Origin of the sequence: Methylotetracoccus oryzae (assembly GCF_006175985.1) — a bacterium.
In the GTDB taxonomy this organism is placed as follows: Bacteria; Pseudomonadota; Gammaproteobacteria; order Methylococcales; family Methylococcaceae; genus Methylotetracoccus; species Methylotetracoccus oryzae.
In genome coordinates this window covers 57,672-106,085 of record NZ_SRSH01000019.1, presented here as the reverse complement: position 1 = coordinate 106,085, position 48,414 = coordinate 57,672, and the positions used below count along the sequence as shown (strand labels likewise).

The window sequence follows — 48,414 nt, the reverse complement described above, 5'->3', positions numbered from 1 at the left end:
GGTCTGCTTCTTCTTCTGGTCATAGGCCAGCGAGGCGAAGGTCGTCTGTTTCATCCGGTCACCGCGTTCACGTGCTCTGTTGGCGATAGCTTACCAGCCGCATTTGTTCAGAGGCTCCTTAGGATGGCGGGGCCGGCCGCTGGACAAACTTGATCCGGCAGCCTGGATCGGAATCGAGAGCAGTGACGCGTTCTCCCGTGTTCCGTTGACGGTGAGTCAGGGAGCCCGCGTGCCTCGCGACAACTTTGGAATTTTGGACAAGAAATATGGAATCTGGAGCATGTTCGTTCGTTCAGGGTCGCCGTAGCATGGGTTGCCTGTCGGGGCCTGGAACGGCTGCACGTGCCTCGTGCCGCCGTTCCAGGCGCAGCGACATCACCTCGGGCCGCCGGAAAGCCCAGCCGAAACGGGGGGCGAGCTGTGTTCTCCGTAGCAAAACCTTGCACGGGCCGATCGCTTTTCAATCGTGTCACTTTCGAAAATGGGAATGCAAGCATGCAAACACTACCGACAGCCCTCAGGCGCCTGAAGCGCTATCTCCTGCCCGCAGTTGTGGCGACCAGCTTTGGACTCGCGCCCGTCCTCACACTGGCCGCCGATACCGAAAGAAGCGCTTGGGTGGAGCCGACAGGTCCTTACGCCACCTCGCAAAACCCCAGCTTTCTGCTGAACATGTCGGCACCGGGAACGGTGCAGGTCGACTTGACCTCTCCCACGGCCAATTCGGTACTTTATCTGACGGGCGTTACCGGATCTCCGGTCCTTGCTATCGACAACAACCCCACCACGCGCCATAGCCGCATCACCCTGTCCCTAGGGCCAGGCCTTTATAACGTGATCGCCGCAACACAAGACTCGGGGCTGGGAGAGTTCGTGCTCAGCACCACCCTGGGGACACTGGAACCGTGTGTGTTTGCCTACACCAACAAGGACTACGGCGGTACCGAGACTCGGTTTTGCAAGGGCTTCATGCCCTCGGTCATCAACGACAGTTATTCGTCGTTCAGGGTTCCCAAAGGCGCCATGGTCCGCGCGTACCAGGATGCAGGGCTAAAGGGAAACAACCGCACCTATTACCGCAATGTCCCCTACGTCGGGGATGGTTTCAATGATCGGATCTCCAGCGTCGCGGTGCAGAACTTCCGCTCCACCGACTTTTTCATGGTCATTGCCTCCGATACCCAGTTAACCTGGCCTAACTGCGGGGACCCTAAATCACCTACAGGAAGCGCCTCGGAGAGGTTAAGTGAAGCGCTTTGTCTTCTGGAGCAGCAAAAGGACGGCGGTCTGTGGTACCCGCATGCCAGCAAGTACTATAACGAATACCTTAAATATTATACCTCTGTCATTGAAAAAAGCCTCCGGAGTACCGACTCGGTCGTGGAACGATTCGGCGGGACCATCATCAATGGCGATCTGACGGCATACGGCAGTCAGAACGGCAATCTCACGCTATTCAAAGACATATATCAAGGTATCGCTTACGATCCGATTTTGACTGGCGTGTTGCCGATAGGAACGCCATTGCCCGGGCTGTTGAATTCCAATCTCTACGTCGGGCTTGGCAATCATGATTATGATGACAACGTAAAGGATGTCTACAGTTTTTACGGGCGTGAGTGTTGGGCGATTTATATAAACGATTGCGCGACCGATATGATGGAATACATGGTCGATCAAGTCCGTACGCTCAATCCCGCCAGGTTTGATTATGCGTCGAGATTGACGTCAACCGCTGGAACGAGGCGGGCCGGTAGCTTTGCTTATTCATGGGATATCGGCAATGTGCACTTCGTTCAGTTGAACAATTATCCAGGATATACGGCCAGGTGGAGGTATCAGACTCCGTCATCATCCGGGCAGTATTATGTGACTCCTTCCCATACTTGGCTGAGGAACGACTTGCTTGGTGCTCGGGCATTGGGGCAGAAAGTCATAATCAATCTCCATGACTGGGGCACGGCCAGATCGGATACCGAATTCATGGATATCGTGAATAACACGAGCCTCTACGGCGTTTCGGCCATCTATTCGGGCCATCTACATCGAAGTGCGGGCAGAGTTCAAGACCTTGGCGTCGGCAAGGCAAAGTCCTATCGAAGCGGTGCGCCCCACGTGGGTACTTTTCTACTCACCCGTCAGGTTGATAATACACTCTACACCTGGCTGATGTGGATCGACGTACTTGGGGATGGTAAGCTGTATGTCCTGGACCCGAAGCAAATCTCTGATTATGGTTTCGCTTCAGTAAGATTGAATATGCTGGCCGGGGACATGACGGGGGCAAAATTGGTGCTCGATACCAAGTCCAACTTTTGTGTGGATTGTTTCGTGAAAGATAACAAGGCGTATGCTTGGAGCCAGACGCTATACTGAGCCCGACTTACGTTTGGCTGTTTTGGCCTGACCCTCAGGCGATTGCTTGTGATTAATGGAAGTTGATCACTCGCCATCACAACCATGGGAGTTCAAACGAACAAAGGTCTGCATCGGTGCAGGCCTTTGTTCATTCTTTCTCGGAGCGTGGGCTCACCCTGCGTAGGTCCGATTAGCGCAGCGTAATCGGACGCATGTGGCCAATGCGCTAGGCTCTTCATCTCTTCATCAATGAAGAACCTAGCCATGCCCGACGAGCCTTCATCCCCGGTGAAACCTGGTTTTTCAAGTTGAACTGGAGCGGCGTCGAAACGACTTGCTGGTCCGCGAAAGCGATTTTTTTGCGAGAACCCGTCCAGCGAGTTCGCGTAAGTTAGGCTTTTCATGTCAACCCACTGTTTTTATTGCCTGATCATCTGCCTTGAGTCTGGACGCTGCCGCCAGACGATGCGGACTTCAGCACGCGGTGGCGTCTGATCAAAAGCGGCTTCTCCCGCGCATTGCCCAGGACCGAACGACTTTCCGATGTACGCAAAGCGGCAGGCGAGCGTGGCATTTGGCAACGGCATTATTGGGAACACCCGTTCCGAGTAGAAGGCCGCTATCAGCAGCATCTGGATTGCGTCCATGTGAGCCTCCTCAAACATGGTCTGGGAAGTCGTTTGCCGGATTGGTCTCACTCCACCTTTCACGATTACGTTTGCCGAGGCATTTATCCTGCCGATGGGTGCGAGGATGCTTCCGGTGTTGTGGCTGGGGAGGCGTGATCCGTGCGTCCGATAACGCTGCGCTAATCGGACCTACGTCGCTACGTCGCTGAACAGGGGTGCGCTGCGCATCAACGCCGCTGCAGGGTAAAGGTTCCGGCCAGGGACGGGCACTCGAATCGGCCCGCCAGCGATTGACCCATCGCGCCGATTTCGGCCGCGAGATTGCAGTTCCCCGACAGGACACTGCTGATGCGGGCGATGAGTTGAGTGCCGCGTACCTCGCCGACGACCGACCCGCGATCCCCACAGTTGTTCTCGAAGGCGCCTGAGACCATCGCTCCGGTCTGGCTCAGGTTCAACGCGGCATTGCAGACGTATTGTTGCCCGTTCAGTGCCTGTCCGAAGCTTTGGCCGATATAGATGCCGCCCAACGCTCCCTCCACAGCGCTCTCCCGGCCCGAGTTATCCTCGCCGCTCTTGTCCAAGGGGTCGGCGCGAACCGTGCCCGCTCCGCGCCCCGCGACCCCTGCCATCGGCACCCCCCAACCCCGCAAGGCCTGGAAGACGGTTTCGGCCGGCGTCGCCACCCCGGATTCCAGATCGTCCTGCACAATCATCCCGACCACCTGGCTGTCCTGTAACAGCGGGCCTCCGGAATTTCCCTCCTGCATCGCTCGATCGAGTTTCAGGTACCGCCCCTCCAGGGATGCGACGGTGGCGCGGACCACCGCCCAGTCGCCCTGACCGCGTCCGAAACCGATGGTCATCACTTCCTCGCCGCCGTTGAGTTCAACGTCGCGGGCCAGACGCAGGGGTTCCGGCTCTTCGCCGTCCAAGGCGTCCGTCGCCACGATCAGAAAGGCTAGGCCGCGGGCATCGTCGCCTTCGGTTTTTCCAATTCGGGCCGTGACAGGACGGCTGCGTGCGCTGAAGAACTCGACACGCGGTGTCCTGTCGCCTGTCACGACGTGCGAGGCGGTGACGATGTAGATCGAATGAGCGTCCCTTGCGACCACGAAGCCGGTTCCGGTCCGATTCTGCGACACGACCCGGACCACGGCTGCCTTGAGTTGCTGGACCGACTGGCCGGCGGCGCTACCCAATCCGCCCAGAAAAATGGCGAGCGTCAGGATGATCCTGTTCATGCTGTTCCTGTCCCTCCTTTCGAAGCACGGCCCGCGGGTGGATGCTTGCCATTAGGCTCCGCGTCCCGAAAGTTCCCGGATTGCCTTGTAAACGGTCATGGCGGCGGATAGCGCCCAAAGCACCATCGCCGTCAGGAACCCGAGTTCCGCGTTGGCTCGGATACGGGTCAGCAGCGTGGGGGCGACTTCCCGGGTTTGCGCCCCGTCCTTTACGCGAATTCTGCCTGTTTTGCCGACGAAGCGTAAGCGAAGGCCCGCTGACGCCGGGTCGCTGGTCAAGTGTGTGATGAAACCGTCCTGTAGCTCGTGCAGGGCGAGCAAATGCGTACTCAACAACCTGATGGGGTCGATACTCGGAAAGTCCGGGAAACCCAGTGTGCCCTCCGCGACCAGCGTCGATTCGAAGTCGCCTTCGCTCGACAGTTCGGTTAGGTCCACCGCGGCGGCCGGTGTGCCACTCTTGGGGATCAGTTCGAGGGTACTGGAGCCCGGCTGCGTCACGACCAGCGTCAGCAGCGTCGGGCGGGCCTCGATACGGAAGCTGGGATCGGTTTCGTGCATCTGCACGAGATAACTCGCTTGGGTCCAGTCCCCGGTGGCCGGAAAAGACGCCAGGGCCACGTACTGCGTCGCCAGTCGAAGTGCAGGGGTCAGGTTGACGACAGCCGAGACCGACTCGCCTTCGATGCCGATCGTCAGCTCAGGCCGGCCCGGGCGTCGCGCCAGTCTGATCCAGTTGCCAGGCGCGGCCCGGAGCGGATCCATCGTTCCGGTGGCTGCGCCAGGCGTCGCGCTCTCGATCGTCAGACTCGGATGCAACTGGGGATCGTCCGGGACAAAGACGGCTTCTCCCATCGTGGGTAGCGGATGCGGTCTGCGGGGCTCTCGCGTGGCGGGTCCTTCGGTCAGAGCCAGCTGCCGGGGCGTGAACGATGCCCGGCGGAAATCCTCGACCCGCAGGGATGAAAATGCCAAGCCATCGAGCACCGGTACCTTCCGGTCACCGCCCACCTGCCATTTCAACTGCTCGACCAAGAGATCGGCCTCGATTCGCACCGCCGGGCGCCACAAGATGGCCGCAAGCCCGGCAGCGCCGATCACAATGGCCGGGAGGGCGAGCGCCGCCAACCGGAACCCGATGCTACGACGCCAATAGGAACGCAGCGGAGGTGGAGAGCGTGGTGCTGGTTCCTCGGCGACCGTTGCCGCGCCGCTGCTCCCGTCGAGATAGGCGTGCAGACTCGACACCAGGCGCTCGAAGCCGGGATGGGACTGCGCCGGATCCGTTCCCGGCCAGCCGGACAGATCCGCGGTCTGGATGCGACGGTAGCCGAAGGGCAGCGTGACCGGTTCCAGCATCGCGGGAAACAGATTGTGGCGGCTTAACCCTTCCCCGGTTTCGTCCTTGACCCATTTGGATTTCACGGATCGCGGCGACCACAGGACGACGATCGATCGAGCGAGCCCCAACTGCCGCTCCAGCTCCGGGTCGAACTCGGTGCCGATGGGGATCTTCCGATCCCACCAGACGGACCAGCCGCGGTCTTCGAGCGCTGCTGCCAACGCCTGCGCGGCAGGGCGATCCCCGCTGGCATAACTGACGAAGATATCCGCCATGGCAATGACCGATTCCGATGTTCTGGAGCTGCCGCCGGTGCGTCGATCTTCGGACGCTATTTCGACCCCGCGTAATAGAAATCAACGGTTTGCAGGATCGGATCGTTGGTGTCGGTGAAGTATCCGGACAGTCTCAGGCGGTAACGGCCCGGAGCGGCGCGGATCGATGCGGGGTTCCACCGAACGGTGAAGGCACGGCCGCCCGGTTGCCCGGGAAATTCCTGACGGTGGACTGCCGTGTCGCTGACTTCGGGATAGATCGCAGCCGTGAGCTTCGCGTGATCGCGGGTACGGAAGGTGAACAGCAGCGGACCGTTGCCGGCGAAGCGGCCAGAGCCCGACAGGTCCGCCGGCGCGACGCGTTCATTCGAACTGGGGGCTGGATAGTCGCCCAGGCGAACGAGTGCGCCGAGGTTGGCAAGCTGGAGCCGCGGCAAGTGCGATACGACTTCTTGCGTCGGCCAACGGAATACGTTCGTTGCGCCTGGCTGCCACGATGAAGCCGGTGTGACGCGGTCCAACCAGTAGTAGGTCCGGTACTCGATTTCACGAACCGTGATTTTCGGGCTGTCTGGCGAAGCCGACGGGTCGAGAAAGAAGGCCAGTGCCAGATCGTCGCGTGGGGTGACGGCGTTTTCGGGGTCGTGGATCGTCGCCGCAAGCAATTCGATACTGTTTCCGGCGACGGGCTTGGCCTTTATCCCCTCGGCTCGGTTGCCCCGGTCCTGATACCGAAGAGCGTCTTCCTGTGCGGATGCAGCCTTCGTCAGCAGTTGAAGAATGAGAAGGAGCGAAGTCGAAACCCGGCGCATCACGAACCCCTGCATGCTGTACTCCATGTGAGTTCAAGGTTCATCGACTCTCAGCATACCACCCCGCATACCAGCGAACGAACGGCTGGAAACTGCGTTCACGAGTTAATCAGCGAAAGCCCCTTCCTTCAGGAACGGGAAGGCGATGAAGCGGGGGACACGGCCGGCCTGGCCCGTTGGGGTAGGCAGCACTGCCGGGCAGGTTCGAGCGCGAATTTGTCGCTCGGCGCCTTGCTCCGGTGTGGAATCCCTGAAAACTCAGACCGAGGTTAATCGGAACTAAGTCGCTGCCGCCGGGGCCTATCGAGCTGAGTGGTGTGGCGAGGCTTCCGGTGTCGTGTCTGGGCATGATGACCCATTCGTCCGCTTACGTTGCGCTAATCCGACCTACGTCGCCGGAGTCTGCGGAAACTCGGGAGATGTCAACGGCGCCCACGACCGACGTATCCATGGGATGTCGGGCGTATCATGCGTAGGTCGCCTGATTCGGCCTGTCTTCGAGTTCCCGCGGCGCATCTCCGGACCACGCCAGGATAAAGAGACGCACGGCGTCGAAGCGAACCGAGGCGGAATACCTGATCCGGGGTCGAATGCTGGGTTCGGGATCTTCTGTTTTTGGCGGGCTTGGCCGAACAGGCCGTGTGAGGACATTTACGCGTAACGCCAATCAAATGGGACCACGTCCCCCGTGGTGGCTCGGTCAAGCAGTGCACGCTGTGCAGGAGGCTGCATCATGAAGATCAATGGTCGCTTGTGGAGCGCTTCGTCAAGCCGTTGCCGATCGACGGGTCAGGTGCCGGCCTGGGCCGGGCGGGTATACCTGTGCTTGTCAATGGCGTTGCTACCCTTGTCGGACGCAGTCGCAGCTGCGGTACAGGGGGAGACGGACGATCCCGCACAAGCCGCGGTCGTTGGATTCAACGCCAGTAAGACTCCGGGCGGCGCGCCCGGCGTGCGAGGGGAGGGATGGGTGGGCGTCGCGGGAAATGGAGCGACGGCGGCGGGCGGCCTCGGTGTCTACGGCATCGGCGCCATCGGGGTTCAGGGTGAAACGGGCGATCCATCCCAGCCCGGGGTCTACGGTTTGAATACGAATACCGAGGTGGCCGGCACTGTCGGTGTGCTGGGACGGGCCTATACGGGCGTAGCCGGTATCGGCAGCGGGACCGCCGGTGGCGTTGGAGTTCAGGGTCGCGGGAGCGTCGGTGTCCAGGGCGAGACCGAGGATCCTGCTCAAGCCGGCGTGCGTGGCGTGAACGGGGCTCCGGGAAGTGGTATCGGCGTCTTCGGTGAAGCCTTCGTCGGTGTCGTCGGCAATTCAGCGGACGGACAGAGTGGTATTGGCGTGCAAGGGAAGGGCGCTGTCGGCGTAGAGGGACTGAGCGTCGGCGGTCGCGGCGTATCGGGCCTGAGTCAGGGCGGCGCAGGCAATTACGGACACAGTGTCTCGGGGCCCGGGGTGCAAGGCGAGAGCGATCAGTTCGAAGGTGTCTCCGGGATCAGCCATAACCCTCAGGCCGCGGGTGTGGCCGGCCGTAATCCCGGCGGTCTGGCGGGTTATTTCGATGGCAACGTCGAAATCAAGGGTGACATCGCCCTGCCGGGTGGGGATGTCGAAGCCCGCATTGCCGCGTTAGAGGGGAGAGTGGCGCAGCTCACGGCGACGGTTGCGCGGATGAGCCAGCTGATGGATTGGCAGATGCCCCCGGTATTCGGCAGACCGATTCCCCAGATCGGCGCCCGACTGGAGCGGGAGAAAGGTCGAGCCGGGATGGTCGTCACGGGTTCCGGTTTCATGCCCGGCGCCAAGGTCCGCATCCGCATCACGGACAATGCCAGCTTTCGAACCGAGGGGAAGGGGGAAGCCAATACCAAGGGGGAACTGGAGCCGTCAGCGTACGTGGAAATCCCGATCGAGAAATCCAAACGCGAGCTGTTCGTGATCGCGACGGACGAGCGGGAGGACTTGCATAACCTGACGGGGGTGCTCTGGAGCAACACCACACCGCGGTCGAAGTAAGGCCGATCTCAGGCGCTGCCCTGGGATCGGCGAACGCGTCGCGCCCGGTATGGAATCGAAGAACGCGCTGCTGCCCACGCCCGATGAAACGCTTGCCCGTCAGTTTTGCCGCGCCTTTCGCGATCTGGCCCGGGCCGATCCCGGCTGGACGCGCGGTTTGCCGCCCATCTCAGCGGTTCTGCCGTCTCTGGGCATCCACGACGACGTTATGCCACGGGTGCTCGAGGTCATGCGAGGGAAGACATGGACGACTTTTCCACCGAGATCATTCCCGATCCGACCCTGTCGGGAGAAGTCTCGCCGGGCGGGGCTCGAAACCTGTCTGGCGGAGTTGGCAGCCAAAAGGCAAAGGCCGTTGAAATCAGCGGTGCGGCGGGCGCGCAGAGTGCCCGACCGACCAAATGCCTATTGACAAAAGTGGCAGGGAGGTAATCATGGGGTCGCCATGGGGCTTTGGCTGGGGGGTTGCACCTACTCAGAGGTCTTGAGGTGACATTATGTCTGAACGAATCAGCCGCTTTCTGTTCGTTGCCGGGATGGTCTTGTCCACCGGCGTATTGGCCGCGCCCGCCAGAGTGGCGATCACATTGACCGGTTGCGGAGCGCGCGGGGGCTTCGTGTATTTCGGCAACGGCGGTGGATATCAACTCCCGGTCTACGATTGTGCTGCTACGATCAGCGGTCACGGTATCCTGCGCGCCGATCAGGTCAACTGCTGGGCTGAGGCCGAGCCGGGGACCTTGTTGAGCATACGGGCCTACCAGTTCTCACATCAGCATTCCTACCAGGCCCCTGGTGGCGAATTCCGCTCCTGGCTGGTGAACTTTGTGGGTTTCAGCGGGCAGTGCTCGGGTTTCGGCGAGAAGCTGTCGAGTCCGTCGGTGTACGCCTGCAATTTTGCGATGCCACGGGATGGGACGTTTCTGAACCTGCGATTCCAGTCCAACCCGAGTTTTCCGGCCCCGCCCATGGAAGGTCCGGTGTGCAACCCGGCGCCTCCGCCAGTCGGTGGGCCCAACGGGGGTGGAGTCGATGGCGCGGCGCTGGTCGGGGCGCTCGGCAACGCCGGTGCAGACATCATCAACCGCCTGAAATTGGGTTTCCTGCTGCAGCCAACGGCGTTATCGATCAATATGCCGACCACGAATGCCGACGGGATCGTCAACTTCACCGTGGCGTATCAGCCTCCGGCCCCGGCCCCGGCACCGCAAGCCAGCGAGATTTACATCAGTGAGCCTGCGGCGGCTGTGGCGCCGCCGGTCATCGTCTCCCGTGGTCGCGCTGTCGTGACACCTCATCAGCCCCTCCTGGTGGAATTGCAGAGCACGCCCGACGGCCGGGCAGCCCTCAGGGGCAAGCAGCGGGCCCGGCTGTACGTTATTGCCAGCTTTCGCGCGAGGGGGGCCGCCGAACGCTTCCGCTGGAGGTCGCGCCGATTCGTGCTGACGCGTTGACGCCATTAAACACGGTGCTCCGTCATCGACCAGTTCCAGTAGCTGGGGAGCGCTCCGTCCTGAACGGAGCCTCCTGGGCGAGCGCGTGGGAAATGATCCCTGCAAGGTCCCAGCAGGTTAGCTGCGCGGACGGATGGGACGTCAAGTGCATCTCCGTGATCGATGGGCTCCCGCCGTTGGACTAAAGCGTCGTGCAGCGACTGTTTCTTAGGTGCTCGTTTTTGGTCGGTACGATCACGCAGTCGTGATGTCCGCCGAAATTCGGCAGGAAACCGAGTGGTTCGAGCGTATCCTGACGAAAGATGAAGACACCGGCCGACAGGCGCTGGAACCCGCTGAAGATCTGGAACACATACTTGCCATCGTAGCTGACCGACATGGTTTGGCAATCCGGGCCGATATTGACGAACTTCTTGATGATCTTCCAGGTTTTCGTGTCGACGACCACGCAGGAGCTGTTATGCGGTTTGGGGTAGAGCACCGACACGAACATCTTGCTGCCGTCGACCGAGAAGCATAGGTGAAAGGGACTCGGGTATTCGCCCACCCAGGCGGGGTCTTTCACGAACGCGACCTTCTTCCACTTCCGCGGGTCCGGATCCGCGGTATCGAAGACGGCCATGTTGTTCTGCTGAATATTGTTCATCATCGTGTAGTGCGTTCCATCGGGAGAAAATCCCGCTTCGTGTCCCACACACTTGATGTCCTCGAATCGGCACTCCCAGACATCCGGGCCGGATGAAACCTTCGTGATCGGCAGATTGTCGGGCGAACCTTCGGGATTGTGCAGCACACAGACCGGTTCCCAGGTGGTCCGGTCGATGATGATCGACGAAGACAACATGCGGATGATCAGGGAGGACCAGCGATTGCCCGGGTGGTGCACCACCGCATCGAGACCCGTTAGCGCCTTCGGATCGTCGCCCGGCAACTGACCCAGTTCGACCAGATTCTCCGCCATTGGCACCATTTCCCAGTCGATCTTGTTCCCCTTGGTCCCTTCCAGATCGAACTTGCCGGTTTCCTTCGGCTTGATCAGGCGGGTCAGACGCAAGGTACCGCCTTTGGCCCAGTTGTCTTCCAGTGAACCATTGGACGCCTTGCCGATCCAGTCGGCGCGGAAGGCCTGCAGCACCTGTGTCTTTTGATCCAGTGCCGGTCAATCGAAGAAGGCGCAGATATCCTTCTGGCCGTCGGCGGAAGCGAAGCCGCTCGCATCGGGATAGATCGTCGTATGCACCCCGAGGCCGATCCCGGTGCTCTCCGCCACGTCCTCGATCAGAGTCATCGACTGGCCGTCGAAATGCACGCGATAGAGATGATTGCCCTGGCCGAAACGATCAAGGAGACCACGCTCCTTGATCTTGGTATCCAGACCATAAATCATGACGTTATCGCCACCCTGGGTCGAGTTGACGAACTCGAAGCCCCGATACGGATCAGCCGACGGATAGGCGGCCAAGTGATGCGAAATCGGGCAGGTATCGCCATACGTCCAATACGAGATCCACGCCAGGGTTCTCCCTCGGCCGAGATCGACCGCATGCGTGCCTCCCCCGAGTTTCTCCGGCGCGAGGTAGATGTAATCACCCAGGTCTTCCTTGCAGAGGCGCAACTTCGATGCATCGACAACCGCAATCCCGTCCTTGCCGCTGAGATCGGGTGGTGGGCTGGTCCCTGACCAGCCCCGAACATCGGCTTGCGCCGAGTTCACCATCCCCTGCCACCATTGCGCGCCGAGTAGCGCGCCCGTGAAACCGCCAGCGGTGCCGAGGAAAGCGCGGCGGCTGACGGTTAGTCCGTTGTCTTTTTGTTCGGTAGGCATCGCACACCTCTACGTGTCTTCTTCTTGTTGTAACGGGGATGGTTGCGGCGAGTTCCTGCATCGGTCGGTCAAACGATGGGCCCGATTTCGTGAACCAAGTCCACCGTTGGCGGCGGGTGAAACGGCCGGCAACCGCCATCGCTTGAACAACATAGCAGCAAAGGCGGGGGCATGACCAACGAGGAAGGCCAGTTCGTGGCGATACTCGAATGCACATTGTTGCCGGTCAGGGTGATGCCTTCGGTCGCCTGCGACCAGGGTGTGCCGCCGTGGTTTGTGCAACCTAACCAACGCCGCCGCTGTGATACGTCCAGGCCATGAAGCCGACTGTCTGGGAACGTTCAACCGTTAGATTTCGTACTTGAGGGGGTAGCGCATCGATGCCTTGAACCTGCCCGTGCGATGCCGCAGGGCAGTGTCTCAGCGCCTTGAGCAGAGGCCCGGACTGTCGATTAATTGTTGCCGCGCGCTCACCGCAGTGTCCGGGAAATCCGAGAATACGCCGTCGACTCCCAGGCAGTAGAACTGGAGATATTCCTGCAGGGGGTCTCCCCGGTAGTCGGCGGCCAGATAGCCGGGTTCATCGCGCAGGGTCCAGGTATGTACCAGCAGACCGGCCGCGTGAGCCCTGGTGATCAGGTCGGTCGGTGGGAGCAAGCGCCTGCCGGCGTCGCCGACCGTCCTCTCGCCGCCGTCGTCGCTGCGCCGGGCCCCGACGATGTAGCGCTTCCACGGCGACACCCCGTCGGCGTAGGTTGCGATTTCCGCCAGTCCGGCGGCCGTCAGCAGATCGGCGTTGGTGCGCGGGTCACCGGCGACGACGAAGTCGTAGGGTTGTCCCGGTTTCACCGATCCGTCCGCGTTGATGTCGAGCGCGTCGACGAGCTGGATCAGTCGCACCGGTGTCATCGTGCGGAGTTGCTTCAGGTTGGCGGTTTCGAAGGACTGGATGAAGACCGGGGCATCGGCGTTGTTCAAGCCGTTCTTCTCGAGTGCGTCGACCAGCCTGGACTCGAGTTCCAGGCCTTTTGCCTGGTGGTAGATCGGGTGTTTGGTCTCCGGATAAAGGCCGACAGGCCGCTTCCGTGTCCGCGCTTCCGCCTGTGCCAGATCGATGATCTCCTGAAAGGTCGGGATGCGGTATCTGTCGTCAAAATCACCGGGCCGGAGCGGCAGGCGCTGTTTCGCCCACAGAGTCCGGATCTCGGCCAGTGTGAAGTTATCCGCAAACCAGCCGTGCTCGGCCTTGCCGTCGATGATCTTGGTGGTCTTGCGCGCGGCGAATTCGGGACGCTTCGCAACGTCGGTGGTGTCGGTGATGTTGACCTCATGACGCGCGATCAGCACGCCATCCTGCGTGGCGACCAGATCCGGCTCGATGAAGTCCGCGCCCTGTTCGATCGCCAGGCGATACGCGGCGAGCGTGTGCTCCGGCAGGTAGCCGGAGGCGCCGCGGTGCCCGAAGATCAGAGGAATGTCACCATGCAGTGTCGGGAGACCGGGTGTTCGAGTCATTCCGTCAGTCCTTAGGGTGCAATCAGCGAGGCATGCCAGCAGGACGATCAGACCGGCAAGCTCGCGTAGCCGCCACCGGACGCACCGGGCGCGCGTCTCAGGCATCGTGCTGGGATGGTATGGTTTCGCCGGGCGACAGTGGAGCTACCCCGATCCCCCTGGCGTGCATGCCCTTTGGGCGATCGGCGGGAGCGGAGTCGGGCAGGACGGACAGGGCCGCAAATGCGAGGTTCCTGCGCAACAACAAGCTGGCAGCATTCAGCGCGCGGGTGGACATTGCGGTCTCCTGGTGAGTGGGTCGGAACGCGAGTCTAGCCGTTCGACTCGCCGCGCCTGACTTTCGCTGTTGGTTCGCCCTGCCGTCAAGCGCCGGATGGCAATCAGTGCCTTCGCTGACGTGTCATAGGAAATCGCGGGGGCGAAGCACGCCCGTCGTTGCGTTGGTACATCCCGCATTGATGCGCGCGCGATCCGAGCGCATCCTAATGCGTGCGAGGCATCCGATCTGGGCGGCCTGGCGTGGGTTGGTTGCGGATGGTCGGCATGTTCCGTGTCCGCAACCGCCGTTTTGCGGATTCAATACCTGAAGGAAGCAGCAGATGCGAGATTCAAGCGACCGCTGGGGGCAGCGGCTGACGATGACGGCGATCGCCTTTGGTTTCCTGGCGGGGTGTACCACCTATAACCCTGCCACGGGCCAGAACGAAATCGACTACGGTGCCACCGCCGGCGTGGCCGGCGCCGCACTGGGCGCAGCCGCACTCGGTGTAGCCCTAAGTAACAACGACGACGATCGCTACTACTATGGCGGGCCGGGCTATTACGGCGGAGGGGGAGCCTACTACGGCGGCGGACGGCGCGGCTATGCGGACGTCGACGTCAATCGGAATGTCAGCGTCTACAACAACCAGCAGAAGGTCAACTCCTACAACCGGGTCGACAAGAACAACCGGGTGAATGCCGCGAAAGTGAATCGCGCTGACATCGACCGCAGCAAAGTGAATCGCGCCAACATCGATCGGAGCAAATTGAATCGAAACACAGCCAACCGGCCGACCCGGAGCGGTGGGGGTGGACGAGGTGGCGCGGCACGCGCGGGCCGGCATCGGTGAACCCTGGGAATCAGCAATCCGCCGGCGACACCTGCACAGGGTCGGCGGGGAAACACCCAATCCCCCACCTTTTTCAAGGATCAATCGTCATGTGGAAATCCGTTACGGCTTTGGCGCTGCTCACTGGCCTGATGCCGGCCCCTGCCAATGCAGAAGAGGCACCGGTTGCTGCGCCGTCACTCAAGTTTGAGCGCGCCTTGGGCAAGGTCGACCAGAAGGTCGCCAAGTTAATGGGAGAGAAATCCCAGCAGGCGCTGAGGCTGATGGCCGAGGCGGCGGTGCTGTCCGACTACTGCGCCGCGGTCAACCTGGACCAGCGCAGATTCAAACAGGAATTCGATGCACTTGCTGCCGGGACCGACGCGGAAAAACGCCCGACGGCCGAACAGCGGAAATTCGAGAACCTGCTTTCGATGTATTTCGGCGTGTACGTTGGCATTCTGGTGGCCGAGGGCACGGATCGTCGCGGCGAATTCTGCGGATTTGCCGAGCAGGCGCTGAAGGACCAAAGGCCGATCAGCCGGTTCTGGCTGACGACCAGCGGAGTCGCCTCGACCCCGAAGCCTTGAGCCACGGCCGGCCGTCTCGTGACACCGGTGTCCCGGGGCTTCGGCTTGCTTGGGGGCGGGAGGCCCCCTGCTTCCCCTCGTCGCGGCCGGATCGGCGAGCAGCGAGGGGAAGTGGAGCCGGGGTGGCCCAGCGCGTTAGCGTGGGCCTGCCCCAAGATCGATCGTGAAGTCGCGCCTTATTTCGGCAGTTCGATCGGCGGCGGGGTCAGCATGCCCACCAGACTGCAGTCGAGTGCGTATTCGACGTCGATGATTTCGACCTTGGCCCGGTCGTACGGGTCGTACGTTTTCCCTGGGCCGTTCAGGAAGCCCAACACCCTGCCCTTGAGGTCTACAACCCTTTTCGGGTTGTCCTGGACCTTGATATCGTAGGGATCATTCGGAATGAGCTTGAACTGTCCGGCAAGCTTGGCATCGGTGATCTTGAACACGATCTTGTCCCAGTGCCGGCACGCGGGCGGAACGATCGGAGCGGGGGGAGGCGGAATGATCGGCTCTGCAGCCGATGCCAGCCCGGAAGCGAGGAGCGATGCTGCCAGCGCCGCCGATGTCAGCGCGCTGCGAAAAGTCATGCTTTTCATGATGAACCTCTTGGCTTGAATGTATAACAAGGCGCGCGAAGTGGCGGGATGGAGCGATTCGCTCATCGCCTTGATTTAACCGTTATCGCGCTGTGCCACTTCTGCCTCTCCGCACCGCATGCAGCTTTGCCTATCGGTTTGAAGCCGGCGTTCGGAGTGCGGTGGGAAGTTTGTGGGTGTATTGGCGGAAGGTGAATCCGTGTGATTACCTACTACTTTTAATTGGCTATCCGATGGGTGTATTGCTCGCGGATTACCATGTCATTCAACGTGAGATTCGCGGTATGTCCATCGGATAGAGTAGCCGCCAGAGTAGGCGTCGACGGACTCGTGGTCCAAGGCAAGGGAGTTGCACTGGAGGCGCTGCCGTACGGGTATCGAACCTCGGGTTCGCGCATGAAAGGCACCGAGTAGTCCGGGAGAGATGACCGCGGTATAGGTCTCTGATAGTATGAAGGTCCAATTAACGAGACGCAGATTACGGTGGTCCTTGTTGAAGTAATCCGTTTTATCGAGTGGCAGATATGAGTTACAAAGCGAGTCTAGTCAGATTGGCGATCAGGTTGACACCGAATGTGTTGATCGTGTGGGGTGCCAATATCGTTCTCAGAGGGGTCGCGAAACTGACCGCCTTTAATTTCGATCTTGACGCGCGGAAGGTGTATGTTCAGGCAACGCTGGCAGGTGAGTCGGAGCCGATCGAACTTTGGGTCGAGGACTTTTCAGTCATCGGTGACGGCAAACCCTACCGGTTTGTCATCGAACAGGCAAAATCGAACCGTCTGTGGCTGGATAACCTTATGAGCCGGTTTATCAGGAAGCCGATTAAAATACCCGATGTGCCGCAACTGGCTTCCCATCTGGCTCTGGTATCCGAATTGCTCAAACCCAAGGGGATCGATGAGAACCCAGCCTGACTGACGCCGGTCGTGCGGTGAGGCGCCCGTTGCGGGCGAGCGGATGCCCTTCGACGTCAGTACGGTGGCAGTCAGAAGAAGCTGCGGCGCCAGTCCAGAAAATAGGCTTCGAACCTACCCTGGGCTGCGCCGAGGCGATTCTTGATGCCCGATGTGCCCGCTGACAGCAGCGCCGACGCGAGCGGCAGCGCGACGATCAGGGCGAGACCCGCCAGCAGTGTCCCCGTCACGAAACCGGTCAGGATGTCTTGCGCGTCCATGACGGTCCTCCGTCGAGTTACTCAAAGCCTTCCTCAAGCGTAGTGGGCGTCGCGCTTTCTGTCCTGAGCGGTCTTCAGGGTGTCGTGACCGAGGGCAGGCCGGCCAGCGCCATCGCGAGTTCACCTTCGTCGTAGGTCTGGTCGGTGAGTTGGCCCGCGAAATAGTCCATGTAGGCCTGCATGTCGAAGTGGCCGTGACCGCACAGGTTGAACAGGATGGCGCGGCTGGTCCCTTCTTCCTTGCAGCGCAGCGCTTCGTCGATGGCCCCGCGCACTGCATGATTGGCCTCCGGCGCGGGTAGGATGCCCTCCGTCCGGGCGAATAGCACGCCGGCTTCGAAGCAGGCCAGCTGCAGGTAGGCCCGGGCCTCGATCAGTCCGAGCTGCTGCACATGACTGACCAGCGGCGCCATGCCGTGATACCGCAGCCCCCCGGCATGGAAGCCGGGCGGCGTGAAGGTGGAGCCGAGCGTATGCATCTTGGTCAGCGGCGTCAGATGCGCGGTGTCGCCGAAGTCATACGCATATTCACCCCGGGTCAGGCTCGGGCAGGCGGCCGGTTCCACGGCGACGATGCGGATGCTGCGTCCCCCGCGCAGTTGCGCGCCCAGGAACGGAAAGGCGATGCCGGCGAAATTCGACCCGCCGCCGGTGCAGCCGACGATGACGTCGGGATAGTCGTCGGCCAGTTCCAGCTGAGCGATCGCTTCGAGGCCGACGACGGTCTGGTGCAGCAGCACGTGGTTGAGCACCGAGCCGAGCGCATAGTTGGTGTCGTCGCGTTGCGCGGCGACCTCCACCGCCTCGGAGATGGCGATGCCCAGGCTGCCGGGGTGATCCGGACGCTGCGCGAGAACGGCACGGCCCGCGGCAGTGCGGTCCGACGGGGAGGCGGTGCAGGTCGCCCCCCAGGTCTCCATCAGGGCCCGGCGGTAGGGCTTTTGTTGGTAGGACACCCGGACCATGAACACTTCGACCTCGACGCCGAACAGCGCGCCGGCGAAAGCCAGCGAGGACCCCCACTGACCCGCGCCGGTTTCGGTCGCGATCCGCCTGATGCCGGCTTCCCGGTTGTAGAATGCCTGCGGGATTGCCGTGTTGGGTTTGTGGCTGCCGGCCGGGCTGACGCCCTCGTACTTGTAGTAAATCCGTGCCGGCGTATCGAGCGCCCGTTCCAGCCGCCGGGCCCGATACAAGGGACTGGGCCGCCACTGACGATAAATGTCGCGGACCGGGGCGGGAATCTCGATGTCGCGTTCTGTCGACACTTCCTGCTCGATCAGCGTCATTGGAAACAGGGGCGCGAGGTCGTCGGGTCCGAGCGGTCGGTGTGTGGCCGGGTGCAGCGCCGGTGGCGGTGGCGCGGGCAGGTCGGCGACGATGTTGTACCAGGACCGGGGCATCCGGCTCTCGTCGAGCAGGTATTTGACGGGCTCGCTCATGGGGGTTCCCTTCGACCAGAAAGTTTTGCCGGGGCGGCCAGGAGCCGCCGCGTTCGGCCGCATTGTAACCGAGGGGCCGGAGCCCGGCCGCGACCATCACTCTACAGAAAGGGATCGCGACGTTGCTGAGGCTGTATTTCTCCAACCGGTTTGAAGTCTTGCGCGAGCGTCTGTTCGAGGTTCTCGCAACCGCCCCGGCCGATCCGTTCGTAGCGGAGCAGATCATCGTGCCGGGCACGGCCGTCCGGCGGCGGCTCGAAATGGACTACGCCGACCGCTTCGGAATTTGTGCACAGGTCCGCTTCGGCTACTTGGCGGAGTGGGTGTGGCGCCAGATCGCCCTCGTCATCGACGTGCCGGAGGCATCGCCGTTCGATGCCGAACGCCTGAGCTGGCGGATCTTCCGGGCGTTCGGCGACACGGAACTGGTCGCTCCGCATCCGCGGCTGGCGTCCTATCTGGGCAAGTCCGATCCGGTCATGCGCTACGATTTTGCCCAACGGTTGGCGCGGCAACTGGAACAGTACATTACCTATCGACCCGACTGGCTCGAGGCCTGGACGGAGGACCGGTTGGTTTTGGGCGGCCCCACGGAGCGCGAGTCGGCTCCGGATGAGGTTTGGCAGGCCGCGCTGTGGCGGCACCTGACCCAGGAGTTGGCGATCGGTCCCGAACATCCATCGGCGCGGTTTCTGCGGCGGCTGGGAACGTCCGGGAATGGACCTGCGCCCGGCGCCGACCGGCTGAGCCCCGCCGCGCTGTTCTGCCTGCCGACGATCCCGCCCTTGTACCTCGACATTCTGGCGCGGGTCGCCGAGCGGGTCGACTTGTCCTTGTACGTCATGAGTCCGTGCCGCGAATACTGGCATGACCTCGTCGACACGAAGCGGCTGGCTCGGCTGAAGGCTACTGGTCGGCTCGACTATCAGGAGGTCGGGCATCGGCTGCTGGCAGGATGGGGACGCCAGACGCAGGCCTTCCTCGCCTTGCTGCATGAGCGCACAGAAGGTCGCGGTCTCGAACAGGAAGACTACGTCCCGTCACGGCGAAACTCGCTGCTGGCCGCGCTGCAGGATGAAATCCTGACGCTGAGCCGCGCCTCAGGCCCGGCTGTGTCCGACTCGGATCGAAGTCTCGAAATCCATGTCTGCCACTCGCTGACCCGCGAACTGGAGGTGTTGCATGACCAGTTGCTGGACATGCTGGCCGGACCCGGGGATCTCGCGCCGGCGGATATCCTGATCGTGATGCCCCGCCTGGAAGAGGCCGCAACCCTGATTCACGCCGTGTTCGGCACCGTACCGGATGAGCGGCATATTCCTTATGCGGTGACCGGACTGCCGCGAGTCGAGGCCAACCCGGCGGCCGCGGCACTGCTGGCCTTGCTCGCGTTGCTCGATTCCCGCTTCGAGGCCAGTGCCGTCTTCGACCTGCTGCGGCGCCCGCTGGTCAGCGCCCGGCTCGGGCTGGACGAGGAGGCGCTCGAACGGATTCGCGAGTGGATCGTACAGTCGGGCATCCGCTGGGGTCTGGATGCAGAGCAGCGGGCGGCATTGGGGCTGCCGGAATCCGACCGGAACAGCCTGCGCGATGGCCTGGACCGGTTGTTCCTCGGCTACGCGGCGCCGCAGCGCTCGGCGCCGCTCGCCGGGCGGCTGCCGGCAGGCGACGTCGAAGGTGCGGCCGCGCAGGTTCTCGGCATCTTCGACGATTACATCGCGGCGCTCGAAGCCGCGCGGCGCGAGAGTCTGGACCCCGCCAATGCGGACACCTGGCGGCAGCGCCTGGAGCGCTGGATCGAGGCCCTGCTGCCGGTCGACAGCCAGAGCATTCATGACATCACCGAGGTCCGCCGCGCGATCACCAGCCTGTGCGACGATCTTGCTTCCGGTGCGCCGCAGGAATTGCTGAGTCTGGACGTCATTTCGGCGGCGCTCACCGAGCGCCTCGAAGACCCGGTTCGGGGCGCCCTGCCGTGTGGATCGGTCACCTTTGCCGGCATGACGCCGCTGCGCGGGCTGCCCTATCGCGTCATCTGCGTCCTTGGGCTCAACGACGGCACTTTTCCGGTGGTCGCGCGTCCCGAGGAATTCGATCTGCTCGCGGTGGCGCCGCGCCTCGGCGATCGCCAGCGCCGGGACGACGATCGCAACGTTTTTCTGGACCTGGTGCTGGCCGCCCGCGATCGCCTGTATCTCAGTTACACCGGCTGCAGCATACGGGACAACAGCGCGCTGACGCCCTCCATCCTGTTGGCCGAGCTGCTCGATCACGCGAGCGCGCTGCTGGCAGGCGCCGACGCGTCCGATCAGGACCTCGACGCGGCGCGCCGTCGGTTGATGGTGCATCACCCGCTGCAAGCCTTCTCCCGGGCCTATTTCTGCGCGGATGACGGATCGGATGCACGCCTGTTCAGTTACGCCACCGAGTACCTGTCCAGCGTAGCGAGCACACCGGAAACGCGAACCGGACGACCGGTTTCACATGAACCCGACACCGAGGAGGATGACGATGAGTCACAACCGGAGATCGGCGCGCCGTTCTTTGTGCGGCCGCTGCCCTGGCCGGAGGAAAGCCCGCGGGAGTTGTCACTGGACGACCTGAAGCGGTTCCTGCGCAATCCCTGTGGTTACCTGTTGCAGCATCGTCTCGACCTGACTCTGCGAGCGTCCGACGAGGAACTGGCCGACGACGAACCCTTCGAGCCCGAGTACGGCCAGGCAGCCGTGCTCGCCGAACGCCTCCTGTTGGAGCTCCGGGTCGGCGCGAGCGCAGCGGATGTCGCCGCCCTCGCTGCTGCGGCAACCGAGTATCCGGACGGGGCATATGGCGATGCGCTGCGTGACCTGGAACTACCCCGGATGCTCTCGTTCGGGCAGGCGGTCGTCCATCTGACGCGCGAGGAACCGCTCCCCCCGGTTGCGGCACGGCTGGAGTTGGCGATCGGCGACGAGCTGTGGATCTTGCACGGGTCGCTGCACGACTTGCGGTCCTACGGGCTCGTCCGATGGCGCTACGATGACACCCGACCGATCGACTATCTGAACGGCTGGCTCGACCATCTGTTGCTCAGCGCCGTGGCCCCGGCCGGCGCAGCCCAGCAGACCCTATGGCAGTCACGCAACGGGTGCTACCGGCTAAAACCCTGCGATACCGCGCAAGCGTGTCTGGCGGCGCTCGTCGCCGCCTTTCGGGACGGACTGTCCGAGCCCTTCCGTTTTTTTCCGAAGAGCGCCTGGGCGTATGTCGAGGCCCTGCCGAAAGGGCGCGACGCGGCACTGGCCGCCGCTCGCAAACGCTGGAGGCCCAACCATGAAGGCCGGGGCGAAAGCACGGGCGCGGCTTACCGGTTGGCCTTGCGTGGCGTCGACGACCCGTTGGACGAGACCTTCGAGCATGCCGCGGCCACCGTATTCGGCCCTCTGCGCGACCACCTGGACGACGAGCGCCTGCGATGACGGTTTTCACCGCGCTGGATGTATTTCGCGTCCCGCTGGACGGGATCAACCTGATCGAAGCGTCGGCGGGAACCGGCAAGACCTGGACGATTTGCGGCCTGTACCTGCGCCTGCTGCTGGAGCAGGCGCGCACGGTCGATCGGGTTCTGGTCGTCACCTTCACGAACGCGGCCACGGCCGAATTGCGCGACCGCATCCGTCGGCGGCTGGTCGAGACGCTGCGTCACCTGCGGGACCCTGCGGGCGGGCCTCCGGCGAGCGACCCGTTCACGGCCGATCTGTTGACGCATCTCGAAGTCGAACTCGGGCTCGAGCGGGCCGACCTGGCCGCGCGACTCGAACTCGCCCTGGAAACCTTCGACGAGGCGGCAATCCATACGATACATGGGTTTTGCCAGCGGGCGCTGGCCGAAATCCCGTTCGCGGCCGGATCGCCGTTCCAGGTCGAATTGGTCACCGATGACGCGCAGATGATCCAGCAAGCGGCGAACGATTTCTGGCGCCGGCACGTTGCCGTCGCCGGTGGGCCGGAGGCGGCCGTTACGCGAGAGCTGGCGGCGGCGCTGGCGAACGCCAAGGACAACCCGGAGAAGTACGCCCAGCTGCTGCGTCGTGCGCTGGCCAAGCCTCTGGCTCCCCGCCTGTGGCCGAACGACCTCGATAAGGCGCCCGCACCCGATGCGGCGCCACTGACCGATGCCTATGTCCGGGCTCGGGCGATGTGGGCGGCCGAGGCGGAGGCAATCGACCAACTCCTGACCAGTGCGCTCGGTCAGCTCAATGGGAACAGCTACAACGCGGCCCGGCTTGCGAAGTGCCGTGACGCCTGGGAGGGCTGGTTCGCGTCGGCGGACGCCATGGCTTACTCAGCCGTGATGGAGTCCAAGGAAGGCGAACTCTATCGTCAGCGCGTCCTGCTGCTGCGCACGAAAAAGAACTGCACGGCGCCAGCCCATCCGTTTTTCGGGGTGGCTGACGATTTGCTGAATGCCTGTTCCGACTATGTGGCTGCGTTGCGCGCGGCGCGGCTGCGTCTGTTGCGGCAGCTGGTCGAGGGGGTGCCGGATGAATTGCGTCGGCGCAAACGGCAGGACCGGGTCGTGGCCTTCGACGACATGCTGTTCAACCTCCATCAGGCGCTGGTTTCGGGCGAATTTCCCTGGCTGGCCGATGCGCTGCGCCGCCGCTTTCCGGTCGCGTTGATCGACGAGTTCCAGGACACGGATCCGCTGCAGTTCGACATTTTCCGCGGGCTCTATGCGGCGGGCGAGGCCGGGGCGGGGCCGTTGTTCATGGTCGGCGATCCGAAGCAGGCGATCTACGGCTTCCGGAATGCCGATCTGCACACCTACCTGGGGGCGCAGTCGCTGGCGTCCGGGCGTTACACGCTGGGCGAAAACCAACGCTCGGTCGAGGGCCTGATCGCCGGTTGCAACGCGCTGTTCGGAATGAATCCGAGGGCCTTCCTGCTCGATGGCATCGACTATCGTCCGGTGCGCAAGGGCCGCAAGCCCGTTCCCGAACTGGTCGATGCCAACGCAACGCCGCGCGCGCCATTGCAGGTCTGGCTGCTGCCGCGCGATGGGGAAGGCGCCTGGATGACCCGGGCCGGTGCAATCGAGCAGTCGGGTCTGACCGTTGCCGCCGAGATTGCGCGCCTGCTCGCTGACGGGCGCGCGGGTCGACTGACGATAGATGGGCGCGGTGTGCAGTCAGCCGATATCGCTGTTCTGGTGCGCAGCCACAAGCAGGGACGGCAGATGCGGCAGGCCCTGGCGGCCTGGGGTGTGGGCAGCGTCGAGTTGTCCCAGGCCAGCGTGTTCCAGACAGCGGAAGCCGAGGAACTGGAGCGGTTGTTGATGGCCATCGCCGAACCTGCCAACGAGCGCCTCGCGAGGGCGGCGCTGGCGACCGAACTGCTCGGTAACGACGCGGCAGCGCTCGCTGCAATGAACAGTGATGAAGCGACTTTTTTCGAGCATTTGCAGCGTTTTTCGGACTACCGATCGCTGTGGGATCAACGGGGTTTCCCGATGATGTTCCGCAAGCTGCTGCGCGAGGAAGGCGTGCAACAGCGGCTGCTGGGGCTCGAACGGGGAGAGCGACGACTGACGGATTTGCTGCATCTGGCCGAACTGCTGGCTGAAGCCGCCGCCGGGCACAACTCGGTGGAAAGCCTGTTGCGCTGGCTCGGCGCCAACCGTCGCGAGCGCTCCGGTGCCGACGCGGCGCAGCTGCGCCTCGAGTCGGATCGTAACCTCGTGCAGATCGTCACGATCCACAAAGCCAAGGGTCTCGAGTACCCGATCGTCTTCTGCCCGTTCCTGTGGGATGGCTACAGCCGGTTGTCCAGCGACACCCCGGATCTGATCGAATACCACGAGCCCAGTGGCAGTGCGGTGCTCGATTTCCGTCCGGACAGCCGCAGTGACGATGCGTTGAAGGCGCTGCGCAAGCGCGAGTCCGCGGCTGAAACGGTGCGGATGATCTACGTCGCGATGACCCGCGCGGTGCACCGTTGCTATCTGATCGCCGGCTGTTATGCAGCATCGAGTCAAGGGCGTTCCGGTTTCAAGGAGAGCACTCACAGCATGCTGAACTGGCTGGTCTGCGGCGCCGGGTGCGCGCCGGAGCAGTGGGCTGATTCGAAAAAGGATACGGCCGAGATCGAGGCCACCTGGCTCGGTCTGGCCGAAAAGCAGGCCGGCTACTGCAGGGTCGACGTCCTGCCCGATCTGAGCGGGCAACCCTCGCTGGGCGGCGAGCCGGAGCGGATGCGGCTGTCGGCGCGGCCGGCGCCCGGGCCGCGTTTGCCATCATGGAACCGGAGCAGCTTCAGCAGCCTGATCCGGAATCTGAGTCCGGAGGTCACCGTTGCCGACCACGATGTCGGCGTTGAGGTCGAGGAACTGCCTGACCGCGAAATCCATGACCTGCCCGCATCGCATGACATTCTGGCCTTTCCGCGCGGTGCCGCGGCCGGCGAGTGCATCCACCATCTGTTCGAGCACGTCGATTTTAGCGATCCCGGCGGTTGGGAGGCTGCGATCGGGGCGGCGCTCGCGGCCCACCCACAGGGTACGGCGACGGTGGACTCCGAGATCCTGCGCGCGCAGCTGAACGGCATGCTGCATGACGTATTGCGCACGGATCTGGGACAAGGCTTCAGCCTCGGGGGGATCGGCCTGCCGCAGCGTCTGACCGAACTCGCCTTCACGCTGCCCGCCCGGGGTCTGCGACCCGATACGCTGAACCGTTTTCTGATCGATCATGACTACCCGGTCGGCCGACTCGATTTCGAGACGGTCAGCGGCTACCTGAGCGGCGCGATCGACCTGGTGTTCGTGCAGGGCGGACGCTACTACCTGCTCGACTGGAAATCCAATCATCTCGGCGCAACCGTGGACGATTACGCGCCGGCGCGGCTGAGTCAGGCGATGACCGAGCATGCTTACCGTCTGCAGTATCTGATCTACGCCGTGGCCTTGCAGCGCTTGCTGCGGCGGCGTGTTCCCGACTACGACCATGAGCGGCATTTCGGGGGTGTCTACTACCTGTTCGTGCGCGGTGTCCGTCCCGCCTGGAGGACGGCGCAGGGAGCGGCGGGCGTTTTCTACGACCGCCCGTCCGCCGCGAGTCTCGATGCATTGGATGCTCTGATCGGACGGCACGAGACGGACCGCTCAACATGAATCCAACTGACACGGTCACGCCGTCGCAGCAAGCGCTCGCCGAGGGTTTCGCCCGCCGTCTGGTTCGCTGGGCCAGGGCGATCCACCCGGAGTTCGCCGCGGTCGAGGTGGTGAGCGAGGCGGCCCGGCAAGTGTGTCTGGCAATGGGCGACGGCCATGCCTGTACGGATCTCTCGCTTCTCTCCGGGCGACTGGGGCGCGAGCCGGCGGCGATCGAGGCGATTTTGCTCGAATCCCGAGTGGTCGGACGTCCCGATGATCGCGAGCCACTGCCGCTGGTGCTCGATGCTGAGGGGCGCCTGTATCTCTACCGCTACTTCGATTACGAGCGCCGGCTGGCCGCTGCCCTGCTGCGCTTGGCGAAACGACCGGCGGGGAGGGTGGAAGTACCGCCTGCGGCGCGTACGACCCTGGCGGAACTCTTCGGGACATCGGACACACCGGCGGCCGACTGGCAGAAGATCGCCGCCGCGCTGGCACTGCTCGGGCGTCTGACGATCATCAGCGGCGGCCCCGGCACCGGCAAGACGACGACGGTCGTGAATCTGCTTGCCTGTCTCTTGGCCGCCCAGCCCGAGTGTCGCATTGCCCTTGCCGCACCCACCGGAAAGGCTGCGGCGCGTCTATTGGCAGCACTACAGGAACGGGCCGAGCAGCTGCCCGCCGCGCTGCGGCAAGCCCTGCCGCAGAGTGCGTCCACGATCCATCGCCTGCTCGGTGTACTTCCGCAGGGCGGCTTCCGGCATCATGCGGAGCATCCGCTGGCGGTGGACGTGCTGGTCGTCGATGAAGCCTCGATGCTGGACCTGGCGCTGGCGGTGAGGCTGGTCGAAGCCATTCCGCCCGGTGCCCGGCTGATTCTGCTGGGTGACAAGGACCAGTTGGCGGCGGTCGAGGCCGGCGCTGTGTTCTCGGAACTGGCTGCCGACCCGCGTCTGTCACCAGCCACGATCGACCAACTGGCCGAACTCACCGCCACACCGCCGGAAGCTATCGCATCCCCACCGTGTGTCCGGCCGACGCCGCTTCACGATCGCGTCCTCTGGTTCAGTCGCAATTACCGATTTCACGCGGAGTCCGGAATCGGCCGTCTGGCCGGCTATGTCAACCGGGGCGACTGGGATGCAACGCGGGTCTGGCTGGAACGCGGCGATGATGAGAGCGTGCGCTGGCTGGACCGGCGGGATGCGGCGGCGGATGGCGCGATGGTGGCCGGACTGCTGGACGGATATCGGACGTTCCTGGATGCGCTGCAGATGAATTCGAACGATCCCGCTGCGGCACTCGATGCCTTCGGCCGGTTCCGGGTGCTCTGCGCCACGCGGTCATCCGCCCGCGGTGTGGCGGCCTTGAATCGCGCTCTCGCCGCCGAGTTCCGCCGGCGGCTGGCTCATCGCTTCGACACGCGCGCGCACGCCGACTGGTTTCCCGGGCGGCCCGTGCTGATTCTGCGCAACGATTATGCGCTGCGACTGTTCAACGGTGACATCGGCATTGCTCTGGCTGACGCCGCCGGCGCCCTGCGCGTCCACTTTCCGGACTCCGCCGGCGCGTATCGGGCGATACCGCCGCTGCGCTTGCCGGAGCATGAGACGGCCTTTGCGATGACAGTGCACAAATCCCAGGGTTCCGAGTTCGAAGCGGTGGCCCTGGTGTTGCCGGGCAGGCCGCTGCCCGTGGTGACACGCGAATTGCTCTACACGGGCATCACCCGTGCCCGGCAACGCGTCGATCTGTTGGCCGGAGCCACAGTGCTTGCCGCAGGAATCGCCACAGCGACGCGGCGCCATTCCGGGCTGATTGCGCGCTTGAATGAGGAGGCTGGCGCTTCGGCTGATCCGGCCAATGCAAGCCCGCGGACCGCAGGGAGCCGCAGCCGACCTTCGGTCGAGGAGTTCGGGCCGTAGCTCGGGCCCAGGGAATTGCGCGATAAGGGTTGGCCGGGCTGAGACGGCAACCCACCGGCCGGTCTGGATGATCTAGAGAGCCGCCCGCCGGATGCATGACCGGCGGGCGGTTGTCCTCGCCTTACTGGCTGAAGAAGGTGCTGATGAGGTTTCTCGGGCCGCTTGCGACCGCGAGATCCGGTACGCCGTTGCCGTTGAAATCGCCGCTGACCAGCGCCGGAAGTGTGCCGCCTGCAGCCACGCCGACGGCCTGTCCGAACGTGCCTTTGCGACGACCGAACAGGATCCTCAAACGTCGCGCTGCCCCGTCGTCGCTCGCCATTGCCAGGTCCAGGATGCCGTCGAGGTTCAAGTCGACCGCTGTCAGGGCAGTGAGCTTGGCGCCCGCGTCATACGCTACGGCGGCTCGGTAGCCTCCGCGGCGAGCCCGCATCAGGACGCTGACGTCGCTGCTGTCATGGTTTGCCACCGCAATGTCGAGCCGCCCGTCGCCGTTGAAATCCGCGATTTCCAGTGCCTGCGGGCTCGTGCCGACGGCAGGGCTCTGGGCGCCGAGCTGAAACTGACGGGTCCGGAGTTGGCTGAGCACGCTGACCGTGTTGCCCGAGCGGTTGGCCACGACGATGTCCAGTCGGCCGTCCCGGTTCAAATCCGCAATCTTCAGCGCGACAGGCTCGTCACCCACTGCGTAGGTCGCCGCAGGAAACAGGTTTCCCGATGCTCCTCGCCGATATACGGTAACCGTGTCTTCGGCCGGATTTGCCATCACGATGTCGGGCATTCCATTCGCATCCACATCGACCAGGGCGACCGCTGAGACTGACTTGTCGGTGAACGTCCGCCGACTTACGAAGTTGCCATCGCCGTCGCCGAGCATCAGTGCCATACCGCCGGTGCCGGCGACGGCAATATCCTGTATCCCGTCGCGACTGTAGTCGCCGACCGCGACGAATGTGGGTTCCGTGATCTCGGCCGGCAGCGTCACCCTGCCTGGCGTCCCGAATACGGCGGCATCGCGCGTGCCCTTCAGAACGCTGAGGTCGTTGCTGCCGCGGTTCGCGACGATGAGATCCAGGATCCCGTCGCGATCGATATCGCTGCTGGCGATCGACGATGGGTTCGTGCCGGTCGCGCTGTTGGCCGAGCGCTGCAAGGCCCCGGCCGATGGTTTGACGCTCAGGTTCTTCAGGATGCTGACATCGTGTGGGGTTACCTGACCGAGAAAGCCCTGGTTGGCCGTCGCAATTTCCGGCAGCCCGTCGCGATTCAGGTCGGCTACCGCAACACCGTTGGCGTTGAAGCCCGTACCCATCGTGACCCGGGTGCCGAAGCTGCCATCGCCGATTCCGGGCAGAACGCTCACCGCGTCCGAGACGCCGTTGCCCGTGACCACATCGAGGATGCCGTCGGCGTCGACATCCGCGAGTACGACCGACCGGACCTTGAGCGAAGGCGCCACAGTTGGGCCGGCAGTAAAGTTGCCATCGGCAGTGCCGAGCAGAACGCTCAGGGTGCCGAAGTTGCCGGGACCGTCGATACCCTGGTTGGCCGTGATGATGTCCAGGATGCCATCCCGGTTGATATCCCCGACGGCAATGCCCTCCGGGTCCACGCCAACCGAGTGACTTACCGGTGCCGCGAAAGTGCCGTTGCCTTGTCCGCGAAACTCGAGGATCGCCGCGGACGTCTGATCGGCAACGAACAGATCGAGGATGCCGTCGCGGTTGGTGTCCGCCGCCGTGACGAATGACGGTCTGGCGGTATCCGGGATGCCCGGGATCTCGGTCGCGTCCCCGAAGGTGCCATCCCCATTACCGGACATGATCTTCAAGGCATGCCCGACTTCGATCGCAACGGCCAGGTCGGCCTTTCCATCCCGATTCAGGTCGCCGACGGCAATACCCTTGGGACAGTCCTGCGCACCCGTGGTGACCGGGTAGTCGGTTTTTGGCAGTACGCCGCCGTTGCCATCACCGAGCAGCACGCTGACATCGAGACTGTTGCAGTTGACGGTCGCCACGTCGGGTTTCCCATCGGCGTTGAGGTCACCGGTCGCCAGATTCCAGGGCCGCGAACCACGCACGGCCGGGGCGGGGGTGCTGCCCACCAGAACGCCCGCGGCTGCGCCGAATGTTCCCCCGGCCTGTCCCAGCAGGATGCTGATCCGGTCGTCGCGGAAATCGGCGGACACCAAATCGAGCCGACCGTCCCGGTTCAGGTCCACCAGAGCGACCGCGCGCGGCGTATGCCCCACGGTGTACGGAACCTGAGTATCGAATTGCGGGGTACCCGCATGAACAGCGCCAGCACCCGTCGCGAGCGCCATCAGAATAGCCGCGCGTAGCGATTGGCCACGGTGCACAGGCAGGCCTGCCGGAGCCTCACGATGCGGACTGGTTGCAAACGATCCCGTCTTGATTGTGTTCATTGGTATGGTCGGTTGTTGAGCAGAAGGCAGTCTTGCTGGTCGCACGGTGTCGAATGACGGACTTTGACTATCGGGCGGTCGAGCGGGAAGCCACCGGCCCAGCCGTCCTTGTGTCCGCGGCATTGGCCGACGACAGCAATTCGCAACGATCAAAAGCACGCCGCATGCCAGTTAGGTCTAACGGTGCCGTTCGCCTTGCTCTACGCGCCTTTGCCGACGTCTGGCAACTCGGGCGGACGGCATCATGTAAAGAATTCCGACAGTTCTCACACGCCTGCCGCAGCGGGCTCTGCAATGCGCAGATTCGGCCGTCGAGCCAGCGCTAGCGAAGATCGTCCGGCCCCTGCGGCATCAGGCCGCAGTGTGTCAGCACGGTTTGCCACGACCGTGTATGGTCCTTGAGCGCCGCATCGAAACTCCGCCAAAGTCCGTCCCGGGTCTCCGGGTTGAGCCAGCGATCGTAGAAGTCGCCGTAGGTGCCTGGTGCTGCCGCCGTTTCGATGCGACGCAGAGCGTGGAGTTGCTCGAGTAGCGGACCGCTCTGTCGGTGCAGCACGCTGAGGTAGGGCTGTATCCCGCCCGCGTAGAACTTGACGAAAACGTTGAACAGATACTCGCCGCGTTGGCTTTTCTTGCCCATCGGGCACAGCCGGTTTGCGTCGGCGGTCTGGCGCAGCACGTCGTCTGCTTGCGACAGGTAGTGCCGGCTCAGTTGCAGGCCGTGCAGCAGCTTGCCGACGGATTTTTGCGCCTGAAGCGCATACAGTTGTTGCTCCAGTGGCGCGTCGGCGATGCGTTCCGGATGGTCCATCAATTCCTTTCCCAGCAGTGTGAGCCGGTCCAGCGCAAGTTCCGTTTCCGCCAGCGCCAGCGACTCGCGCCGCTGCAACGGTGGTGTGCCTGTACTCAGCAGGGTGCGGAACTCCGGGCCGCCAAAGGTGGCATTCCAGAACGTACGCGGCAGATTGGCTTCCTTGATCTGCCGGATGGCGACCACCTGATCGATGAACTCTCGGTCCTGGTCCTGGCTGGCAAGCAACTGGCTTTCGCAGGCGCGAATACGGGCGAGAAAGTTCGCTTCGTACAACAGCCGTCCGCTGGCGGCCTGTACGCGGCCGAGAGAACTGTTGCGCTCGCTCACCGCCTGCAGCAGTTGGCATTCGCCGAGCGACAACAAGGTCAGAAAGCCGACCCGAACTTCCTCTTCGGGCAGTACGCTGTCCCTGGGGCGCGGATACGGCGGGATCGGTTCCATCTCCGTGACGGAACGCGGCTCGAAGCCGGTGACATTGACGAGTCGGTCGACATAGTCCCGATACATCGCTTCGGGATCCTGGCTGCGGGTGCAGCCCAGAAGCATCCCGATGACGATCAGTGCAACAATGTTCCGCAAGAAGGGTCTCATGGCGGTCTGCATGAGCGGTCAGACCGGGGTGCCGCGCAAAGGTTTAGCCGCAGCGCGGAGCCGTCGCGGCTTTACGGCTTCGCCGTCCCGCGGCCCCGGTGCGGCAGCCCGAGGCTGCTAGCCGGCTCCCTTCCCGGCCGAACGAGCGCCGCTCCGGATGATTGCCGGCCCGAATCACATTGTTCTCCATGACGCCATGAACATTATCGACGAGCCCGTTCCCGGGATCGAATGGAGCCCGGCCCCATCGGTCGACAATCCGAGCCCGGAACTGGGCGAGCGGATCGGGCGCTTGCTGGCCTCGCAGCCGTTTGCCGTCCTCTGCACGCAAGGCGGGGGGCAGGCCTACGGTGCCCTGGTGGGCTTCGCCTATTCGCCGTGTCTCACGGCACTCGCGTTTTCGACCCCGATCACGACCCGAAAGTACCGGCTGCTCGAAGCATCGTCGCAGATCGCCCTGGTCGTGGACAGCCGCAGCCGGCATCCGGACGACATGATGCAGGTCGAAGCGGTGACGGTCACCGGCCGCGCCATGCGACTCGCGGAGGATCAGGCGCGCGGCGAGTGGGCGTCGCAGATCGGTGTGCGGCACGCGTACCTGCGCGATTTTCTGAAGGCGCCGACGACGGCCGTCTTCCGGGTCGATGTTTGCCGCTATTTTTACGTCGCGCGCTTTCAGGAGGTCACGCAATGGGTTCCGGGCCCGACTGGCTGATCGACCTCACGAGCCCCGCCGCCAGGGTGGAGCACCGGGTCGGCGGCAAGGCGGCCCATCTCGCGCGCCTGAAGCAGGCAGGCTTCCCGGTGGTCGGTGGGTTTTGTATCGCCGCCGACGCCTACGAGTGCTTCGTGCAGGAAAGTCAGCTAAAGACGATCATCGCCATGGAACTGCAGCGCAAACCCTTCGAGGCGATGCGCTGGGAGGAACTCTGGGACGCCGCATTGCGCATTCGTTCCGCCTTTTTGTGTGCCCCGGTTCCGGCCGCGTTGGTGGCCGGTGTGGAATGGGCCCTGCAGCAGCGGGCCGCGCCGCACGGCTGGGCAGTGAGGTCGTCGGCGCCCGGTGAAGACTCCCCGGCCGCCTCGTTCGCCGGACTGCACGAATCGGTGCTGCCGGTTCACGGAAGCGCCGCGGTTGTCGATGCCATCCGCACGGTCTGGGCTTCGCTTTGGTCGGATGCGGCCCTGCTTTACCGGAGGGAACTCGATCTGGACCCCCGCCGTAGCCGCATGGCGGTGCTGCTGCAGCCCTTCGTGCGCGGCGCTCCTTCCGGCGTCGCCTTCGGCCGCGACCCGATGCGGCATGATGCGGATCGCGTGGTCATCGAGGCAGTGCCGGCCCTGTGCGGCGATCTCGTCGATGGAGCCATCGAGCCGGACCATTGGCTCCTCGACAGGGGAACAGGAGAGATCGTCGACCAGCGCCTCGTGCGAGGCACCGATGGCCGCAGCGCGCCGGCCCTGTTACCGGATCAGCTCGACGCGATTCTCGCGGCGCTGCTCGCCGTGGAGCAAGCGACGGGCTGGCCGGTGGATATGGAATGGACCTGGCATGAGGGCGAACTGATCCTACTGCAGGCCCGGCCCCTGACCGTGCGCAACGAGACCCCCGACGACCGACGTCCCTGGTATCTGTCCCTGAAACCGTCGAAGGAACGTTTTCAGCGGCTCGCCGAGCGGGTCGTGGGAACGCTGATTCCGGAGTTGACCGCGACCTGCGAGCGGCTGGCCGGGGAGCCTCTGGATGCGCTGAGCGATGGCGCGCTGGCCTCGGCGATCGACCGGCGCCTGACCGAAGTCGAACGCTGGACGCGCATCTACACCGAAGACTTCATCCCGTTCGCGCATGGCGTGCGTCAGTTCGGTGTTTACTACAACGACCTGCTGCGGCCCGCGGATCCGTTCGAATTCGTGTTGCTGCTGTCGGGTCAGGATTTCCTCGCCGGCCAGCGGGACGAGAGCATGCGCCGCCTCGCCGCTGCCGTCTCAGGGCATGCCGCGCTACGGACTGCACTGCGTGAGCTCGAGGGTCGGGGGATGGCGTGGAACGACGCAACGCGCCAGCGGCTGCGCGCTCTTCCGGGCGGTGTGGCGTTCCTGGCGGATTTCGAAGCGCTGTGCCGGGATCATCTCGACTTCGTCTACGAGGGCACGCGTCTGGCCGACAGCCACGGAATGGTGCTGCATGCGCTGCTCGAACTCGGCACGCAGCCGTCACTCCGGGTGCCGGCCGCCGCGGATGTCGAGCTCGAGCGCCGCTATCTCGCCGCTGCAGGTCCGAAAAGACAAGCGGAAGCGAGCGATTTACTCGCTCTGGCCCGTCTGAGCTGGCGCTTGCGTGACGACGACAACATCCTGGTGGGACGCCTGGAAAGCCAGCTCGCGCGGGCCGCGGAGGCAGGTGCGGAGCGGCTCCGGCGCAGCGGACGGTGCAGCGGAGCCTTCGTCTACAGCACGACGCTGGCGGGTGAGATCGCGGCGGCGCTCCGCAGCCAGCACGGCGTGTTCATCGCCGCGCGCGGTTCGGCGACGGGACCGGCCGATGACGCAGCTGCGCGGAACGGCCGGCGTCGGGCACGTCAGTTAATCGGTCAGCCGGCGGCGCCGGGCCTGGCCGCCGGCACGGCACGCCTCGTTCGTCATAGTGACGATCTGATGGCATTCAGCCGCGGCGACGTCCTCATCTGCGACGCCATTCAGCCGACCATGACGCATCTGGTGCCGCTCGCGAGCGCCGTCGTCGAGCGTCGCGGCGGCATGTTGATTCACGGTGCGATCATCGCCCGCGAACTCGGGATTCCCTGTGTCAGCGGCGTCGAGCCGGCGATGCGCGACATCCGCAATGGCGACCGGATCACGGTCGATGGCTATCTGGGCATCGTCACGCTGGGAGAAGCCGAATTCGACCTGGAACGGACGGCGGGAGAACCAGGTTGCGCCTGAGCCGCCGCTGGGTCGCTCGGGTGATGCCGGCGGAGGCTTGACGCGATCCGGGCGCGGACGGTGTCGGACACCGTCGCGTTCATCCCCCCGGCTGTTACCGCGCCCGGCACTGCAAGTCTTCGGTGTTGCCGGTCGCGACGTTCAACCAGTTCACCTTCACCTCGTTGTTTCTGTGCACGAGGCTGACGTTCTGCCCTTCGTACTTCCCTTCCTCCACCGGTCCCACCTGCCACAGCGTCACGGTGCGGTCGCCGCGTTCGAGGCGTATCGTCGCCGGATCGGTGGCGAAGAAGTTCGCCACAACCTCATTCGCCGGGTTGTTCTGGCAGGCATAGAACACCGTCTTTGGCGTCACCAAGCGCCATACCGACTGCAGTTCCGTCGTACGGATCCTGTATTGGCCTTCCACGCACGCCTTCACCGAGTTCGCGGTCCAGCTCGCGGTCAGCCAGGTCGGCGAGCCGCTCTGCGTCTTCCAGCAGTCGTCCCGACCCTTGATCCAGCCGCGCTGTTCGGTGCGCAGGTCCGACAGCAGCTTGCCCTTCGCCTTGGCTGATGCGGCCTTGTAGACCTGATCCAGCTTGCGGTCGAGCGCCGCCAGCGACGCATCGCTGCAAATCAATTTCTGCACCTGTCCCTGCGCCTTCGCGCAACTGAATGCGGGGCTTTCCGCCAAGGCCGCCGCCGGGAGGCCGAGTGCGCAGAGGAGAGCCGCGGCCCACTTCGTCGATTCGTGCATGATGTAGTGACTCCGGGTTGGTGCCGGGGATGTGGCTTTCTGCCCGGCGGACCCTGCGATCGGGTGCGTCGGACCGGGCGGATGACTAACAGACGCGCATGCGACCCGGCTCGCCGGGGAGCGAGAATGGGCCAGCGGCGGGGGGTGTGTCAATGTCCGGGCTGTCCGGGTGGGGGCAGCGGGAAAGCGACCGGCACAGCGGCTGATCGGGCGGGCGTTCGAGCGGGGGCGTGGTCCCCCGGGATTGTGTCCCGGGGGTTACTGCTGGCGATTCATCCCCGCATCGCGGGAACGCTCCCGCCCGGTCTGCCGCCGCAGACGACGGGTCTCAGGCTGCCGGTCGTCCTTCGGACCAGCCCCTGGAAGCCAGCGCACAGCGATTGGCGGCGTGCGGCACCGCCTGCTCACAACCGGGATTGCGGCAGACGGCTTCCAGTGCGACCGCGCATTTCAAATGAGCCGGCCGCGGCTGCTTGCGAACGAATGCGGTCCTGGCCAGGTGATAGCTGGGGTCGTCGCCCCAGAAGTTCCGTTTCATCTCGGCGAGTTCGGCTCGACGATAGGACTCCAACGGCTTCACCTGCTCGTCGAAGCGGCGTCGATCGCGTTTCGCGGCGAGCAGCGCGTCGAAAGACGGACTGTGCGCCAGATGCTCGGCCATCCGCCGGATCTGCTCGTTGAAGCGCCCCAAGGCATTGTGGCCGAGATCGTCCTGGAGGATCACATCATCGATCAGGCCGATCGCCCTGGCTTCATGAATGCCCAGCGGCAGGCACTGTTCGGTCAGACGCTCGGCCAGCGTGTCGCCGACGCGCGCCGGTAAGGAATAGGTCCAGTACTCCGACCCGTACAGCCCGCCCATGCCCTTGTAGTGGGGATTCAGCACGATGCCCTCCCGCGCCAGGACTCGGTCCGCCCCCAGCGCCATCATGACGCCCCCGGCTCCGGCGCTACCGTACATCGCCGCGATGGTCAGATGATCTGTCGCGGTCAACAGGCTCCGTACGAAATCGTTCATCGCGTTGATGTTGTTCCAGGACTCCTCGGCCGGATCCGCCGCCGCTTCGATCAGATTCAGGTGGATGCCGTTCGACCAGAAATCCTGCCCGCCGAACAGCACGATGACCTTCGTCGGCCGCTGACGTGCGTGGAGCATCGCCTGTTCCAGGCGCCGACAATGATCGGTGCCCATCGCGCCGTTATAGAAGCGAAAGTGCACATACCCGACGTCATTGTGTTCCTCGTACCAGATGTCGCGAAACGTCGCCGTGTTCGTTTCCGCATCGATCGCGATCGGCAGTTCGGGCACCTGGCCCAGTTGATCGGCTACGACCATGGCCGCGGGCAGCTTGAAGAAGTCGTCAGCGTGCTCGCCCTTGCGCTTCAGGTGGGAGATCCAGACCGCCCCATCAACCGCGGCGCGGCAGATCGCTCCGTGGCGTTGTGCGATGATCTGTCCCGGGCGGCCGATCAGCGAACCCTCCTCGTGGACGCCATAGAGATAAACCGGCATGCCACCGATCTCATCCAGAACCCCCGGCGCGCCATCGCCGCAACGCACCTTGCGCAGTATCGTCGCGACCGGGTCGTTCGCCCAATCGATCTGCCGTTCGGCGGTCTTGACCAACGGGCGATAACGCCCGCGAACACCCGTCTTCGAGTAATCCAGTGGCGCCGGCACGAACAGGCCACTGTCGAAACGTCGGACGGCGACCAACATTGCCTTCACGGCGGCCTGCGTCACCTCGTCACGGTAAAGGCTGCTTTTGCTCGCGGGGCGCATCCGGAATTCGTAGGTCGCCCAGATCGAGCCGGAGTCGACATGCTCCGCGGCCTGCACGACCGTAACGCCCCAACGCTGTTCGTCGTTCAGGATCGCCCAATCGAGCGAGTTGCCGCCGCGATCGCCGACGATCCCGGGATGCAGAATCAGGCAGGTGTACCGTTCCCAGACATCCCGCGGGATCACCTGGGCCAGCATCGGACAGAGCACGAGGTCCGGTTCGAACTGCGCGACCGCCTCGCGCATGGCGTCGCCCGTGGTACCGACGGCGACACCGACCCAGTGGCCCAGGCCCTTCAGTTCCACGTGGGCGTGTTGCGTCAGGCTGTTGTAAGCGCTGGAAAGCAGCAGGATGCGCATGATGTAACCCCCTTGTCCTTGTCGTTGTGGTGTCGTCGGAGAAAGGACGCCCAGGTGTCCCCGGGCGTCGTCAGAAGCCGGTCATCTGGGCGCGGATCGTCGCGTCGAGTCGATCGACCGCGAGCGGTGGCGGTTCCTGGCCAGGGGAGGTGAAGCGTTCGCGATAGTTCACCGGGTTGACACCGAGATTGCGCAGGAAGGCACGGCGCATCCGTTCGGCATCGCCGAAGCCCGCCTTGACGGCAACGGATTCGATGCGACTGTCGGTCGTGCCCAGCAGATGACGCGCGGCGTCGATGCGGGCCTTCTCGACGAACTTGGCCGGTGTGAGTCCCGTCTCCAGTTGAAACACCCGCGCGAAATTGCGAGGACTCATCGCGACGCGAGCGGCCAGCGCGTCGACGCTGTGCTGCTCCGCGGGATTTTGCATGATCCAGAGCTGCAACTCGCGAAGGTCGGCATTCTTGGTAGCCTCGCTGACCAGGAAGCCGCTGAACTGCGACTGCCCGCCCGGCCGCTTGAGGAACACGACCAGGTAGCGCGCGGTCAGCAGCGCGGCCTCCCGCCCCCAGTCTTCCTCGACCAGCGACAAGGCCAGATCGATGCCCGAGGTGATTCCGCCGGATGTGGCGATGTGGCCAGCGCGCAAGAAGATGCGGTCCGGTTCCACCGAGACCGCCGGGTAATCGTGGGCAAAGCGGTCACAGAACGCCCAGTGCGTGGTCGCGCGGAGGCCGTCCAGCAGGCCGGCCTCCGCGAGCAGGAAAGCACCGGTACATATCGAGACGAGTCGCCTGACCCGGGTCGACATTGCGCGCACCCATGCGATCAAGCCCGGATCGGCCAGTACGGCGCTGATGTCCGGGGAGCCGGGTATCAGGAGTGTGTCGAGATCGTCCCTCAATTGGCCGTAGGCGCTGTCGGCATGGAGCCTGAGGCCCGATGATGAGGTGATCAGGCCTGGCTGCCTGGCCAGGACTTCGATCGGGTAGGGTGTTTCAGACACCACGCCGGCCTTTAGCAGACCGAGCGCGGACATCCCAAATACATCGAGCGGACCGGTCAGGTCGAGGAGTTCGACCCCATCGAATGCGACGATACCGATCCGCTTGACCTTCGCGTCGGGGGTATCCGCCTCTGGCACGAAAAGATGGTTCACCACGATACGCCTCCTTCGTTTTCTGGGTTCTGTCGCTCGGCGGCATCCGGCTCGTATCCGGGGCCGATCTCGCCGAGGCTGGAATGTTTCCATCCGGAACAAATTCCGGCAATGACAATCGCCCCTCGAATCCTGCCAATCCCTCAGGCAAACGGGTATTGGAGATCGACTGTCCTGGGTGGCATTCTGACGGCATGCGGTGCCGGAGGACGCCCGATTGCTCGACTGCCTGTCCTGCGATACCTCGACCATGGAAGATTCGACCTACGACGGATGGCTGCCCCGGTCCTGGTGCGCCGGGATCGCGCGAATCGCGCAGTGGCAGCCGTTGGTGCTTGGTTCCTGAGCTTCGAGGTGTCCGGACGCGTTGTGCGGCCCGAGTGTTGACAGCGTCGACCTTCGAGCGCAGCGTCTCGTTGGTTCGAACCACGGCACCGAAACCGCTTTCGGGCCTCTACTCAAAAGGGAGTCACCATGCGCCAAGACCGTATCCGGAATGTACTACTGGCAATCATCGCCGCCCTGTTGTTGCTGAACGTGAGCGACCGGTTGATCTCGTCGGCGCACGCCGTGGTCAACAAACGCTATCAGTGTGTGGAAGTGACAACTGCGCTGGAAGTGCAGAAGACCATGGATCGAGCCGTTGCCGAGGGCTGGGAGTATGTGGGCTCGATCGATCATGTGCTGATCTTCAAGCGATACTTTTTCTGAAGTCAGAGCCGGGCAGCGACAAACGGGGCGGTAAAGGCGTAGGTCACAGTCCTGTGTCGGGACGAAGCCACCCGGGTTCATCCTTACCCACGATGGCTCGTCGGCTCGTCTTCGGCGCTTTGACTGGCCGAAGGCGCTGCAGCGTCATCCCAGCACGGTGATCATCGTCAGGCCGCTCCTCGAGGCGATCGCGGGCCGGCGCGCCAAGCTTGTGCCGCAGGGGCGGCCGGAGAAAGCGGACGATAGCGGAAAAATAGCCAGCCCCTGTTTTTTGCTCGCAGCGCAGCTCTATCTGGCATAAGGTTCGGCCCCCGAAACGCGCATGAGCTCGCCGCTCGTAACCTGTACACCGGGCTGCCGCGCGATGTCCCGCTGGAGCCATCCAGGGGGTCGCTGGACGACGAATCACACCTTAGCGGCCTCGAGGCCCAATGCCTGTTCAAGAATCCCGCGCTCCTCCTGATTCAGGTCCAGCAGGGTCCCGCGGTCCTTCCCCCCGGACTTGAGAAAATCGACAGCCGTGCGAAATATGCGGAGGGGGATCCGGAAGGCGTCCATGTCCCGCCCGGCTTCTTGCCAGCACTGTGCCCATAGCTCCAGGTTGTCGGAGGCCGGCAGTCCCTCCGCGGAGCAATAAAGCGAGCCCAGATGCTTGATCAGTGCCCGGCCCAGGTGGGCGAGCGCGTTGTGTTCCGAATAGATCCGCGTCAGTTCACCGACCCGTTCCCGGCGGATGCCGGGAGTGAGCGTGCTGGCGAAGAGCGCCGCCACGATGCCGTCGGCATTGCCGAAATACGGGGAGGACCCCGAGGCACCGTCAGTCAGACCTTCCGTGAGTGTGGCGATCGCGGCGCTCCAACGGCCGGATGCAATGCGAATCTCGGTCAGAGTGATCCGAGCGTCCACATGCAGCGACGGAGGCGCTTCACTTGTCGACAGCGCTGCCTTGAGATCCTCTTCAGCGTGCAGCGCGTTCCTTTCGATCGCGGCTCCCAGATACCGGCGGTCCAGGCCTCCGTGGTCGCACCCTCGCGGGCGGGCCGCAAGATCATCGGCGTCGTACCAGACCCGCAAGAAGTCCACCAACAGGCGCAATGGCGTGCCGGCTTGATTCTCCTTGACCTCGACGCAGATTCGCATCAGGGGTTCGGCAATCTCGTACAGCGATTCGCGCCCCCGCTGGGCGGCCTGGACATAGCCGTTGGCGCGAAGGTCCTTGAGTTGCCCGGAGATGGACTGAGGGCTGGCGAAGAGCCGCCGGGCCAGATCCTTGACGGGGGTGGGGCGTTCGCGGGTGCAAAGATACTCGACGATTTTGCGCTGCAGCGGCGGAAGCCAGCGGATGCGCTCCTGATAGTAGGGCGTCATCTCGTCGATCATCCTTGAAAACGGCCCTACCAGGGCTTCGACACTGTCGCTCGTGATGAATTGAGACAGGACGATGTAGATGCGGTGGTTGCCGCCCGACAGGTGATGCAGGGCGCGAATCCGCGAGCGTCCGCGCGGGCTGCGCAAGAATGCCGCAAGGTCCGGTTGCTGTTTCAGCGCGGCGATTTTGCCTAGCAGTTCAGCCGCCTCTTCAACCGTCAGCGTGTCGAGCAGCTCGGTTTGAAAAAAACCGAAGAACACACTCTTGCGTTTGGCGATGTCATCCACGAGCCGCTGCGCAGTGGCGACGATGGACAGGATGGGATGTTCCTGAATGAAGGCTCGAAGCCGTTGCTGACCGGACTCACCCAGTCCCTGAAACAAGGCATCAAGATTCTCCACGGCCACCAGCAGGGTCCGGTCCTTCAGTTGTTCCCTTAGGAGCCTCCCGAGTTGGCTTTCGGCGGTGATGGGGTCCAGATCGTAGATTGGCTCCAGCGATGCCTCGCTGTAGCTCTCGTGGTACCGTCTGACGAGAGCCAGATAGATCCGGTGCAGAAATTCCAGCAAGGTGGTGCTCGTCTCGTCCTCGTTCAGCCAAGCGATGTGCAAGCGGTCACGGAGTTCGACGTCACTCCCGAGGCGATGGACCAGCAGTGTGATCAGGTGCGTCTTGCCGGTGCCGCGCGGTCCGACGAACAACAGGTGGTGTTTGTTGGGGGTGGTCGCGCTTTCGTGGATCCGCTCCACCGCATCCGCCAATATTTCCTGCCGCTGGACGAAGATGGATTCGAGATCCTCGGGAGCCGTGCGACTGGGCGTGAATACGGAAAGAAAAGTGTGATCGTTCATGACTTGGGAGCGGCTCAAAGGCCTCGGGAGAGTTTCCACCATCGCTGCAGCAGCGGGAACCGGAACCGGAAACGGCCCAGGTCGTCCCGAGAGAGGTAATGATCCTGCTCGATGCTCCTGAGCAAACCGATGAGTTGCTCGCGGTTACATCGGACGCCCATGCCCTTCAATTCGTTGAGCAGTTCACTGACGGAAACGGGATCCGCACGGACCGCAATGCCGTCGAGGATGCCGAGTACGGCAGCCTCATGGTCTTTGCCGTAGTAGACCGGGATCCGATCGCGGTAGTGATTCAACTCCCATGGATCATTGGGAGCGAGCAACTGACGCGTCACGATCTGATCGACAGCCTCTCGTGTCGCCTCCCGGCCCGATAACTTGAGTGTTTTGACGATGTGGTGGATGTAAAAGGGGAAGCCATCCGAAGCCTGAGCGATCGCCTCGGCAACCTGAGATGGCTCCGTTGCCGTTATGGCCTCCCCCTTCAGCAGTTTCGTTGCCAGGTCGATGGCCGACGCCGATTCCAGCACCTGGATCTCAAGCGAATACGTGTCATTGAGCGGCGCGTTGGCGTAGTTCTGTCCTTTCAGGCTGCGGATGACGTGATGGATCCCGATCGACCCGGTCAGAACCATCCGGAGGCCCTTGTCACCCTGATCCTGCCGGAATGCGCGCAGTGTATCCAGCACTTCCATGGCGACCGTCTCGCCCTCGCGCGAACAGATGCTGGCGAGCATGTAGGGCACTTCGTCCCACAGGAATAGCGGGCGCCCGTCGCGTTTCTCCTGTTCATCGACCAGTTCGTGGACGGCGTGGCCGAGCAGGTCTTTCCAGTGCGGCTGTGCTCCGAACTGCGGCAGCCGGAAGACGCCTCCAATCTCCGTCCCGCCGACTGTCTTGAGGAACGCCCAGGTCTTGCGGCTGGTACGCTGGCGCGCGGAGAGAAAGCGCTCTACCTCATGGTAGACGGCCAGAGCGAAATCGAGCGCGGTGTGGTACTGCTCCAGGTCCTGAAAGATCGGAACCCAGTTGCTGCGCGGTTCGGTGCGAAGTTTCTTGATGACCGTTGTCTTGCCGATGCGCCGCTCGGCATTGATACAGATCGACTGCTAATAGAGGATGTCCCAGATTTGCTGGATAACGTTGTCGCGACCAACCACTTCACTAAGGTCGATCTGACCCCCCGGATTTGCTTTCATGTCGATCCCTCCGCTCGGGGACACTTGGGAGTTTGAGAGTCCAATAAATGTACGCCTGATGTAACGTACGTGACATAGGACGTACTTTTACTGCGCACCTTGCACGAATGGAACAGCCATCCGCATGCTGGCGCGGTTGGGTTGTGGCAAGAGCGTGTTTGCCCGGCGCGCCTGGGTGGCTTGAGAGTTATCCGGGACGATCAGCCTCGATGCCGTCGGCGCTGATGGCAACTTCTTGATGGCAACAAGCCCGTCGCCGCGTATCGTGTGATCATCGACCCTTAGCGGGACGACGGCGTAGATCCGTCGGGCAATCGACCGCAGCGACCACCGCCGCGGGCTATCCATCCGGCGTCAGAGGGGAGGGGAAATGAACGGCCTCGTTCTGGAATCGACGATCACCTGCCCGCACTGCGGGCATGCCGCAACGGAAACCATGCCGACCGATGCCTGCCAGTTCTTCTACGAGTGCAAGGGCTGCCGTACGCTGCTGAAACCGAAGCCAGGCGATTGCTGCGTGTTCTGCTCGTATGGGTCGGTGCCGTGCCCGCCGGTCCAACGGCGAGAGTCCTGCTGCGCCCGCTAGGGAAGCTCCGATCTATGCCGAGCTTCCCGCGACACCGGGACGCACCGGCACTGAGCAAGGCCAGGATGGGATTGGTTCAGAGTTTCTCCGGCGTTGCCGGGACCGTCGACAGCCGGGCATCTCCAACCCGGTTTACAAACCCAGCTCACTCAAGCCCGGATGCTCGTCCGGACGGCGGCCCAGCGGCCAATGAAACTTGCGCTCGGACTCGGTGATCGGCAAATCGTTGATGCTGGCGTACCGGCGGCGCATCAGGCCATGCGCGTCGAAGGCCCAGTTCTCGTTGCCGTACGACCGGAACCAGTGACCGGAATCGTCCCGCCACTCATACGCGAAGCGCACGGCAATCCGGTCGCCGGCGCAGGCCCACAGTTCCTTGATCAGCCGGTACTCCAGTTCCCGTGCCCATTTGCGGGTCAGGAACTCAATGATTTGCTCGCGGCCCTTTGGGAATTCGGCGCGGTTCCGCCATTCGCTGTCGGGCGTATACGCGAGGGCCACGCGCTGCGGGTCGCGGCTGTTCCAGGCATCCTCGGCCAGTCTGACCTTCTGTGCCGCGGTTTCAGGCGTGAACGGCGGAAACGGCGGGCGGGGTTCGATAGGCTGATTCATGGTGGGGTCCTCGCTTTATTGAATGTCGCAGGCCACTTACCCGGAAATCATGCCCGTTTCTGAGGGGCGAGTGGGAACGCGATATTGGCGGATAGTCGCACCGCGCCGCAGAGCACGGCGACAAGAACGGCCGCCGGCTGTATAGCCGTGCGAGCAGTCTCCCATTATCCGGCTTTTACCCGTCCGAGCCAGAAGTGGCCGCTGAGCCAAGGTTCGGAGTCGACCTCGCTCGTTGACAAGGTATCAAGTCGGGCTTATGTTCCGGCCACTGGTCGCTAGCGATCAGTTCTAATACGAACGGCTTAGTCAATAGGGGGAGAGGCTTTCCGTATGCAGAGAAGAACCTTCATTGCGACCATCTCGGCGCTCACCGTCGCCGCCTTCGATCCAACCCGCCGGTCCTGGCTGACCGCCGCCGAAGCGGCGTACCCGCAGGCGATTCCAGTCCCGGAACTCGATGGCGAACTGACCGTCGATCCGGAGGCGCTAGCCGAGGCGGCCGACGACTTCGGCCACATCGTTTCCCGGGCGCCCATCGCCGTGTTACGCCCCGCCTCGGTCAAGGATATCGTCAAGCTGGTCAAGTACGCCAACCGTAACGGCCTGAAGGTGGCGATGCGCGGACAGGGCCACTCGACCTACGGACAGGCGCAGGTTGCCGGCGGCATCGTGATCGATTCGCGCACGCTGGCGGCCATCCACGAGATCGAGGACGACCGTGTTACGGTCGATGCGGGCGTGACCTGGAACGCCCTCCTGGCCGCCACGCTGGCCAGGGACCTGACGCCCCCCGTGCTGACGGATTACCTCGACCTTTCCATTGGCGGCACCCTCAGCGTCGGCGGTATCGGTGGGGCGACGCACCGCAAGGGCGTGCAGGTCGACAATGCTCTCGCGCTCGACGTAGTGACCGGCGACGGTCGGCTGGTCCAGTGCTCAGGGCGCAGGAACCGCGCGCTCTTCGAGGCCGTCCTGGGCGGGCTCGGGCAGTATGGGATCATAGTCGGGGCCACCCTCGCGCTGGAGCGGGCGAAGAAAAACGCGCGCGTCTACCGTCTGTACTACGCCGATCTGGACCAGTACGTCGCGGACCAGACCTTCCTGGCCGAGGACGCTCGGTTCGACTACCTGGAGGGGCAAGTCCTGCCCAACGGCGCGGGAGGATTCCAGTACATGGTCGAGGCCGCCGTCTGGTTCTCTCCCGCGTCGCGGCGTTCGGCGCCCGATGATGCCAGCTTGCTCGCCGACCTGTCGTTCGACACCTCGAGCATCGAGGATCTGACCTACGACGGATGGCTGCGCCGGCTCGAACCGACGGTCGCCTTCCTGCAGCAGATCGGTGTCTGGGCCTTCCCCCACCCCTGGATCGATCTTCTGGTCCCGGCGAGCGAGGCCGCCGACGTCGCCCGGCTCGCGCTTGCTTCCGTGTCGCCGGACACCCAGGACCCAATGCTGTTCTACCCCTTTCCGCGCCGCAAACTCACCCGCCCGTTGTTCATGGTGCCGGACGAGCCGGTCATCTTCCTTTTCGACATCCTGCGCACCGCACCGCCCATCCCCGGCGTGGCCGACTCGCTCGTGCAGCTGAATCGTTCCATCTATGACGCCGCTGCCGCACTCGGCGCCAAGAAGTACCCGATCAGCAGTATCCCGTTCGCGGTGTCCGACTGGCAGGCGCACTACGGGCCGCAGTGGGCAAAGGTGCAGGCGCTGAAGCAGGCGTTCGATCGGAACCACACACTGACACCCGGGCAAGGCATCTTCGCCTGAGACGGGGAGCGCTCGGCGGGCGCTCCCGCGCCAGCGCACGGGCGGTGCGGGTGGGTAGGTCCGAGCCCCGCACGCCGCGTGCGCGAGGTGCTTGCCCATGGCGGCGCGGCGTCGGCCCCTCAGGACTGGCGTCATTGTTTCCCTTTTCCGCTGGCATGCTCGCGGCTGAATGCAATGCGAGGGTGCTAAAGTCGATGACCAGCCATCGAGATAAGGGAGAGTTCGCATGACGAAATCCATCGGTATTCTCACGGCGGGCGGGGACTGTCCTGGCCTCAATGCCGCTATCCGCGCCGTGGGAAAGACCGCGGTCGACCATTACGGCTGGAATGTCGTGGGCTTCCAGAACGGCTTTCGAGGCCTGATGGAGAATCGCACCATCGCGCTCGATGGCGACGCGTTATCGGGCATCCTCACCGTCGGCGGGACCATACTCGGCACCAGCCGCGACAAACCGCACAAGATGCCGGTCGGCGGCAAGGTACTGGATATGACCGATGCGATGATCGAGGTCTACCATCAGCATCACCTGCATGCCCTGGTATGCCTGGGCGGCGCCGGTACCGCAAAGAATGCCTACCGTCTGGCGCAGAAGGGGATCAACGTCATCAACCTCCCGAAGACCATCGACAACGACATCTACGGGACTGACATTTCGTTCGGCTATGACACGGCCCTGAGTATCGCCACTGAAGCCGTCGATCGCTTGCACAGCACAGCCCACAGTCATCACCGCATCATCGTCGTGGAGACCATGGGACACAAGGTGGGCTGGCTGGCCCTCGGCGCCGGGATAGGTGGCGGGGCCGACGTGGTGCTGATTCCGGAGATTGCCTACGACGTTGACGCCGTCGCTGCCGCGCTGCTGCAGCGGGTGCGGCGCGGCAAGCGCTTCAGCATCGTGGCCGTGGCCGAGGGCGCCCAGTCGCAACAAATGGCCAGGGAACTTCACGAAGCGCAGAAGCCGCTGGGCAAGGACAAGCACGGTGCGGCGGCGGTTAAGGCAAAGGCCCGACTGCTCGAATGGGAGTCAACGCGAACCGACCATACCCTGCGGCTGGCACAGCAACTGGAGGAACTGACCGGGCTCGAATCACGCGTCACGATCCTGGGTTACGTGCAGCGCGGCGGCACACCGACCCCTGCCGATCGCGTGCTGGCCACGCGGCTGGGCACGGCCTGCGCGGCCCTGATTTCTCAGGGTCACTTCGGGGTTTTGGTGGCGGCGCGGGGCGACCACACCGAGGCAGTGCCGTTGAAGGACATCGTCGGCAAGCTCAAATACGTGCCAGTCGATCACCCCTGGCTCGAAAGCGCTCGCCGTATCGGAATCTGCCTGGGAGAGAAGGCCCCTTAGTTGCCGCTGCGGGATCACCGCAATCCGCGTTATACCCAGGTCGCCTATGGGCTGTCTGAGCCACGATGAAGCTGATGGGGCGTGTCTGTGGCGCGCGAACTTGTCCTTTGGCCCCCAGACAGGCCAGAGCCATGGGCCGGACAGGATCGGTCTTGACCACAGGTTCGCGATACGCCTTTCAGAACAGCAGGATAGGCTTGATTGCATCATCGCGGCAGCGCGCGCGGACGCCCGGCGGCACTTCACAGCACTTATCTGAGCCCGAGCTTTTTGATCCGATAACGCAAGGTGCTCGGATGCAAGCCCAAGATTCGTGCCGCTCCGCTAGGACCTTCGATGATGCCACCCGTCCCCTTCAGCACGGCGGCGATATGCTCGCGCTCGACGTCCTCGAGTGCGGGGCTCGGCGCGGGATGTGCCGCGGTTCCCGCCGCCGCCGAACCGGGCAGCATCTCGGCCTCGATTTCGAGGCGCGGACCCTCGGCAAGAATGATCGCCCGCTCGATGACGTTCTCCAGTTCACGGATATTGCCGGGCCACCGGTAGGCCTGTAACCGATGCAGAGAGTTTGCGCCGATGCCGTCGATGTGTTTGCCGAGGCGCGGCCCGAACTTGTCGATCATGAATTGGGCCAGCAACGGAATGTCCTCCAGGCGCTCCCGGAGCGGTGGGGTCGCGATCGGAAAGACATTGAGGCGGTAGTACAGGTCGTCGCGGAAGGTCTTCTCGGTCACCGCCTGTAGCAAGTCGCGATTGGTGGCGGCGATCACGCGCACGTCGACGGCGATCGGTGCCTTGCCGCCGATGCGGTCGAACTCCCGCTCCTGTAACACGCGCAGCAGCTTGACCTGGACTTCCAACGGGATTTCGCCGATTTCGTCGAGAAAGATGGTGCCGCCGTGCGCCAGTTCGAAGCGCCCGATGCGCCTGGCGAGGGCTCCGGTAAAGGCGCCTTTTTCATGGCCGAATAGCTCGCTTTCCACCAGTCCCGTGGGCAGGGCGGCACAATTGAGCTTGACCAGGGGCTTGTCGCGCCGCGGGCTGGCGGCGTGGATGGCGCGCGCGACCAATTCCTTGCCGGTACCCGACTCTCCCTGGATCAGTACCGAGGCGTCGGTGCTTGCGACCCGGCGGATGTGGGCGAGCAGTGCGCGAATCGCGGGGCTCTGGCCGACGATCCCTTCGATATTGTGGGTCTCCTGAATTTCCTCCTTCAGATAACGATTCTGCGCCTTGAGCCGGGCCTGTTCCTGTTCCATCAAAACCCGTTCGGTGATGTCGATGAACATGGTCCGGGTCGTCCGGCCGCGGGGATCGGGCTTCGACCACCATTGAATCCATACCGGTCGGCCATTGTCCTTCCGCCGGAGTTCCAGCACCGTGCCGGTATCGCCCGTATCCTGGCCGATGGTGCCTAACGCCTCCTGAACCCGGCGCTGTGCGTCGGGTGAGTCCGGCACCAGGGAGCGGCCCAGAAAGCCTGGCACGTCTTCCGGTCCGATGCCGAGGATGCGCATGGCTGCCCGGTTGGCGCTGAGGAAACGGGAGTCCAGGTCCTCGTGAACGTAGGCGATGGGAGCCTCTTCGAAAAGATCCCGGAAGCGCTCCTCGCTTTCCCGCAAGCGCTCCATCATCCGGAGGCGTGACAGCTCGGCGGCGGCCCGCGCCGCAAAGATCCGGAAGGTGCAGAGCAGCCGGGATTCGGCGGGCATTTCCTGGCGATCGAAGAT

The 48,414-nt window shown here is 63.6% G+C and carries 38 protein-coding genes (1 of these 38 cut by a window edge); 19 read left to right on the top strand and 19 right to left on the bottom strand.

All coding sequences use genetic code 11. The annotated features are described in order from the left end of the window. Positions 1 to 495: 495 nt before the first annotated feature. Positions 496 to 2,376 carry a metallophosphoesterase family protein gene (locus BWR02_RS17235; protein ID WP_139559147.1) on the top strand — a complete coding sequence of 627 codons (1,881 nt, stop codon included), beginning with the start codon at positions 496 to 498 and terminating at the stop codon, positions 2,374 to 2,376. Positions 2,377 to 2,810: 434 nt separating this feature from the next. Next, positions 2,811 to 3,143 carry a hypothetical protein gene (locus BWR02_RS21720; RefSeq protein WP_407941086.1) on the top strand — a complete coding sequence of 111 codons (333 nt, stop codon included), beginning with the start codon at positions 2,811 to 2,813 and terminating at the stop codon, positions 3,141 to 3,143. 71 nt (positions 3,144 to 3,214) lie between these two features. Here BWR02_RS21720 and BWR02_RS17225 read toward each other — a convergent pair whose 3' ends face one another. The 3 genes from BWR02_RS17225 to BWR02_RS17215 are packed head-to-tail and all read right to left on the bottom strand — an operon-like array spanning position 3,215 to position 6,675. After that, the gene (locus BWR02_RS17225) at positions 3,215 to 4,231 is read right to left on the bottom strand and encodes a S1 family peptidase (RefSeq protein WP_139559146.1); all 1,017 of its coding nucleotides are present in this window, start codon (positions 4,229 to 4,231) and stop codon (positions 3,215 to 3,217) included. A gap of 51 nt (positions 4,232 to 4,282) precedes the next feature. Further along, positions 4,283 to 5,848 (bottom strand): toll/interleukin-1 receptor domain-containing protein, encoded by a 1,566-nt coding sequence (locus BWR02_RS17220; protein WP_139559145.1) that lies wholly within the window; start codon positions 5,846 to 5,848, stop codon positions 4,283 to 4,285. Between the two features lie 56 nt (positions 5,849 to 5,904). Then, positions 5,905 to 6,675, bottom strand: coding sequence for a hypothetical protein (locus BWR02_RS17215; RefSeq protein WP_139559144.1), 771 nt, complete (start codon positions 6,673 to 6,675; stop codon positions 5,905 to 5,907). A gap of 718 nt (positions 6,676 to 7,393) precedes the next feature. Between BWR02_RS17215 and BWR02_RS17210 the strand changes: the two genes are divergently transcribed. The 3 genes from BWR02_RS17210 to BWR02_RS17200 all read left to right on the top strand — a co-directional run bounded on the left by BWR02_RS17210 (position 7,394) and on the right by BWR02_RS17200 (position 10,134). Beyond that, positions 7,394 to 8,680 carry a hypothetical protein gene (locus BWR02_RS17210; protein ID WP_139559143.1) on the top strand — a complete coding sequence of 429 codons (1,287 nt, stop codon included), beginning with the start codon at positions 7,394 to 7,396 and terminating at the stop codon, positions 8,678 to 8,680. 243 nt (positions 8,681 to 8,923) lie between these two features. After that, positions 8,924 to 9,112: a hypothetical protein gene (locus BWR02_RS17205; protein WP_139559142.1), complete on the top strand. Its 189-nt coding sequence runs from the start codon at positions 8,924 to 8,926 to the stop codon at positions 9,110 to 9,112. Between the two features lie 65 nt (positions 9,113 to 9,177). Further along, entirely contained in the window at positions 9,178 to 10,134 is a 957-nt protein-coding gene (locus tag BWR02_RS17200; protein ID WP_139559141.1) for a hypothetical protein, read from the top strand. A 181-nt stretch (positions 10,135 to 10,315) separates the two neighbouring features. Here BWR02_RS17200 and BWR02_RS17195 read toward each other — a convergent pair whose 3' ends face one another. From BWR02_RS17195 to BWR02_RS17180, 4 genes are all read right to left on the bottom strand, one after another. Further along, the gene (locus BWR02_RS17195) at positions 10,316 to 11,269 is read right to left on the bottom strand and encodes a YncE family protein (protein WP_139559140.1); all 954 of its coding nucleotides are present in this window, start codon (positions 11,267 to 11,269) and stop codon (positions 10,316 to 10,318) included. A gap of 24 nt (positions 11,270 to 11,293) precedes the next feature. After that, positions 11,294 to 11,959 (bottom strand): hypothetical protein, encoded by a 666-nt coding sequence (locus tag BWR02_RS17190; protein WP_139559139.1) that lies wholly within the window; start codon positions 11,957 to 11,959, stop codon positions 11,294 to 11,296. A 420-nt stretch (positions 11,960 to 12,379) separates the two neighbouring features. Further along, positions 12,380 to 13,474, bottom strand: coding sequence for a glycerophosphodiester phosphodiesterase (locus tag BWR02_RS17185; RefSeq protein WP_139559138.1), 1,095 nt, complete (start codon positions 13,472 to 13,474; stop codon positions 12,380 to 12,382). A gap of 97 nt (positions 13,475 to 13,571) precedes the next feature. Next, on the bottom strand, positions 13,572 to 13,751 hold the full coding sequence (locus BWR02_RS17180) for a hypothetical protein (protein WP_139559137.1): 180 nt from the start codon (positions 13,749 to 13,751) through the stop codon (positions 13,572 to 13,574). Positions 13,752 to 14,073: 322 nt separating this feature from the next. Between BWR02_RS17180 and BWR02_RS17175 the strand changes: the two genes are divergently transcribed. Next, positions 14,074 to 14,586, top strand: coding sequence for a hypothetical protein (locus BWR02_RS17175; protein ID WP_139559136.1), 513 nt, complete (start codon positions 14,074 to 14,076; stop codon positions 14,584 to 14,586). A gap of 110 nt (positions 14,587 to 14,696) precedes the next feature. Beyond that, complete coding sequence (locus tag BWR02_RS17170) at positions 14,697 to 15,155, top strand: hypothetical protein (protein ID WP_139559135.1); 459 nt, start codon at positions 14,697 to 14,699, stop codon at positions 15,153 to 15,155. A 176-nt stretch (positions 15,156 to 15,331) separates the two neighbouring features. On the opposite strand, the gene BWR02_RS17165 is transcribed toward BWR02_RS17170, so the two are convergent. Beyond that, a complete protein-coding gene (locus BWR02_RS17165) occupies positions 15,332 to 15,736 on the bottom strand; it encodes a hypothetical protein (RefSeq protein WP_139559134.1) in 405 nt (134 codons plus the stop codon). A gap of 524 nt (positions 15,737 to 16,260) precedes the next feature. Between BWR02_RS17165 and BWR02_RS17160 the strand changes: the two genes are divergently transcribed. After that, a complete protein-coding gene (locus BWR02_RS17160) occupies positions 16,261 to 16,653 on the top strand; it encodes a hypothetical protein (protein ID WP_139559133.1) in 393 nt (130 codons plus the stop codon). Between the two features lie 71 nt (positions 16,654 to 16,724). Here the strand turns inward: BWR02_RS17160 and BWR02_RS17155 are convergent, their stop codons facing one another. Next, complete coding sequence (locus BWR02_RS17155) at positions 16,725 to 16,913, bottom strand: hypothetical protein (RefSeq protein ID WP_139559132.1); 189 nt, start codon at positions 16,911 to 16,913, stop codon at positions 16,725 to 16,727. Positions 16,914 to 16,987: 74 nt separating this feature from the next. Then, positions 16,988 to 18,355: a TrpB-like pyridoxal phosphate-dependent enzyme gene (locus tag BWR02_RS17150; protein ID WP_139559131.1), complete on the bottom strand. Its 1,368-nt coding sequence runs from the start codon at positions 18,353 to 18,355 to the stop codon at positions 16,988 to 16,990. Between the two features lie 122 nt (positions 18,356 to 18,477). On the opposite strand from BWR02_RS17150, the gene recC reads away from it, so the two are divergent. The 3 genes from recC to recD are packed head-to-tail and all read left to right on the top strand — an operon-like array spanning position 18,478 to position 27,412. Next, the gene (gene recC / locus BWR02_RS17145; RefSeq protein ID WP_236102369.1) at positions 18,478 to 21,813 is read left to right on the top strand and encodes an exodeoxyribonuclease V subunit gamma; all 3,336 of its coding nucleotides are present in this window, start codon (positions 18,478 to 18,480) and stop codon (positions 21,811 to 21,813) included. After that, entirely contained in the window at positions 21,810 to 25,505 is a 3,696-nt protein-coding gene (gene recB / locus BWR02_RS17140; protein WP_139559129.1) for an exodeoxyribonuclease V subunit beta, read from the top strand. The genes recC and recB overlap by 4 nt, the downstream gene beginning before the upstream one ends. Beyond that, positions 25,502 to 27,412 (top strand): exodeoxyribonuclease V subunit alpha, encoded by a 1,911-nt coding sequence (gene recD / locus BWR02_RS17135; protein WP_139559128.1) that lies wholly within the window; start codon positions 25,502 to 25,504, stop codon positions 27,410 to 27,412. Before recB ends, recD begins: the two co-directional genes overlap by 4 nt. Positions 27,413 to 27,533: 121 nt before the next feature. Here the strand turns inward: recD and BWR02_RS17130 are convergent, their stop codons facing one another. Next, entirely contained in the window at positions 27,534 to 29,840 is a 2,307-nt protein-coding gene (locus tag BWR02_RS17130; RefSeq protein ID WP_162560209.1) for an FG-GAP repeat domain-containing protein, read from the bottom strand. Positions 29,841 to 30,162: 322 nt separating this feature from the next. After that, complete coding sequence (locus BWR02_RS17125; protein ID WP_162560208.1) at positions 30,163 to 31,245, bottom strand: DUF3080 family protein; 1,083 nt, start codon at positions 31,243 to 31,245, stop codon at positions 30,163 to 30,165. A 196-nt stretch (positions 31,246 to 31,441) separates the two neighbouring features. On the opposite strand from BWR02_RS17125, the gene BWR02_RS17120 reads away from it, so the two are divergent. Both BWR02_RS17120 and BWR02_RS21120 read left to right on the top strand, forming a co-directional pair. Beyond that, on the top strand, positions 31,442 to 31,960 hold the full coding sequence (locus tag BWR02_RS17120) for a pyridoxamine 5'-phosphate oxidase family protein (RefSeq protein ID WP_162560207.1): 519 nt from the start codon (positions 31,442 to 31,444) through the stop codon (positions 31,958 to 31,960). Then, positions 31,936 to 34,188 carry a PEP/pyruvate-binding domain-containing protein gene (locus tag BWR02_RS21120; RefSeq protein ID WP_201276307.1) on the top strand — a complete coding sequence of 751 codons (2,253 nt, stop codon included), beginning with the start codon at positions 31,936 to 31,938 and terminating at the stop codon, positions 34,186 to 34,188. The genes BWR02_RS17120 and BWR02_RS21120 overlap by 25 nt, the downstream gene beginning before the upstream one ends. A gap of 94 nt (positions 34,189 to 34,282) precedes the next feature. Here the strand turns inward: BWR02_RS21120 and BWR02_RS17110 are convergent, their stop codons facing one another. From BWR02_RS17110 to BWR02_RS17100, 3 genes are all read right to left on the bottom strand, one after another. Next, on the bottom strand, positions 34,283 to 34,927 hold the full coding sequence (locus BWR02_RS17110; RefSeq protein WP_139559124.1) for a lysozyme inhibitor LprI family protein: 645 nt from the start codon (positions 34,925 to 34,927) through the stop codon (positions 34,283 to 34,285). A gap of 328 nt (positions 34,928 to 35,255) precedes the next feature. Further along, on the bottom strand, positions 35,256 to 37,070 hold the full coding sequence (locus BWR02_RS17105) for a hydrogenase maturation protein (RefSeq protein ID WP_139559123.1): 1,815 nt from the start codon (positions 37,068 to 37,070) through the stop codon (positions 35,256 to 35,258). Positions 37,071 to 37,140: 70 nt separating this feature from the next. Then, a complete protein-coding gene (locus BWR02_RS17100) occupies positions 37,141 to 38,229 on the bottom strand; it encodes a GlxA family transcriptional regulator (protein WP_236102367.1) in 1,089 nt (362 codons plus the stop codon). 474 nt (positions 38,230 to 38,703) lie between these two features. Between BWR02_RS17100 and BWR02_RS17095 the strand changes: the two genes are divergently transcribed. Then, the gene (locus BWR02_RS17095) at positions 38,704 to 38,940 is read left to right on the top strand and encodes a hypothetical protein (RefSeq protein ID WP_129882850.1); all 237 of its coding nucleotides are present in this window, start codon (positions 38,704 to 38,706) and stop codon (positions 38,938 to 38,940) included. 157 nt (positions 38,941 to 39,097) lie between these two features. Then, positions 39,098 to 39,241 carry a hypothetical protein gene (locus tag BWR02_RS20965; protein WP_162560206.1) on the top strand — a complete coding sequence of 48 codons (144 nt, stop codon included), beginning with the start codon at positions 39,098 to 39,100 and terminating at the stop codon, positions 39,239 to 39,241. Between the two features lie 104 nt (positions 39,242 to 39,345). Here BWR02_RS20965 and BWR02_RS17090 read toward each other — a convergent pair whose 3' ends face one another. Both BWR02_RS17090 and BWR02_RS21115 read right to left on the bottom strand, forming a co-directional pair. Further along, positions 39,346 to 41,160 carry an ATP-binding protein gene (locus tag BWR02_RS17090; protein ID WP_139559121.1) on the bottom strand — a complete coding sequence of 605 codons (1,815 nt, stop codon included), beginning with the start codon at positions 41,158 to 41,160 and terminating at the stop codon, positions 39,346 to 39,348. 14 nt (positions 41,161 to 41,174) lie between these two features. Next, positions 41,175 to 41,897: a hypothetical protein gene (locus BWR02_RS21115; RefSeq protein ID WP_201276306.1), complete on the bottom strand. Its 723-nt coding sequence runs from the start codon at positions 41,895 to 41,897 to the stop codon at positions 41,175 to 41,177. Between the two features lie 66 nt (positions 41,898 to 41,963). Here BWR02_RS21115 and BWR02_RS21110 point away from each other — a divergent pair, with 66 nt between their 5' ends. Further along, a complete protein-coding gene (locus BWR02_RS21110; RefSeq protein WP_201276305.1) occupies positions 41,964 to 42,395 on the top strand; it encodes a hypothetical protein in 432 nt (143 codons plus the stop codon). Positions 42,396 to 42,729: 334 nt separating this feature from the next. Beyond that, positions 42,730 to 42,945 carry a GDCCVxC domain-containing (seleno)protein gene (locus BWR02_RS17080; RefSeq protein ID WP_139559120.1) on the top strand — a complete coding sequence of 72 codons (216 nt, stop codon included), beginning with the start codon at positions 42,730 to 42,732 and terminating at the stop codon, positions 42,943 to 42,945. Between the two features lie 132 nt (positions 42,946 to 43,077). On the opposite strand, the gene BWR02_RS17075 is transcribed toward BWR02_RS17080, so the two are convergent. Further along, positions 43,078 to 43,557: a nuclear transport factor 2 family protein gene (locus tag BWR02_RS17075; RefSeq protein ID WP_139559119.1), complete on the bottom strand. Its 480-nt coding sequence runs from the start codon at positions 43,555 to 43,557 to the stop codon at positions 43,078 to 43,080. 330 nt (positions 43,558 to 43,887) lie between these two features. On the opposite strand from BWR02_RS17075, the gene BWR02_RS17070 reads away from it, so the two are divergent. Together BWR02_RS17070 and BWR02_RS17065 are read left to right on the top strand one after the other, a co-directional pair. Next, positions 43,888 to 45,327, top strand: a complete 1,440-nt coding sequence (locus BWR02_RS17070) for an FAD-binding protein (RefSeq protein WP_139559118.1) — start codon at positions 43,888 to 43,890, stop codon at positions 45,325 to 45,327. Between the two features lie 226 nt (positions 45,328 to 45,553). Further along, complete coding sequence (locus BWR02_RS17065) at positions 45,554 to 46,684, top strand: 6-phosphofructokinase (RefSeq protein ID WP_139559117.1); 1,131 nt, start codon at positions 45,554 to 45,556, stop codon at positions 46,682 to 46,684. A 251-nt stretch (positions 46,685 to 46,935) separates the two neighbouring features. Here BWR02_RS17065 and BWR02_RS21550 read toward each other — a convergent pair whose 3' ends face one another. Beyond that, a protein-coding gene (locus BWR02_RS21550; RefSeq protein ID WP_139559116.1) for a sigma-54 interaction domain-containing protein crosses the window boundary here: on the bottom strand, positions 46,936 to 48,414 show its 3' portion. Its footprint extends 411 nt past the window's final position; the window shows 1,479 of its 1,890 coding nt (coding positions 412–1,890); its start codon lies beyond the right edge, outside the window — the gene reads right to left on this strand; its stop codon occupies positions 46,936 to 46,938.

Bases quoted from the DNA above. Each gene is read 5' to 3' on its own strand.
- BWR02_RS17235 (WP_139559147.1), top strand. From the start codon at position 496: ATGCAAACACTACCGACAGCCCTCAGGCGCCTGAAGCGCTATCTCCTG.
- BWR02_RS17225 (WP_139559146.1), bottom strand. From the start codon at position 4,231: ATGAACAGGATCATCCTGACGCTCGCCATTTTTCTGGGCGGATTGGGT.
- BWR02_RS17220 (WP_139559145.1), bottom strand. From the start codon at position 5,848: ATGGCGGATATCTTCGTCAGTTATGCCAGCGGGGATCGCCCTGCCGCG.
- BWR02_RS17215 (WP_139559144.1), bottom strand. From the start codon at position 6,675: ATGCAGGGGTTCGTGATGCGCCGGGTTTCGACTTCGCTCCTTCTCATT.
- BWR02_RS17210 (WP_139559143.1), top strand. From the start codon at position 7,394: ATGAAGATCAATGGTCGCTTGTGGAGCGCTTCGTCAAGCCGTTGCCGA.
- BWR02_RS17205 (WP_139559142.1), top strand. From the start codon at position 8,924: ATGGACGACTTTTCCACCGAGATCATTCCCGATCCGACCCTGTCGGGA.
- BWR02_RS17200 (WP_139559141.1), top strand. From the start codon at position 9,178: ATGTCTGAACGAATCAGCCGCTTTCTGTTCGTTGCCGGGATGGTCTTG.
- BWR02_RS17190 (WP_139559139.1), bottom strand. From the start codon at position 11,959: ATGCCTACCGAACAAAAAGACAACGGACTAACCGTCAGCCGCCGCGCT.
- BWR02_RS17185 (WP_139559138.1), bottom strand. From the start codon at position 13,474: ATGACTCGAACACCCGGTCTCCCGACACTGCATGGTGACATTCCTCTG.
- BWR02_RS17180 (WP_139559137.1), bottom strand. From the start codon at position 13,751: ATGTCCACCCGCGCGCTGAATGCTGCCAGCTTGTTGTTGCGCAGGAAC.
- BWR02_RS17175 (WP_139559136.1), top strand. From the start codon at position 14,074: ATGCGAGATTCAAGCGACCGCTGGGGGCAGCGGCTGACGATGACGGCG.
- BWR02_RS17165 (WP_139559134.1), bottom strand. From the start codon at position 15,736: ATGAAAAGCATGACTTTTCGCAGCGCGCTGACATCGGCGGCGCTGGCA.
- BWR02_RS17160 (WP_139559133.1), top strand. From the start codon at position 16,261: ATGAGTTACAAAGCGAGTCTAGTCAGATTGGCGATCAGGTTGACACCG.
- BWR02_RS17155 (WP_139559132.1), bottom strand. From the start codon at position 16,913: ATGGACGCGCAAGACATCCTGACCGGTTTCGTGACGGGGACACTGCTG.
- BWR02_RS17150 (WP_139559131.1), bottom strand. From the start codon at position 18,355: ATGAGCGAGCCCGTCAAATACCTGCTCGACGAGAGCCGGATGCCCCGG.
- recB (WP_139559129.1), top strand. From the start codon at position 21,810: ATGACGGTTTTCACCGCGCTGGATGTATTTCGCGTCCCGCTGGACGGG.
- recD (WP_139559128.1), top strand. From the start codon at position 25,502: ATGAATCCAACTGACACGGTCACGCCGTCGCAGCAAGCGCTCGCCGAG.
- BWR02_RS17130 (WP_162560209.1), bottom strand. From the start codon at position 29,840: ATGAACACAATCAAGACGGGATCGTTTGCAACCAGTCCGCATCGTGAG.
- BWR02_RS17125 (WP_162560208.1), bottom strand. From the start codon at position 31,245: ATGAGACCCTTCTTGCGGAACATTGTTGCACTGATCGTCATCGGGATG.
- BWR02_RS17120 (WP_162560207.1), top strand. From the start codon at position 31,442: ATGAACATTATCGACGAGCCCGTTCCCGGGATCGAATGGAGCCCGGCC.
- BWR02_RS21120 (WP_201276307.1), top strand. From the start codon at position 31,936: ATGGGTTCCGGGCCCGACTGGCTGATCGACCTCACGAGCCCCGCCGCC.
- BWR02_RS17110 (WP_139559124.1), bottom strand. From the start codon at position 34,927: ATGCACGAATCGACGAAGTGGGCCGCGGCTCTCCTCTGCGCACTCGGC.
- BWR02_RS17105 (WP_139559123.1), bottom strand. From the start codon at position 37,070: ATGCGCATCCTGCTGCTTTCCAGCGCTTACAACAGCCTGACGCAACAC.
- BWR02_RS17095 (WP_129882850.1), top strand. From the start codon at position 38,704: ATGCGCCAAGACCGTATCCGGAATGTACTACTGGCAATCATCGCCGCC.
- BWR02_RS17090 (WP_139559121.1), bottom strand. From the start codon at position 41,160: ATGAACGATCACACTTTTCTTTCCGTATTCACGCCCAGTCGCACGGCT.
- BWR02_RS21115 (WP_201276306.1), bottom strand. From the start codon at position 41,897: ATGCTCGCCAGCATCTGTTCGCGCGAGGGCGAGACGGTCGCCATGGAA.
- BWR02_RS17080 (WP_139559120.1), top strand. From the start codon at position 42,730: ATGAACGGCCTCGTTCTGGAATCGACGATCACCTGCCCGCACTGCGGG.
- BWR02_RS17075 (WP_139559119.1), bottom strand. From the start codon at position 43,557: ATGAATCAGCCTATCGAACCCCGCCCGCCGTTTCCGCCGTTCACGCCT.
- BWR02_RS17070 (WP_139559118.1), top strand. From the start codon at position 43,888: ATGCAGAGAAGAACCTTCATTGCGACCATCTCGGCGCTCACCGTCGCC.
- BWR02_RS17065 (WP_139559117.1), top strand. From the start codon at position 45,554: ATGACGAAATCCATCGGTATTCTCACGGCGGGCGGGGACTGTCCTGGC.